Source organism: Trichocoleus sp. ST-U1, assembly GCF_039961835.1.
In the GTDB taxonomy this organism is placed as follows: Bacteria; Cyanobacteriota; Cyanobacteriia; order Cyanobacteriales; family FACHB-T130; genus FACHB-T130.
On sequence record NZ_JAMPJZ010000008.1, the window covers coordinates 1 to 57,671 of the forward strand.

Here is a 57,671-nt window from a genome sequence, read left to right on the forward strand (position 1 = left end):
CCCACCCCTCCAGCACTACCTGAAGCACAAATAGCAGGACTGTTTTATCCTGGGTTTCCACCAAATCTGCCAGGAAGCGCAAGAAGGGGTCGTCTGTCCCCAGGAGGTCTTTTTCCGGCAAAAAGCGACTAATCTGGGCAAGGTGAGTCACTTCGTCGGAGCTGAAGAGTGCGTAGAGCATTCGCTCCTCGGTGGTTTCTGCCAGCAGCACCATTTTTGCCATGTAACCGACTCCGGCTTTTTCGATGAAATAGGCTTCTTCTAGAAGCCCGCTACTGCATCGCCGCAGGATTTCTGCTTGCTCTTGTTGGCTAGAATCTTGGAAAATCTTGACTTTCTCAAGACCAAAGTGAGCGGCGTCCCAGTAGGAATTGCTCATAAATTCTGGGGAAATCGGATCGTCACCCAGCCGACTCTTCAAGGCTGAGGAGAGTACGCGATGCAGCTTGTCGTCAGATGGGATATGGGGCAAATCGAAGCCTGCTGTTTTTTGGTATTGATTCATCGGCTTTGTCTCCCCATAAATAGCCGTCGATAAATCATTTTTGATAACGGTAGGCGCAACCTATCTGGCAAGATTTGTTGATAAATATGGGTAAAATGGGCATCCCAGCCGACTCGACGGCGGAGTTGGCGATCGCTTCCTTCGGCAATATCAGCAACCCGTTTGGCGACCAGATGCGTATTATCCTGAGCCGTTGAGATAACTCGCTGATTCAGCCTCCGGTAATTTTCCGTCTGGATTCGATAAGTTTCAGCGTTTCCTTCCCCCCAACTCATATTCTTGCCATTATTCGTCGTCTTGCTGGCTCCAGGTTCTACCAAGGCGACACGAACCCCGTGGGACTCAAGCTCGTAATAAAGACTCTCTGCTAAGCCTTCCAGAGCATACTTGCTGGCGCAATGAGCCGAGGTTAAGGGAAAGCCCGTAAAGCCGAAGGTGGAGGAGATAAAAATCAGGGTTCCCTGTGCTTCCCGAATCAACGGAAGCAAAGCGCGAGTCAGGAACACCGCACCGAAGAAATTTACCTCAAATTGACGGCGGATTTGCTCCTCGCTCAAATCCTCCAAAGCGCCGTAGAACCTGTAGCCTGCATTATTTACCAAACAATCCAGCCGCCCTCTTTGGCGAACTGCTTCAACTACGGCATCTCGTTGGCTGGATTCGGTGATTTCCAGACTGAGAATCGTCAAGCGATCGCTATATTTTTCTAGGGATTCCGTGAGGATCTCCCGTCGCTGTTGCGCGTTCCGCATCGTACCAATGACGTGCCAACCCCGCCGAAGAAACTCATCAACCATAGCCCGACCAAAGCCGGACGAACAGCCTGTAATCAATACAGAACTCATCTCGCCTCCGTGGTTAGGGAGAGAGGAGGAAGGACTGAGGACTGAGGACTGAGTGCTGAGGAGGGAGGACTGAGGACTGAGGGCTGAGGACTGGGTGTTGAGGAGGGAGGACTGAGGACTGAGGAAGAATTCTCCTTTACCTCTCGGCTTCCCGGACCTTCTGCTGCGAGAACAGGGGAGTCTTGCACCTCCTTCCCTTGCAGGGAATGGGGTTGGGAGGTTAGGTCTGCCTTATTCAAATCATATTGCCGATGCTCCTCCTCCGGCAAAGCCGCCTCCCAAGTTCCCCACGCGATCGCTCTCTGTTTCTCGACGTGCTGGATGAACTGGATAATCGACTTATCCTCTTTCGTCGGAGTCTGAAAGTCAAACTTAATCGTTTGGAAAACTTGGGTGTCTCCTTTGGCAAAGTAATTCCCCACCATTTTCGTCAGCCAAAGCACGATTCGGTTAAACATCCAGCCGAGTACACCCGGACGCTTCTTAGTAATTAATAAAGTCTGTCCTTCAGTTTTTCCGGCTTCGGTGAGGCGAAGGGCAAACATGATGTAGAAATGGAGGAAGTCTGGCCCAAGTGTCACAGTGCCAGTGCTGCCGTACCAGTAGCACATACTATAAGTAACTTCATTTTTATATAAGGGGCGGATTAGTTTTACAAACAGAGATTCGTCCCCTCCCCGCGTGGTGTTACTGAAGGCGATCGCGTTTCCGTCTTCCTGCTTCTCGAACACTATTTTCAGTGGCAGGTTGTGAACGGTATTGAAGTGTTGGGCGTCGATAGCGTTGATCATCACCACGTTGGGGTGACAGTTCTTCACAAAGCGAGACGCGATCGCCGCATCGCATTCTTCGTCTTTGAGTTCTGGAGGACACGGCAAAGGCTGTCGTGGCGCTTCTCCAGTCCAAACCCATACCATTCCGTACTTTTCCGCCGTAGGCCAACTTTGCACCTTCGCTGGAAGCGGCTTTTCCAAACACGGAATATCGATACACTTTCCCACTTGGTCATACTTCCAATTGTGGAAAAAACAGCGAATCCCGTTGCCTTCGACTTTTCCCTCGGCAAGGTGTGCGCCCATGTGCGGGCAATATGCATCGAGAGCGATCGCTTTCCCGTCCTCGCCCCGATATATCGCCAGTTCCCTCCCCAAAAGGGTTACAGGCTTTACCTCACCCACCTTGAGATTGTGAGAGGGAATTGCCCAGTACCATCCCTCAATAAAGCGATCGGGATTGTTAAAAGTTTGGGTTTTGCGAAGAGAATTAGACGCTTGCAAATTAAAATTCACCATAATTTATATACTAATAACGTTCAAAACTTCACGCCTGCGTGAATGTGCCGATCTAGAAAGCTTGACATAGGGAAGTTTCCCGCCTCCATCCAACCCTAAAATCAGTTTGGGGTTCCTATTTCTTTATTACACTAAGAATTTGCAAAGCTCTGGAATTTATGACTTAGTTTAATAAATTTTTGTTTCAATCTAATTTAATTCATTCCATATTTCATTAAGCACCATCTAAAAATTGTTCAACTTTTAGTTTGTCTTATAGTAGTCTGCGTTTAGCGTTAGAAATTTAAGACTTATTTATAGATCCCTCTTCTCTTTTTTCTCTTTCCTTCGCGCCCTTCGCGCCTTCGCGGTTCGTAAAAAAAGAAAATTCTCCAACTTCTTTAGCACTAACCTATGAAATTTCAATCATTTATAAAAAACTCTTTAGGCTCGAAAAGATTAGCCCAAAGAGTGTATCAACGTGCCCAACGAGCCGTACCCGCTTACAAACAGTTTTTAGAAACTCAAGGAATTAAAGCACGAGTTCCATTTAACCAGCTACCTTTGTCAGACAAAAAATCCTATGCTTTAGCTTATCCATTCGAGGAATTGCTAGCAGATAATGCTGATAAAATTTATGCGATCGCTCGTTCTTCCGGATCATCCGGAAACTCATTTTATTGGCCTATTCTAAAATCAAATAGCCGTTTTGTCGGTCTTAAAACCCGGATATTTCTGGAACGAACCTTTGCTGTACACAAGAAAAAAACGCTGGCAATTGTTGGACTTAGCTTAGGAAGTTCTCTCGGAGGAGTATCGTTTTCCTGGGCGTTAAATAATATGGCAGCGAATACGCCTTATCCTTTCTGGGTATTCTGCCCAGGTATCCAGCAAGATGATATTATTGAAATGATCTGCAAGATGAACCAATTGGTAGATCAGATTATTCTATTGATTGTACCATCTGCGATCGCGCATCTTCATCTAAAGGCAAGTGAGCAAAAGCAATCGCTTCCATTAGAAAAATTAAGATACATCGTAATTGGTGAACCTTTTCCAGAAAGTATCCGCACTTCTTTGCAAAATCGGGCGGGGATAGCAGAAGATATTCCATTTATGTTTTCCATGTACGCCAGCGCCGATACTGGGGGACTGGGAACTGAATCTCTCGCTTCGATCGCTTTGCGAAAACTACTGTATCGTAACCAGAAACTTGCTAATTCGCTAGGTCTAGAATCTCCCATTCCTCACTTCTTTCATTTCATTGCTTCTGACACTTTTGTGGAACTTGTTGATGGTCACTTTTGCGTAACTCGTTGGCAAGGAATTCCGCTAGTGCGCTACATTCTCTACGACCGTGTTGCCTTATATAGTTGGAGCAAATTAAGAAAAACAATTCTTACTTCGGACAAGCTAGATTCTCAGGATGAAGCTTTAGTTAAGATTATTGCAAAATCTAGCCCTTGGCTTCCAAATATTTTAGCAGTCACGGGTCGCTCAGATAGTTGTTTAATTCTTTTAGGTACTAATCTGACCGAATATATGTTGGATGCAGCGGTAAAATGCGAAGAACTCAACGATATTCTCACCGGACTATACCGCGCCCGAATTGTTTACGAAGAAGATCAACAGTATCTAGAGTTCGATTTGGAAGTTCGGCAAGGCGTCACATCCGATGAAGCAGTAAGCGATCGCGTCTATTACTCTTTAGTAAAAACCTTAGGGCAAGTTCAACCCGAATTTCTTGATGATTGGAAGCGCGTTTTTAGCGCTTGGGACAACGTTCCGAATAAACGTATTCTCCGGCTGAATTTTTTACCTTGGCCTGATTTATCTCAGAACACAGAGAACACTATCAAACAAAGAGGAATTGTTAATCAGTAATTATAAAGGATAAAAAAAATTACCCTCATCTTTACTTACGAAAATTCTTTCAATTCTCTCATAAACGAGAAAGAAGCATATTTCCTCCTACCCGTGAACGGGGAGGGCTGGGGTGGGGTTCCGAATTACAAGTAAGAGTTTAAGAAAAAATCCCATCAACCATGTAAGCTTTTATCATATTGCACTTTCCCATAATCCAACTTCACAATCCTATCGGCAACTTCAAAATAGCGGTCATCGTGACTAACAACCAGAACCGTTTTACCTCTACTTTTTAACTCTGGCAACAGTTGCGTGTAAAAAACTTCCTTGAAGACTGGGTCTTGATCTGACGCCCATTCGTCAAATATATAAATAGGACGATCTTCCAAATACGCCGTTAATAAAGCAAGACGCTTGCGCTGTCCTTGGGATAAGGCAGTAGTGGAAAGGATACCGTCTTTTACCTGCACTTTACGATCTAATTCCAGCTTTTCTAAATACTTTTGGGTTTGGGTAGTTAGCGATGGAGTGTCTAATCCTAGAAGACGGTTGAAGAGATAGAAGTCAGAGAAAACAACTGAAAACTGTTGGCGATACCACTCGCGATTTTTATCTGTAATCGCTTTACCGTCAAATTGAATTTCTCCTGATTCCGGAATATAGAGTCCAACTAGCAGCTTCACAAGAGTAGATTTGCCACTCCCGTTCCCACCCACAATAAACACTAATTCTCCACGATGAAAAGTTACGTCGAGTGGTCCCAAAATGAAGCGATGTTCTTCCCGTTCGCCACGGTAAGCATGAGTCACTCCCACTAATTTTAAAGAACTCCACTCAATCTGTGAATCTAGCGTCGTTGTTAGATGCTCCTCAGTTCTCTGGGCTACCAACGATAAGCCAAGCGATTCAATCTTATCTAAAGCAACATTCGCTCTACTTAAATCGGGAAGAGTGTTTAAAATCCCCCGCAACGGAGTAATCATAAATACGATTGTTAAGGCGTAGCCGGATAGAACAGAAACAGGAATATTTCTTAGTAAAGGTAAACCAAAAATCAGCAACCCAATGGGGACGAAGAACAACAGTAGCCCCCAACTTCCAGCAAAAGCGAAAATACTCATTGCCGCAACTCGGTAATGGCGCGAAGATGCAGCGGCAGCCTGGAGGTCTTGAGAGAGAAACGCTTGGCGTCTAGAGTGGTGCAGCTTGAGTTCCTTCGTCCCCTCCGTGGTAGTCCGAAAATGCTCGTATAACCTATCTCGCACTTCGCGGGAAAGCTTGAAAGAATCCCTACCCTTCGTCACCAGTAGAGTATGACTCAAGATTCCTAACGCCATGAAACCTAGGATGAAAAAGAATAGAGGTACAGATAGCCAGCTCAAATAGAGCAGGCACGCTACTAAAATAGCGACATTTACAAATAGTCCAGAAACAGAAATAGAAGCGCTAGAAATTACCTCAATATCTTCTGTAAGGGTAGCTAAAAGCCGGGAGGAGCCAATTTCTTCTAAGTGACGCAAGGGACAAGCCAGAATGCGTTGATTTAATAGCATTCGCAGATTGAAGATGACCTCCTCTGCTAATCGGGCAATCAGGACTTGGGACGCAGTCATCGTCACAAACAGAAGAAAGCACAAACTAACAAAGCTCCAAGCCAGGGTCGTTGTTGGTAGTTGAATATCTCTTAAGGTGAGGTTAATCAGGGCTATTAGACCCGCACTACTCCCACCACTGAGAAGACCTGTCAATGCAGCCAGAATGACTGTTACCCAAGAATTTTTGAGGAGAAGGCGAATCAGCTTCATGTAACAACACCCCAGTAGATAAAGACCAGCACTATCCTGTCAGATGCTTAGTCCAATTGTCGTTACCGTCGGCAAATTGTCTTTATCCGGAAAGAAGAAGCAGTTGCTACCAAGTCACGCGATCGCTTAATTTCTCAAGTAAGCTGGGGCCAACTCCTGGCACTTTGTCAAGGTCTTGTAACGAGGTAAAAGATTTCTGCTGACGCGCCTCAATAATGCGTTGCGCTAATTTTGGCCCAACTCCAGGCAATGCCTCGATTTCTTCTTGAGTTGCAGTATTGAGGTTGACCAGATAGGGATCGGACTTAGGGCTAGGAATCGAGGATTGAGGAGAATTAGAGAGACTTTTCGGTGGTTGCGCCTTTTGAATCGGAAGTTTGGCTTTTGGATTGGCAGTTGGAGTGGTTTGGGAGGGTTGAGACGTGGTTGTTAACTGGGAACATTGTTTCTGTTGTGCTTGTATTTTCTGCCCAATCCCATCAGGAACACCTAACACAGCATTCTTATAAAGGCGGTCAAATTCGCGCTCATAATGGGCAGCAACAGTCGGACTTTCAATGACTAACACCGTCTCATCATTGCCGCTATTGGCGGCTTCTGACCAGTTGTGGGAGCCAGTGATGACGTTTTTTTTATCCACTACCCCAAATTTGTGATGCAACAAATCGCCCTTTGGCAGTAATGGCACGCCAACTGTGGTAATCGGTTCTTGCCAGGGGCGGTTATCAACCTCATACTTGCATTGATTGCTCAAGGCAAGCCCCATCATGTCCAAAGCTTCGCTGTAGGGACGATAGACAAAATCGGGGTCGATTAAAGCCCGTACCTGCACCCCATTTTGATGGTCGGTTTCCAAAATATTCGCTAAATGCTGATCGGAAAAAACAAAAAGCGCCATATCAACACTTTGGACAGCGGTACTTAAGATTTTGCCAATTAAGCCGTTACTGGTTTGGTTCCAGGGTTGAGTGGTCGAAGTTGGAGAAAACTGGACGGTGACGGTGGTATTGACAAGCTTGACTTGCTGTGGGGATCGATAGGGCTTTTTGATGCCAAATTTACTATCCGGATTGCCTCCTGGGCCATCGCCCCACATCGCGTTAAACTCTTGGGTGAAAAGGGTTGCCAACTCCGGACTATCGATTTTCAGCAAGTTGTTGGCATTGCCCAAACTGGTAGGCTTGGCAAAATCACCGTGAATATCCGACGTTGTAAAGTTAGCGGAAGTCACGATAAGTTTTGCGTTATCGACGATCACAAATTTGTGATGCATCAGGCTGCTACCTTTAGAACCGTCAGCCGTATCGTCAATTGTCGGAATACCCGCGTTGCGTAACATGACCAAGGCATCTCCTTGGTTAATTTCCGCTGGACTGAGCTGATTATCGCTGTTGCGGTCTACTAATTTGAGAAATTCTTGATAGCGTTGCTGTTCTCGTTGTGGCAGTTTCGCTAACTCTGCTGGAGCGATCGCACTGAGAGGACGACTGTAGGTATTTTCTAAAATTACCCGAACTTTTACCCCAGCTTTCTTGCGATCCACTAGCGCCTGTGCAATCTTTGGTAAGCGCAACTCTTGCACCGCCACATCAACGCTGGATTTAGCAGACGAGATCGCATCGACAATCTGTTGCTCTAAATCATCTCCCTGTCGTCGTTGCTGGCGGTAAGGTTCAGTATATTCTGCTGTTTGGGCGTGGTTGAAATATACCTGGACAAAAGGATCTTGCGGCAGAGGCGTGAGACGGGAATTCTGCGACTGCACTCGCTGACACGCGCCGAGAGTTAGCGCCAGCAGTAACGTGAAACCCAGACGGATTGTCGGCGGGGAAAAAAGAAGATGCACGGGAAGTTGGATTCGCTGATAGATGCTGATAGATACAGAGGATAGGCGAACTCGCCATCCCTTTTTTACGTCATCGAAGCATAAATTTCTTTCATCACCCACACGATAACCTGACGGATTCGTGGTGTCATCACCGATTTTTCGTCAGCAAGCGAAAACGATTCTCAAAGACTTGCCCCTCTTGCATTAACATAAACTGCAAGCGGACAAAATATTCGATCTTGTCCAACCGCCCACGGCGGAGAGTTTCCACAGGATAAAAGCTTTGTGGGGGTGGGAGGCACCAAGCCACACCACTATTTTTTATGCCAACCAGAAAAAAAACGTTTTCGTGCGGTCACAAAGGTCATGGTCAAACCTGCCATCGCTGCGTTCAAGAACGCGCCACCTGGATTCAAAGAAAACAGGAAAAACAGGAGTGGGAAGAATCTTTTTCACTCGATCCGATTAATTTAAGACATCTTCCCGCTCATTTGGTAGTGAAGGCGCGTGCCATCATCGCTAGATTGGAGGGTAGCCGGAACTATATAGAATTTAGGGGCAAGCGGATGCGCCACAACCGCTTGATTATTAGTATCCCTTTGAGCCGCGACTACCGGATGATTTGCCGCGACTGCGGGACGAAGCTGGTGCCAGAAGAAGTCATGTCTCACGAAGAATATAACGTCTGCAAACCGGGTAGTTAGGTGAGAGACGCTCTAGCGAGAGGCGCTATATGCTGAAAGAAGAGACAGCCTGTCGCTTAATCAACCATGCAAATTTATCTGGATTATAGTGCTACTACGCCCACTCGCCCAGAAGCGATCGCAACCATGCAAACTGTCCTCACCGAGCAGTGGGGCAATCCTTCCAGCTTGCACGAGTGGGGGCAACGGGCAGCAACGGTTCTGGAACTGGCAAGAATTCAGGTCGCTGGACTCATTAACGCACCGGCTGAGTCGATTATCTTCACTTCTGGCGGCACCGAGGCAGACAATCTGGCGATTATGGGGGTTGCCCGCAGCTACAGGACGCCCCAGCATATCATTATCTCCAGCGTCGAGCATTCAGCCGTGTCAGAACCGGCGCGTTTATTAGAGTTGTGGGGTTGGCAGGTGACGCGGTTGCCGGTAGATACTAAAGGACGGGTGAATCCCACCGATTTAGAAAAGGCGCTGCAACCGAATACAGTCTTAGTTTCGATTATTTACGGGCAAAGCGAAGTCGGCACGCTACAACCGATAGAGGAATTGGGCAAGATTGCCCACTCTCACGGGGTGTTGTTTCACACCGATGCCGTCCAAGTCGCTGGACGCTTACCGATTGACGTGCAGCGGCTGCCAGTGGATATGCTTTCTCTTTCCAGCCACAAAATCTATGGCATTCAGGGCGCGGGTGCGGTTTATGTCCGCCCTGGTGTAGAGTTAGCGCCTTTATTGTGCGGGGGAGGGCAAGAAATAAAACTGCGTTCCGGGACTCAGGCGGTTCCGGTGATTGCTGGTTTTGGCGTGGCAGCTGAGTTAGCGGCGCAAGAATTGGTAACAGAGACGCCGAGATTGACAACATTGCGCGATCGCTTATTTTCCCATTTAGCGGATGTTCCCCACCTCATCCCTACTGGCGACAGGCAGCATCGGCTACCCCACCACGTCAGTTTCAGCGTCATCGGTGAGAGTGAAAAAGTCACCGGAAAAACCTTGGTGCGGCAGATGAACCTGGCTGGAATTGCCATCAGTGCGGGTTCCGCCTGTCACAGCGGCAAACTCAGCCCCAGCCCCATCTTGCTGGCAATGGGATACAGCGATGCAGTTGCCTTGGGAGGCATTCGCTTCACCCTGGGACGGGACACAGAGGAAGCTGATGTAGACTGGGCGGCAATGGTGCTGAAGCAAGTTTTAGAGCGATTGATGCCTGTTTCCAAGAATAGCTTTCAGCCGGAGCGAGTTTTGAGTTTAGAATTTTGAATGCTAACGACTCACAGTAATCAGTAGGTGGGAATCATTAACGACAAGATTAAACCGAATCCCCAACCTCCTTCCCGTACTGCGCGTTCCTAACGGAGGCAAGCAGCAATCCCGACACAATTAAAACATTCTTTCTCTTGTCCCCTTTCCTCTTAGGAGAGGGTTAGAAAGAGGTTTTTTAATCAATTTGACATTTTGGCTGAATCCACTTAAATTCAACAATTTTCGAGATGGCAGAACTTCCCAAATCACTAGAAGAAGCGATCGCGCAATCCCGTGAAGCAACCCAAGCTGCGATCGCCAATGGTTACACCCGCATCAAGGTCGAGTTAGTCTTCCCAGAACTCAAACCGATGCCCGTCGCCTTGCAATTTATCGAAGCCTTTGAGGAGATGGCATCGGAGTTGAAAGTTTTCTTTCCCGACGCTGGGGCAGCTGCCCTTGCCCGCCGCGACTGGGGACAAGTACCCTTTAAAATTACAGATATTGGCAGTAGCCGAGCGTCCGTAGATGAGAAAATTCACCCAGAAGATCGGGTTTTCTTGTTCGTTGAACCTTCCGCAGTAGAAGTCTTGCAAGTCGAAAAACTGTGCGAAGCAGCAGGCGATCGCCCGGTTGTTCTCCTCAACCCTAATCTAGAAGACGCCGCTATTATTGGCATTGGCTACGCGGGACGACAATTGCGCGATCGCTTCCTGACTACCCTGGAATCTAGTTACTATCTCAGACCCCTTGACGGTGCTGCGGTGCTTCGCTGCTACCCGTCCCCCTGGCAAGTTTGGCAGGAAACCAAGGACAACTATCAGCTGATTGCCGAAGTTTCTACAAAACCCGTGGGCGAAGAACTTGACAACATCCTGGCAGGAACTACTCAGGGTAAGGACGCCGCCAATCCCAGCAACCGCAGCAGCGACACCGCAGCGCCGAAAAAACCTGGATTGTTCACCAATTTACAACGGTTCATTCGTACCCTGAGCCGTTAATTGTGTGCGTAATAGCGATCGCGCCCTGCGGCTTTTGCCTGATAGAGAGTGGTATCTGCTGCGGAAATCAGCATTGCTGGTGAGGATTCTAAAGTCGGAACTACACTAGCAATGCCCAAACTGAGCGATATCTGCTGACTAGCTTGAGAATTAACGTGCGCGATCGCTAACGCCTTCACTTCAGCGCGGATTTGCTCAGCAACTCGGATTGCTCCCTCAACTACGGTATACGGCAAAATTATCGCAAATTCTTCTCCGCCGTAACGAGCCACTAAATCCGTCGAACGCTTCACTGCACGCCGAATCGCACTCGCCACTGCCTTTAAACATTCATCTCCCGCTTGATGACCGTAAGTATCGTTGTAGAGTTTAAAAAAATCGATATCGCCCAAAATTAAGGATAAGGGTGCTTGCTCTCGCACCAGCCGCTGCCACTCACTATTCAGATACTGGTCAAAGCAACGGCGATTCGCTACCTGAGTCAAGCCATCTAAAACGGCAAGGCGCTGCAACTCCTGATTCGCTTCCTCCAACTGTTGATAAAGTTGGGCTTGTTTAATCGCGATTCCCGCCTGTGTTGCTAATTCTTGGAGTAAATTAATCTCTAGCTGCTGCCACTGTCGCGGTTGCGAACAATGATGAGCAATCAATAATCCCCACAAATCCTCGCCTTGGAGGATGGGAACCACCAAGTTTGCTCTCACCTGAAACTGAGCCAGTAAATCAATGTGACACGGACTTATCTTTGCCGTATAAATATCTTCAATCGCTAGAATCCGACCGTTTTTGTAAGGCTCCACATAAGTTTGTGCAAAGCAATGGTCTGTCATCGTCGAGCCTAAAATTGGCGTCCACCGAGAATCGACCGACTCAACTGCGATAACGCCACTCCAGTCTGGATGAAAGCGGAAAATGACTACCCGGTCGCAGGCAAGAAATTGTCGCACTTCTGTCACCGTCGTGTTGAGAATCTCCTCCAGCTTCAGAGATTGACGGATTTGGTGAGTAATTACCCGAATCAACGACTCCCGCTTTGCCTGCTGCAATAATGCCTCTTCAGTAGCTTTTCGCTGGGTGATATCCGTGACCATTCCCAGGACTCCCGCATATTTCCCCGCTTGATCGAAGATGGGATTGGTAGAAACAATTGCCCACAGCGCGGAGCCATCCTGACGGCAGAATTTAAAGTCATGTTGTTCTTTAATTCCTTGGCGGCGACGTTCTATTAAAGCTTCTGCGATCGCGCAACCTTCGTCATCCATAAAAGCAAACAAAGGCTTGCCTAACATTTGAGCGGCTGTTAGTCCTAGCATTTGTGCCATCTGGTTATTCACAAAAGCTGTATTCCCCTCTGGATCGAGAACCCAGATCCCTTCAACGGTGGTTTCGACAATTCGACGATACCTCGCTTCGTTTTCCCGTAGTGCTTGCTCTGCCTGCTTGCGCTCGGTTAGGGAAGCAATAGAATTAGCCAAACTTCCAATCCATTTCAGGAATGAATCATTGCATTGAACGATTTCCCGATGGGCTAAACTTAAAACTCCGATCGACCGTTGGTTGACGATCATCGGCATACAAATGAAAGTTTTAATCTCTGACTGCGAGAATATTTTATTAAAGTTACTATTCTTGGCTGACTGCGAAAGCTCCGTCTTCACGACAGGTTGACCCGTGCGAACCACACTCCCCGAAACTGTCTGGTCTACCGGCACCTCAAGAACAGTTGTGTCCGCAGGCAAGGGAACTCCTTTTAGCCCTGCAAATACCATCATTTGCCTTGCTTCGTCATAAAGTTCGATGGTGATAATCGGAAAACCAGTATCAATGCTAATTTCTTCAACAATCTCTTGAAATGCAGTGTAAAGAGATTGAGTCCCCTGCGCGATTTCTGAAATTTTGTATAGCGTTAGCCGTTCTAGATTGCACAGGGTAAGCTGGTTTTCTGAGTGTTTGCACTCGGTAATATTCTGACCTTCGGCAATCAATAAAGGTAGCTTATGCTGTGCCTCAACAAACTCTGTTTCCACCTTCAAAATCTTCAACGAGAAGTCAAAGGTGGCGACAGTCTCTCCAACACCCCGCATCTCAACTTCGTAACTCACGATTTCTCCGGCTGCTGCTTGAGCGATCGCGCATTTTAAACGTTCCTGGATCTCTGGCGAAACGCTCCACCACGGCGCTTCCCAAAAAAAACAACCTATTACATCACTTGCAGTGATTCCACCAAAGTTTAGCGCCGTCTGATTGGCTTCTAGGACAATCCCGTCTGATTGCAGTAGCGCGATAAATTGGGATGTTTGATTAAAAATAGCGCGGAATCGTCTCTCACTTTCGCTTAACGCTGTTTCAAACCTTTGTCGTGAGAGAATCTCTTTTTGGAGTTGTTCCTTCGTCTGGATCGGTTGATCTATTAATGCTGCAACTAGCTCTTCAAAATGCTCTAACTGTCCGCGAGGAGTTGTTGCCTGAGAACTGTCATCCCAGGGTACTAATTGATGAGGGTTCATTTCCTACACTCCTAATACCATTGGCGCAAAAATACCCCTCTCCACAAGAACAGTAGCCAAGCGATCCCCTGAGCAAATGATGCCATACCATAGGTTTACACATCCGCCCCAAGGATCGTTAAAGAAAACATAAAATGTTATTAATCTTTCGCTGAGCGGCGGCTTCAGAAATTTGCAGTTGAGGCGGCTTGATAGATGCGATCGCTTGGGTTAGCCCTTGGATGCAGATTTTTGTACTAGCGCTCCTGGCTTCCTTGTAGCGGCGTTCTTGAAGAAGCGATCCCATAGGCGATCGTGATTCAACGGTTAGTGCAAACGGCGGATGTATCAAGGGAGGCACTTTTCTGAACACGAATGTAAAAAAATACTCTTTTGAATTTTCATAGTCTTGATGGGTATTCTAAGCTTAGGGTGACAAATCGGCATTAGAAACACTAGCTATGTTTCTTAAAACATTGTGATTTAAATTCTTTTCGCTAGGGAATGGCAATGTTATTTTATTCTTAAATCAGGGATTCAGCTCTCCGATTCTTCGCTAAATCGAGAATTTAGCCCTCATAAATCATTTAATGTTGCTATATTATTCCTAGCATTGGCAGACAAAAAATCTTATGACTCTAATTAGTTTAAAAAAGCTGATTTCTAAAAAAGAAATTTCTTCGCTCATCGCTGACTTAATCGAGACATTGGATAGCTCTGTAAGTATTATAGATGTCAACGGTAGTCTACTAATCGGGAATAGTATTTTTTCTTCATCAAATAAATTCCCTATACAGCTTTCAGAGGAAGTGATTGGATGGGTATTTGGCGGAGACAAAGCATCCAGTCTTGCATCGTTGCTTACCTATATAGCTGGAAAAGAGCTTGAAAAAAAGACGCTTGCCCGCGAAATACTTGATAGATATAAAGAAATCAACCTTCTCTATAATATTTCCGGGAAACTATCAGCTTGCTTGGATCTTAAAGAGATTGCTAAATTAGTGATTGATGAAGCTAGGAGACTTATAAAAACAACCAATGCTTCAGCGATGTTACTGAATGAAAAAACAGGAAAGCTTGAAATTATTGCTGCTTTTGGTCAAGAATATCAGCATAAAACTACCCTGTTTCCAGGTGAAGGTATCGCTGGCAGCGTGTTTCATTTAGGAAACGCAGAGATAGTCAATGATGTAGAGTCAGATTCTAGATTTATTCCAGGTAATAATAAGATAAAATCTCTAATTTGCGCCCCACTTAAGACACAAAATGTAGTTCTTGGCGTGCTTAATTTGAGTAGCAAGGAATTAGTCAATTATACAGCACAAGATTTAAAACTTTTCACTGCTTTAGCATCCCAAGCCGCAGCAGCTATCGAAAACGCTCTGCTCCATGAAAATAAACTTAGAGAAGCGCGGATTAAAAGTAATTTGGAAAGATATGTTCCTGCACAAGTCGTTGAAGCTATTTTAGATCCTCAAGAAGATATTTCTTTAGTTCCTGCTAAAAAAGACATTTCCATTCTCTTTTCTGATATTAGAAACTTTACCACTAAATGCGAGGAGTTAGAACCAGAAGCAATTGTAGAATATCTGAATGAATATTTCACTCACATGGTAGAGGTGATATTTAGCCACGGGGGTACTGTGAACAAGTTTGTTGGAGATATGATTGTTGCCATGTTTGGCGCACCTTCAACTCTTGTTGATAGCGAACGACGAGCTATTGAAACAGCTATTGAGATGCAAAAACGCATAAAAACAATCCCAGTTGCTTGGATTAGGGATAATTTTCTTACCGGGATTGGAATAAGTTCGGGAGAGGTAGTTGTTGGCAACGTTGGCTCTCCACAACACATGGACTATACAGCAATAGGAGATAAAGTTAATATAGCGTCTAGGCTGCAATCTATGGCGAAGGGTGAGCAGATCCTAGTTAGTCGTTCTATTTATGAGAGTACAAAACATCTATTTGAATTTAAGGAGATTGGGAGCGTTCAAGTAAAAGGAAAAAAAGAAGCTGTGGAAGTTTTTGAAGTTCTTTATTAAATAGTAAGAAAGAGAATGAATCAGAAGATATTAATTGTTGATGATGAACCTCACATTCGACTTTTGTTAGAACAAACTCTTGAGGATCTTGAAGATGAGGGCGTGGAATTACTAACAGCAACCAATGGTGAAGAGGCATTGGAGACAATTAAAACAGAAAAGCCAGCTCTTGTTTTTCTCGACGTAATGATGCCTAAAATGAATGGATTTGATGTATGTAATGCGGTTAAAAATGAACTAGAGATTAAGGACGTTTACATTATCATGTTGACTGCTAAGGGGCAAGAATTTGATAAGCAGAAGGGAAATGAAGTAGGGGCGGATATGTATATGACAAAGCCTTTCGATCCAGATGAGGTAGTGGCAAAAGCATCGAATATTCTAGAAATTGAGAGAGCTTAATTTTGTGAATAGATGTGATTGAACTATGTAGCTGTAAGTAGGTGTAGCCTGGGAGTTAGCGATCGCGCTATCAGAGCGCCTTGCCGTAGCCCGTACTTTGGGCTTAGGAAAAGAAAAAGATGTAAGATTGCCATAGCACAGTAGTAACTGTAATCAAGCTTTTTGCAAAAATCAAAATGGCGTTGAATGCCTACAGAGCTAGCTCAAGCGCCTGTAATATCAATCGCAAAAATATTTAGCAATATTAATTTTTTAATCAAATTTTGTCACTAAACGTTGAGGGTAAAATATGCAGTCAGAACCGAAAGCAAACATCCTTTTGGTTGACGACCATCCAGAAAATCTGCTGGCGTTAGAGGCAGTATTGAGTAGCTTAGGGCAGAATTTAGTCAAAGCAAATTCGGGGATGGAAGCCTTAAGATGTTTGCTAAATGAGGATTTTGCTGTGATTTTGCTCGATGTCCAGATGCCAGAACTGGATGGATTTGAGACAGCAAGGCTGATTCGAGCTAGAGAGCGATCGCGCCAGACTCCGATTATTTTCCAAACCGTATACGGCACAAGCGACACTAATATATTCACAGGTTATTCCCTAGGCGCGATAGACTACCTGGTTAAGCCGATTGAACCGGAAATATTACTCTCGAAAGTATCGATGTTTGTTGGCCTGTTTAAGAATACAGCACAGGTAAAACAACAAGCATTGGACTTGGAAGCCGTCAATGCAGAACTTAAGAAAAACGAACAGCAATTTCGTTCTTTCAGTGCTTGTTTGCCTGTCGGCATTTTTATGACAGATATTGAAGGTAAATGCACTTATACAAACCCGCGCTGTCAAGCAATTTGTGGCTTTACACTTGAGGAAAGCTTGGGAGATGGTTGGTTGCGGTCAGTTTATCCGGAAGATAGCGATCGCGTCATCGCACAATGGTATACCTACACGAGTCAGCGGAAGGAATATTCGCACGAATGTCGCTTTCAAACACGAGAGGGAATTGTACGTTGGGCTTACATTCGGTCATCTCCTTTGCTTTCCAATAAAGGCGAACTCATCGGTTTTGTGGGAACAGTAGAAGACATTACTCCTACTAAAGAGGCAGAGGCATCACTACGAGAGAGTAAGCAAATGCTACAGCTAGTGATGAACAACATCCCGCAGTTAATTTTTTGGAAAGATAGAAAGTCTGTTTATCTGGGTTGCAATTACAACTTTGCGCGAGTAGCAGGGGTTAATGCGCCAGAAGGCATTGTTGGCAAAACAGACTACGACTTGGCTTGGAATAAGGAGGAGGCGGACTGGTACCGCGAGTGTGACAATCGCATCATGGAGGCAGATACGCCCCAATATCATATCGTTGAAACTCAATTTCAAGCAGATGGCAAACAGTCTTGGGCAGAAACGAATAAGATTCCACTCCATGATGATGCAGGGAATGTTGTAGGTATTCTAGGTACCTATGAAGACATCACTGATAAAAAGTTGGTAGAAGAAACTCTGAAAAAGTCTGAGGAAGAGTTAAAAATTCGAGTAGAGGAACGTACTCTTGAATTGAATCATACTATTCAGAATTTGCAAAGCGAGATTGCCGAGCGCCAGCGGACGCAACAAGAGTTACAACAAGCTAAAGAAGCCGCTGAAGTTGCTAATTGTGCCAAGTCAGATTTCTTATCTCTTGTTTCCCATGAGTTAAGAACACCTCTTACCTCCGTCTTGGGATTCGCCAAAATTATCAAGAAAAAACTAGATTCCGTTATATTTCCTGAAGTTCAAAGTGAAGATAAGAAAGTTCGGAAAACCATCAAGCAAGTAGAAGAAAACCTTGACATCATTGTGTCTGAAGGGGAAAGACTAACAAATTTAATCAATAGTGTCCTTGATTTGGCAAAGTTAGAAGCAGGAAAGATTGAGTGGAAAACAGAACCAATTTATATATCTGAAATAATTGAACAGGCAACAGCGGCTACATCCGCCTTATTTGAAACAAAGCCGCTAAAGTTAATTAAGAATATCGAAAATGAACTACCTGAGCTAGTGGGTGATAAGGATAGACTCATTCAGGTTGTGATTAATCTAATTTCCAATGCTGTCAAATTCACGCCAGAAGGCTACATAACTTGCAGAGCAAAAAGAATCAATAACGAGGTCATTATCAGCGTTATTGATAGTGGCATAGGCATCGCTGAGGCTGACAAAGAGCAAGTCTTTGAAAAATTTAAGCAGGTAGGTAATACCTTAACAGACAAACCTAAAGGAACTGGTTTAGGACTGCCCATTTGCAAGCAAATCGTAGAACATCATCAGGGTAGAATCTGGGTAGAAAGTAAATTGGGTAAAGAAAGCAACTTTTCATTCACCTTACCTATCAGTACAGGCGGAAATTTTGAGTTTGAGAAAGTTGATTTGGACACCCTTTTAAAACAACTAAAAGGTCATGTGATCACTTCTAAAGCCTCTTCTAATAAACAAAAGAAAACAATTCTAGTGGTAGATGATGAAGCATCTATTAGAGAACTTCTCACACAGCAATTGGAAGCAGAAGGTTATATTGTTAGGCAAGCTAAAGACGGTATGGATGCCATTACACAGGTTAAAAAAGAACATCCTGATTTGATTATTCTGGATGTGATGATGCCTGCTATGAATGGATTTGATGTGGCAGCAGTACTGAAAAATGACCCTGAAACTACAACCATACCGATAATCATTTTATCAATTATAGAAGACAAAGATAGAGGCTATTGTTTAGGAATTGACAGGTATTTGGCAAAGCCAATTAACCAGGAAGAACTTCTAAATGCTATCGAATCGCTTCTGGCTCAAGAAACCTCAAAGAAAAAAGTTTTGGTAGTAGATGAAGATGAATCAACAATCAAGATACTTACTGATGTGTTACAGGCAAAAGGCTACAGCGTTGTTGAAGCTTCTAACGGTCAGGAATGTATCGAAAAGGCAATCTCAGCCAAGCCCGATATGATTATCATCGATTCAATCCTTTCAAAGCGAGACAATCTTGCCAAAACATTGCGATTTGAGAAAGGGCTGGAGAATGTTTTGTTTTTTTTAGTAGCAAACGGAAATGTAAATGGTCTAAATCAGTCGTGAGGGTTACAGGAATTTAACGTAGACGCGATCGCATCTTGCCGTCTCAACACCTGTTTCTGGTTCATACCCACTCCTTTCATACAATTTGACTGCTTCTTTGAGAACGCTGGCGGTTTCAATCCAAATTTCCTGAAAACCACGAGAAGCGATCGCATTTTCGAGTTGTTCTAACAAATACTTACCCAGTCCTTGCCCTCTCACAGCTGGCAATAGATACATTTTGCGTAATTCTACCGCTCTGTCCCCACGCTTCACTGGATAATACGCGCCAGTCCCTACCACTTTCCCTTCTCTTTCAATTACCCAAAACTCACCCCCAGGATCTTGATAAAATTTTTCTACCTCTAGAACATCCCTATCTGCCTCCTCTGGTTGCCAAGGCAAGCCATACTCGGTTAACACCGAATGGATGACATCAGCTGCAAAAGTGCGATCGCGCTTTTCCCAGCCACGAATCACAAAATCCCGATATTGAGCCTTCATCTGCTTCTTGCCTTTAGCTGTGAATTCTCGGTTCTGGATGCAGCGTTTCCAGCAACTGACTCTCAACGACGGCTAATTCCTCCAGCCGTTGGTTGACAACAGCACGCTCAAAGTAAGTATCGGCAAGCACCCAATAAACGCCATAGTGACGTGCTTCAGATGCCATCAAGCTGCCATAAAATTGGGCTAACTCTGGATCGGGTAAGTGGGTGGCGAGTAATCCCAGCCGTTCGTGACTTCGAGCCTCAATCAACCCAGAAACTAGCAAAGAATCCAATAACCGCTCTGGCTCCTTGGCGCGGATTTGCGCCTTCATCCCGGCACCGTAGGGAGGCGCAGAGAGGGCAGCAAGGGGGATGCCACAACGTTCCAGCCACTGATTAACCAGCTCAAAGTGTTCCAGTTCTTCGCAGGCGATCCTGGTAAGCTGCCGCACTAACTGAGTATAAGAAGGGTAGCGAAACATCAAATTCAAGGCAACTCCGGCTGCTTTCCGTTCGCAGTGGGAATGATCGAGCAGAATAGTATCCACGTTAGCGATCGCCTGATTTACCCAAGCGATACTACTAGCTTGTTTCAGAGCAATAATAACTGGCAGCGTAGCAGAAGACACAGTAGAAGACACAGGAGGCAAGGAACTTTAAGGTAAAAAACCCTGACATTTAACGATAGCGAGAGAATTTTTCTATTGATTGTCTCGCTCTGTTTCACCCAACACTCGACCGCCTTCAGAGAGATTCCCGATCCCAGAAGGTTCTACTCAAGCTAGGCGAGATATGATTAATAATGTAGTCTACCATACTTACAATTTGATACATCCCGCCACTTAGAAGAGAATTTAGAACTTAAAAGTCAGCTTTAAAAATATACCTTTGACTTTTAACTTCCCATTTCTAGTTGGTTTTCCCAGTGCTTTTTTGGTGTTCCCTATTCAGGCTGTGCATCCGCTCCGTGAAACTCTTAATACAAGGACATTCCCTTTTTTGACATTCTCCTACTTGATTGACTTACTAATCAACCCAGTTTTAGCGTGGTTATCAGTTTTAACGGGCTATAAGTTGCATCTAGCTGTAACGGAGCAGACGCAACAAACATATTACCAATGGTTTATTGGTAAGACATGGAATTTGATGATACTGTGCCGCGTTTGAAAGTCACTTCCCCACCCGCGCTATAACCTGGGCGACATGACTAGGGATGTCCATGAGTGTATAAGTTTTGATCGACAGTGATTCGGTGTCTTACTTTGAGGCGCTATCTAAGGTTGTGAGTAATCGGATTGAGGATGAGCAAAATGACCCCCCGTCGCATTGTGATTGGTGATGTACATGGCCACTACGAAGGCCTGATGACCTTATTGGAAGCGATCGCTCCTTCCTCAAATGACTCGGTTTATTTTTTGGGGGATTTAATCGATCGAGGGCCTCACAGCGCTCAGGTTGTTAAATTTGTTAAGCAAAATTCCTACCATTGTTTGTTGGGCAACCACGAGCAAATGTTATTAGACGTGTTGGGCGATGGACAAATTTACGGCCCAGCGCTGCAAGGATGGCTCTACAGTGGCGGTCATGCAACCGTGAACAGTTATGGGGAAGCGGGTATTCCAACAGAGGATATCGAGTGGATGCGATCGCTACCCGCATATTTAGACTTAGGCGATGTCTGGTTGGTTCATGCAGGCGTCCATCCGCAAATTCCCTTCGAGAAGCAAACCGCTGAGGAATTTTGCTGGATTCGCGAAGAATTTCACAGCATTCCCCAGCCCTACTTCCCCGATAAACTGATCGTTACAGGTCACACCATCACCTTTACCCTGCCTGGAGTTGCACCAGGAAAACTTGCTCAAGGCAACGGCTGGCTTGACATCGATACGGGTGCCTATCACCAGAAAAGTGGCTGGTTGACTGGCTTGGACATCACCAACAGTTTGGTTTATCAAGTCAATGTGGCGCGGCGTCGTGTTCGCAAACTACCCCTGAAAGAAGCAGTGACGCAAATCGATCCATCTCAGGTGAGTCGGATGCGCCGCCAGATGCTCAGACCTTAAATCAGAGGGCGAATTTTTGCTTTATACGCCTGCTCATCCAACCCATCGCCGACATTGGCATCTTCCGGGTCAATGGCACGTTCCAAAGCTTTAATCCGATCCGAGGTTGCCGGATGGGTACTTAAGAATGTAGGCACCGAATTTGCCCTGAGCAGCTTTTCCATGAAAGCCACCATTCCAGAGGGAGCATAACCTGCCCTAATCATGGTTTGCAGTCCCTTTTGATCCGCCTCGAATTCATCTTGCCGACTGTTCGGACGCCGTAGAGCCAAATCCACGCCAATTTGAACGGCTAGGTTGCGATCCAACCCTGCTGCTGCCGCTACGCCGCGAGCTAGCGCACTTTTCCGCATCTGCTCAATTGCATGACGACCGGCAATATGACCGATTTCATGGCTCATGACACTCGCCAACTGAGCTTCATTATCTGCTGCTGTGAGCAAGCCAGTGTTGACGTAGACAAAGCCTCCCATTGTCGCAAAGGCATTGAGACCCTTATCGTTAACGACTTGAAACGTATAAGGAATATCAGGGCGATCGCTCTTCGCCACCAACCGCTGACCAATCTCTTCAACGTAGCGAACAATTTGGGGATTGCGATACAGCCGAATCTCCCGACTGACTAGCTGGTTATTAATTGCCCGACCAATTTGGACTTCCTGTTTATCAGAAATACTCGACAGCTGAATTACCTGAACGCCGCGCAAAATCAAGTCAAACAACGAGATCGCTTGCCCAGACTGAGGCAAACCGACACAAATAAACAGCGCTACCACAGATGAGAGGAACGGATAGAACCAGCGGCTGGAGGAACGACGGGAAAAAAATGACAAGGGGTTCAACTTCATAGCGAATACGAGTGATAATCAAATCGACAGTTGCGATCGGCGACCAGTCTTGACAATTTCAACACTCCCTACCCTGAAAGCAGGCGAGGCAACACCACATTTTAAAAGTCACAATTTCGGGTTCTTGTTCTTCTTCTAGGCATCAGTCCAGCGAAAGAGAATCTATAGAATGCGATCGCATCTCCCCGTAAATGTGACAACAACTTTCATTAGTCTGAAACAAACAGACGTGATTTGAGAATTCTAAGTTGCAGCTTCAACCACAATCGAGAGATTTTGCGATCGCTCAAGCCTGGGCAGAGCCTCAAACTAAGATCGATCCCCGTACAATACTGATTCGGTACTCCTGAAAATTTAGCCATTTTTCATCACTAGATTCGGTGAATGTCCTGATGAACTGGAGGACAAGTTTACCGAAAATTTAAATAGAATCCTGTGCCCCGATAACCAGATGCAAGCTCAAAGCCTCTCCCTAACGATCGCTCAATTAGTCGAGCAATTATTAACTACGCGCAGAATTACTCGCCATGACCAACAACGGCTGATGGCGGCGCTGTTATCGAAGACGGCTCTCAGCTCCGAAGAGCAGATCCAAGTCAACCGAGTATTTGACAGCCTGAAGCAAGGCTACATCCGTGTCGTAGACTAAGTTAGGCAGTCTTTTCAGGAAGGCTTTACAACCAGCCATCTGCCAGCACTCTCTAGGCGACACTCATGGTACTCTGACAAAAGACTGCCGGATTAAGTATCATCTACCTTGTGATTTGTAGAGTTAGAGGTTACTGAATCTCCCCAGTTTTTTAGCTAGAGCCAGGACAATTCTGCATGAAGATTTTGGATTCTCAAGGTCGCTTATTCGGCAAGGTGAGCATCTTAGATGTGGGTGCTGCCTTAGTGATTCTCTCAGTTATTGTAGGAATCTTCTTTTTTCCCGGCACTTCCGGTTCGGTTGCCCAAGTCGGCGTTACCACAAAACCCGTAGAAATGGATTTGATTGTCCGGGGTTTAAATGTGCGAGATCCCCAGGCTTTAATCGACCAGTTCCAGAAGGACAAAAAAACGAATATTATTATCCGCAATCAACCCGCCGGACAGATGGAGATTAAATCCATCAAGATCCTGCCCCGAAGCGTGACCGTCCCGCAACCGGATGGTTCTGTCAAAGCGCTCCCCGATCCTAGACCTGATTCTTTCAGTACCGATATGCTGATGACTTTCGGTACTAAAGCCCAAATCACGAAGGATGGGCCGGTTGTCGGCGGTACCAAACTCAAAATTGGCATTCCAGTAGAACTAGACGGCTCAGGTTATAACTTCAATTCCACAGTCATTGATATCCGGTTCCCAGACTAATCTTGCGGTAGAGAAACCCACTATTTTCTAAAATAATGGGTTTCTTTGACATTTCTAGTCCAGCAAGTCTAGAAATCGCCGGATGAAGCCGATTGTCACCGCAGGCAGTTCCAGTTGGGGCGTCAATCCCACATCATCAAGCGCCTGAAAAACCCGGACAGCTTGCGGATTTAAAGCTGCCAGCCGCCTGCCAACTTCCGGACCCGTAAACTCGGACTTTTCCCCCCACATTATGGCAGTAGGCACGTTTAGCTGAGTTATGTAAAGGGATAGATCGAAGCATAAATCTCCCCGAACAAAAGAGAGCGCTGCATATTCCGCATTGGGTTGTTGGGCAGATTGCAAATAAGCGTCTACGATTTCCTGATATACGCGACGGCTACGAGCAAATTGTCGCTGTTCTAGGAAACTACGGATGCCACCCTCCGTAGCAACGCCCGTGCTATAGAGCAAGCGATCCAGAATGGGCGTAGCAACGAGTTGGGCAAAAAAGCTACGGGTGTAATTTTCCCCAAAGTCAGACAGACCCGCCGGTGTGGTGAGAATCAGGGACTTAAAGAGATCGGGGCGAGCGATCGCAGCTCTAATTGTAAAAGCAGCCGTGAGAGAAGATGCCACGACGGGTACTGGCTCGTTACAAGTCTGCTCGATGAACTCAATAATTGTGTTGATGTAGTCATCTATCTGGTAATTGCGTGCGGGGTGGTCAGACCGACCCCAACCAATTAGGTCGGGTGCAATCACTCGATAATCGGTTGCAAAAGCTGGATAGACTTTCGACCATTCGTAGGCGGATGACCCACCACCAAAGCCATGTAGGAAAACCAACGTGGGCAGATTCTCTGACATGGCTGCATCCGCCGAGCGCCAAGGTGCCCCCTTGGGGGTGTAGTACACCACTCTTCCCAAGGAAGTGACAATCGATTGCATCTCAAAGCCGGGTGGCTGAATCATGAATAAACCTCATTGTTATCGCCACGAGCGCTCATTGTCGCGAATTGTTGAGTGTTAGAACGTCTGACTACTGGTTGATTCCTAACACCCAGTTTCAATCGGCGATGCTCAGTTGAGCTGGTGACTGATACTATTTTAGATTTTTGCTTTAGACTTTGAACGATGAAACGCTTGCATATAGGTGGTTTCAGAATTTCTCATCGGGTAGCGTCAGACCAAACGATCTAGCAGCAAATGCGCCCAGCCTAACTGGAGCAACGATCCTGTAATTTATCCGCAATTTAAAGAAACGATAAAACAACCGTCTTGAAATTAAAGATTTTGCAAATAGTTATCCCTAAAGGCAGATGTAAATTAAGGTAAAAATACATCAGCCGGTTGATAAGACTTTCCGCTATGCCAATCCAGCCGCTGGTTTTTTTCCGCCAAATTAGAAAAAATCAGAGATAATCCAAACGGTAGGGGGTGAAACCCCTCACCGGGTTTTTGCGTATTTAAGTAACAGGGTGTGTGCGATCGCGATGGCAATCGGTCATCAGCCAATGTTGATGACTGGAACATTTCTTCTAAAACTTCCCTCACAAGAAATTAAAAATGCGGAATTTTTTGCCTGAGGGAAGAAGCATTACTCGGAATCAGATCGTAAAAGACGCCCCATAAGTCAAGGAGGCTGAATGAACAGAGGGGGGATTAGTAGCTTCAGGTCGTCACTCCCAAGTGATAGCTCCGTCAAGTCTGGAGATATCTGCGTCGGAGTAATAAACGGCGATCCAGTTCTTGAAAAAGTACATTCACAGAATGTTATGGCAAAGCAATGCAGTCTTCCGTGGGATGAAATCAGCGACTTTAACGCATCCGCATCCGCACCAACAATTGAGTCGCTCAGTGGGTCCACCGTTGTCGCTTCTCCTAGCGAGGAGCCGGCTAGCGCTGACTCCGGCTTCCCCTTACATAAGGGAACCTGCGTTCGCCTCAACATGGAAGACTTGAAATGCTTTGACGTGGTGGAGCGCCAGTTTCAGCAATGGGGTCTCACGTTTAGAAATGCGATCGCTCTCCATCCCTCCAACCCCGCTTTCCCCCCTCGATCTGGCACCACCGTCCTCATGGGTGCCCCTAAAAACGGCTTGATAGAAATTTCCTTTGAGTTTCCGGTTCGCTTTGTCAGCGGCTTTGTCACCAGTTCTCAGCGAACAATTTTATCTGCCTACGACCAGCAAAACCAACTCCTGGGACGCTCGGAGTTAACAGAGCCAAATCTAGCCGGAACGGATTCCAATATTCCTCCGAACAGTCAGCTGAGCGTCGCAGTACCAAATATCTATCGGATCACCTTCTACGCTTTTGATGGCTGTCTGACCGTCGATGACTTGAGCTTTGGTTTGTGAGCGGTCATCGGTCATTGGTTCGTAGTCATTGGTCAACTTGGTAAAACAAAGGACGAATGACTACGGGCTACGAGCTTAGGACTAAAAGGTATTACGATAGTTAACTCGTTAGGTATAATCTATCTGACTTAAGCAGGAAACTTTCGTGGCACAGGCGTCGTCTTGGCGACAACAACTCGTAAACCAGATCCAATTGGCTCTGTCGCAGAAACAATTAAAAATGCCAGTCCTCAAGCTGTTTCCCCGGCACCCAAGTCAGGGATCGGGCAGCTGGCTGGTGGTGAGCGCCGTTGTGGTGGTGATGCTGTTCTGGAACTGGAAGCTCCTACTGGCTACCGGCGCTGGTGTGTTAGTAATGTTGCTGGTTTACCTGATGCAGGAGTGGGACTGGCAAGTACACTGGTCGAGCCTGCAACGGTTTTTTAGTGGTTCCAACCGGCAATTAACGCTTGCCGTTGGCAGTGGCGGCATTGCCAGCCTCAGCACCTATATGGCAGTTTCCATCTGGGTAGACTCTGACAGTCCCTGGATTGCTGCTGGTGCAATTCTTCAAGGTCTGGGCACTCTGGCAACCCTAATCCTCTTGGTCTGGCAAATTATTAGCCGTCAACTGAATCGGGATGAAGCTAACCTGAACCATTGGTTAACGGAGCTGACGCAGGTAGACCCCCTGAAGCGTCTGATTGCGGTTCGCCGACTTTGTGCCTTAGTCACAGAGGCTCGGTTAGAGCGGGAGCATCGACGTAGTGTTGCCGAATACTTTCGGCTGATGCTGAATCAAGAACCGGAAGCGGCGATCCGAGATGCGGTTCTCGATGGCCTGCAAGCATTGGAGAGTAACCAGCCGTTAATTAAAGCTAGTCAACCGTTAAAGACGCCTGTTGTTTTGAAGCGCTCTGTGGCTAAAGTCCGCAGGAAGAATTAAGCAGGGGGGCAGAGGAGCCGAGAGACAGGGAAGAAGCGATCGCCCCCGCCTTAATTTTTGCTTTTTAATATCTCTTTTAATTCTCAAACTTGGGTTCCGCTTTCTCCACAGAGGAATCATTGACTCCTAGCGTCAGCTCTAAAGGCGTTTGGGAAGGATATGCCTTGACAACCTCTCGATAGACATCGTAATTCGTCGGCAAGGTAACACTCTGCCCGTTGCTGCGATAAGTAATTTGGTAATTCACATCTCGCAAAATCTCTGGCTGGCTTGCCTTTTCGGCAGGTTGCAGCCGCTGTTCAATTTCATCAAGCGTGGGTCGTGGTGGCAGTGCAGACCACCAAAGTTCCCGTTCGTCGGGGCCAATTACCGCGCCTTCTGGCTTCTCCCCATTGCGGTTGAGTAAGGAAGTAGAGCCAAAAGTTTCGATTCGCTCTTGATTGCGACCCGGATTAGTCGAGTAACCGACTTTCCAGGTTAAAGTTGTCCGGGCGGTTGCTTCATACTGGTTAGTGGTTACGGTGCTGCACCCAGAGAGAGCAAATAAAAGAGAAGCTCCCGCCAGTATGGCAAAACATGGTCTTTGTTGTTTAAATTGACCTTTGAGACTCACCGTCTGTTGACACCCATTAGAAAAACGACATCAAAGAGCAAATGCAGCTAGCTCCGCTATTTCCTATTGTGTACCGAATTCTTCAGCCTGCCTTTCCCCGTTGTCTGTGGTCGGGTACTGGAAATTCACGAGCGATCGCTCTCACGTTTGATGATGGCCCCCATCCCCAGTACACTCCCGAACTCTTGAAAGTGCTAGACCACTACAACATACCCGCAAGTTTTTTTTGGCTGGGTGTTTGCGTTAACCGCGCACCAGCAACTGCCAAAGAAGTCTACCGGCGAGGTCACTGGCTTGGGCTGCATGGGTACGATCATCGCGCTTTTCCCAAGCTGAGTCCATCTGACCTCAAACAAAGTATGGAACAGACACAGCAGGCGATCCAACAAGCCTGTCAACTCGATCCACAATTTGTTCGTGACGTTCGACCCCCTAATGGTTTGTTTACACCCCAGACTTTAGATTTATTGCAGCAGTGGAACTATCGACCTGTCATGTGGAGCGTGGTGCCGGAAGACTGGGTACAGCCTGGGGTTAGCGTCGTCGTACAGCGAGTTTTGCGGCAAGTCCAAAATGGTTCGGTCATTGTTTTGCATGATGGCTATTATGGAGGTCAAGATGTGGCTGAAACGACCGCCCAGCTAGTGCCTAAACTATTGCAGCAAGGATATCAATTTGTTACCATCGATGCGCTGTGGCAGCAAAGTCAGTTGACCTTTTTAACCTAAAAGGGAAATATATTGATGTTTTCTCTGTCACATTTTGGCTCTTGTTGATTAGAATGACGGAATAGAATTCAGCCATTTGTCGCAACCCATCGCCCATCAAGCGTCAGTAGGATAGAGTTGCATTTAAGCAAAATGCGAAATCAAGCAATATTTTCTCTAGTTTTGCCTAAACGTTCATTACTGCTTAGTGCTACTCTCCCCAAACCTTTGACGCTTAACTATAGGCTATTTATAGAAAGACAGCGCTCAACTGGCTGGAGGCATCACCAAATCAACCAGCGAGTGTTGCTGGTAAATCCTGTACAAGCTAGTTGAAGGAGATGAGATCGGAGTGGGTGTATCAATTCCAATCGGATTATCCATTGGGAAAAGCCGCCTTGACATTAACTTCATATTTGAAGGTTTAAATAAACCAAAAGCGTGCAAGTTTTGTGAGAAAGGCTACAATCGGAAAGGTTTTGAACACTACCAGCATTAACACCTATTTCAACGCGGTTATCGAACGCTGGCGTTGCACGCAAGCGCATTCTCTCTTTTCTCTCATTGAGCCAGTCAGCAAGCGTTGAAAGCTGGCAAGGTATAACGACTGGCTAACTTGTTTTGTAGATTAACTAACACCATCTTCTGGTCTTTAACTGAAGGAGCATGAGGAATTCGGCATGACCCAGGCCAACGACGTACTCGAAATCATCACTCCGCCTGAGAGCGAGTTGGATCTCTTAATTGATGAAGACGCGGATCAAGACGACTTTGTAGACGTAACGCCCGATGAAGACGAAGGTAAGCCTGGTAAGGTCAGTAGATCCCGTCGTCGGGTGCAAACGAAAAAGAAACACTACACTGAGGATTCGATTCGTCTCTATTTACAAGAAATTGGTCGGATTCGTCTCTTAAGAGCCGATGAAGAAATTGAACTCGCACGCAAGATAGCCGACTTACTAGAATTAGAGCGTTTGCGCGAGCAACTGATCGAAAATCTGGAGCGGGAACCGCAGGATATAGAGTGGGCTGAGGGAGTGCTGAAATCTGAGCGAGTCTGGGAACAACTCGCTACTCAGCTAGGGCGAGAACCCCAACAAGAAGAGTGGTCTAAAGAGGTGAAGAAGCGCCTACCAGCGTTCCGACATCGCCTCTATGTAGGTCGCCGCGCTAAAGACAAAATGGTGCAGTCAAACCTGCGTTTGGTGGTTTCGATTGCCAAAAAATATATGAATCGCGGCTTATCCTTCCAAGACTTGATTCAGGAAGGCAGTCTAGGCTTGATTCGAGCCGCTGAAAAATTTGACCACGAAAAAGGTTACAAATTCTCCACGTATGCGACGTGGTGGATTCGTCAGGCAATTACGAGAGCGATCGCGGATCAATCTCGCACCATTCGACTACCTGTTCACCTGTACGAAACCATTTCTCGGATCAAAAAAACTACCAAGCTTCTATCCCAAGAAATGGGTCGCAAACCCACTGAAGAAGAAATCGCTACTCGCATGGAAATGACCATCGAGAAACTGCGATTCATTGCTAAATCAGCTCAGTTACCCATTTCTCTAGAAACTCCCATCGGTAAAGAAGAAGACTCCCGTCTGGGTGACTTCATCGAAGCAGATGGTGAAACCCCCGAAGATCAAGTTTCTAAAAACCTCCTCCGGGAAGATCTAGAAAGCGTCCTCGACACCCTCAGCCCCCGCGAACGGGATGTGCTGCGTCTGCGCTACGGTTTGGATGATGGACGCATGAAAACTCTTGAAGAAATCGGTCAAATCTTCAACGTTACCCGCGAACGGATTCGTCAAATTGAAGCGAAAGCTCTCCGCAAGTTGCGGCATCCCAATCGCAACAGTATTCTCAAAGAATACATTCGCTAGACAATCCTTTTTAGCGAGATAAATAATAGTAGGGGCGGGTTTCTTTACCTGCCCCTACTATTATTTGGGAAACAAAAAACTGGGAGTTCCTAGATAAACTCCCAGCGAGCTTTTGAAATTGACCAAATTTATAAAATTGAAATATATTACATCAGACCCCAGAAGTGAAGAACGCCTTGACCTGTGGTGAGTTCAATCATCATGGCAATGAAAAAGCCGATCGTGGCAAAACGCCCATTCCAATTTTTAGCTTGGGGCGTAAAGCCAATCTTGGTTGCATCGTTGCGGTCTTGAGTTTGCATAGTCTTAACTCTGTAAAATAAACTTTTGTTACCATCTGTACAAGAATGTAACTAAAGAATTGTGAACGCGCAGCAATCTGCTTCGCGAGGCAGATGAATTTTAGCTTTGGTGCGAAAATAAAAAGCACTTGGGCTGGATTTCTGACACTCTCTTCGTTTTGCCGGGGACGACCCCCAGCACCCCTCTCTTTAGGAGAATGATATGTTGCTAAACGCCTCACAACCGCTAAGCGATCGCCTAGACGATTACTACCACCAGATCAAGGCTGTCATTCTCAACCGTCAAAATCCGATTACGGGTCTGTTGCCCGCCAGTACTGCAATTAACGCCCACGGCGACTACACCGATGCCTGGGTACGCGACAACGTTTACAGCATTCTCGCCGTTTGGGGATTGGCGCTAGCTTACCGCAAAGTCGATGAAGATAAGGGGCGCACCTACGAGCTAGAACAAAGCGTCGTCAAGCTGATGCGCGGGCTGTTGTTCTGTATGATGCGACAGAGCCACAAAGTTGAGCAATTTAAACAAAGCCAATCCCTCCTAGACTGCCTGCACGCCAAATACAACACCAGCAGCGGTGATGTCGTAGTCGGCGATGACGCTTGGGGACACTTGCAGTTGGATGCCACCTCGCTATTTCTGCTGATGCTGGCTCAGATGACGGCATCGGGGTTACATATCATCTACGCCATTGACGAAGTCAACTTTGTCCAAAATCTGGTCTATTACATTGGCAGAACTTACCGAACCCCCGATTATGGGATTTGGGAGCGAGGAAATAAGATAAACCGGGGGAATCCAGAACTAAATGCCAGTTCGGTCGGGATGGCAAAAGCCGCTTTAGAAGCAATTAGCGGACTGGATTTATTTGGAGTGCGAGGTTCTCAGGCTTCTGTAATTCACGTGCTGCCGGATGAAATTGCTCGCGCCCGCATGACCCTGAAATCCCTGTTACCAAGAGAATCTAGCTCCAAAGAAGTGGATGCGGCTAGCTTAAGCGTCATTAGTTTCCCAGCCTTTGCGGTGGAAAATATGGAGCTGATGGAACGCACTCGACAGAAAATCATCGACAAGCTGGAGGGACGCTACGGCTGCAAACGCTTTTTGCGAGATGGACACCAAACTGTTTTGGAAGATACCAGCCGCTTGCACTACGAACCTTGGGAATTGCAGCAATTTGAGCATATTGAGTGCGAATGGCCTTTATTTTTCACCTACCTGGTTCTGGATGGCTTGTTTCGAGGAGACATGGAACAAGTTAAGGACTATCAAGAGTGCCTGGAGTTTCTGCTGATTGAGCAGGACGGTTTGCGGCTGCTACCGGAGCTTTATTATGTCCCGGCGGAAAAGATTGAGGCGGAGAGACAGAACCCCCACACCCAACCGCGCCTGCCGAATGAAAATATCCCCTTGGTGTGGGCGCAAAGCTTGTACCTGCTAGGAGAAATGCTGAGTGAAAAGTTAATCGCGGTGGGAGATATTGACCCGCTGGGACGGCACCTGAGTGTGGGTCGGGAAGGAAACCCGATGGTACAAATTGCGCTGCTGGCAGAAGATGAAAAGTTACAGGCTGAATTAGCAGTCCACGGCATTGCAACCCAGACGCCGCAACAACTGGAGCCGATTCAGGTGCGTCAAGCAACAGAACTCTCAGCGGTTTATACCCAAATTGGGCGGAACGACAAGCTGGGACTCACGGGCAGGCCCGTGCGCCGGTTGCGGACTTTAACAACATCGAGGATTTTTCGTATTCGCAGCGAGACGATTGTCTTCTTACCGTCATTTTTGGATCAACAGCAGTTTTACCTGACCCTTGACTACCATTTCTTAGTTGCTGAAATTCAGAGCGAACTTGCTTATATTCAGCGCAATTGGTTTGAGCTAGGGCGTCCTACCATGACGTTGTTGCTGACCCACGCAATGCTGGAAACCGGCTCAGAGGCGCTTCTGGAACTGATGCAGGAGCTAAAAGATGGTTTATGCAATGGGGTTCGAGTGAAATTGGGGCGGCTGAATCAGCTGATGCTGACATCTGGGACACAACGAATTGATTTTCTACACGACTTTGAGTTTACCCAATCGCCGGTTCAAGATGCCGCGACACGACGGTACTACCTGACCAGCCATCCTGATAAAAATTGGCCGCTGGGTAATACTCAAGAATTTATGCTGGAGTGCGAAACCAATTTGGGGTTATTGCTCTCTAGCCTGCGGGAGTCGGAAAACATCTACGAACAAATCGAGTTGTTGCATACCTTGGTGCGGTTGCAGGGATTGGATTTTGATACCGGCTTTGGAGGGCCGGAACAGCGAGTGACAGTGGCGGATTTGCTGGATGAAGTTTACACCAAGGCAGGCACCAGCGAAGCGTCCCCCCACTGGACGGTGGTACGTCATGCGGCTGGGTTACTGAATAAGGTTGATATTGGCTTGTCGGATGCGGTGACGGATATCCTGGTGCGGGGCAAGCAGATTACGGTGGGCAAGGCGTATACTGAGGCGTCGCTGATGGCACGCCCGATGTCTTATACAGAAATTATGGACAAGATCCGCGAGTTCTGTGGGGAGGATATTCGCGATCGCGTCTTCACTCAAGAAATCCTAATTTACCTAGGTCTGCTGATCAAGGGGGAACCTCAGCTATTTGATGGTTTGCTGACGCTGCGGGTGGGATATTTGATCCTGCTGTTGACTAGCGAATTAGCGCACGAGTTGCGCCTGACTCAGGATGAAGCTTACGAACACTTGATGCAGTTAAGTCCTTTTGAAGTGAGAATGCGGCTGCGCCAAGTATTGGCTGGGTATGAGGGGATGAATCAAGTGCTGCGTCAGCAAGAATCCTTACACGTCAAACAGCAGGAACAGGAGATTGAGTGGGTGGTGCCGGTGGAACCCGATGAGGAAGAGGCACCCACTGCTGGGGGTTGGTTGCGACAGCGACAACTAGATGGGGCACTCAATCGAGTACCGAAAGATTTTTATCCCAGCGTTTGGAGATTGCTGAAACACTGCAAAGGTGTAGTAATTGGGGATAAGCTAGAGCGTCGCAATCGTTTGGATAGCCATTTGATTTTGTCAGAAATGACGCCAGGGGAAAAGAATTTTGCTCTGCGAATCGAGCATTTACTCAATAAAATACAGGCACCGGAATACCGAAAGGTAAATATTGAGGCATTAATGGAATTGGCAGCGATCGCTCAAGCGAATCCAGAGCTACAAGTAGAAGAATATATTGTGCTAGATGTGCTAATTGGTCATGCCGTGCGCTTGGCTTGGTTGGAAAAATTTCCAGAAAGAGCAGATCGCTATGACGAGTATAAAGCCGCTGCATGGCGTGCCTTTTACGGCACTTCTCCCAGAGATTGTGCGGCTTCTATTGTCAAAGCGTTCCGCTTCCTGACTCAATTTGGGCAACGCAGTGCTGCATAAAGTTGCTTAGATTGAATATTTGAAACGCAAAGGTACGCTAAGGAAAACGCAAAGGTACGCGAATTTAGATTGATTTCTCTGCGTATCTTTGTGTAAAAAGTAGATATTAGCGTTGAAGTTATATGCTTAATTTTTTCGCTAATTTAATATCATCGAAGTTGGGAAAGGCAGGCGATTCAGAGGATAGCGATTATAGTAAAATTTTACCCCTAGCTACGCTTACCGACTAGCAACGTTTAGGTGAGTTGCCAGAATAGCATTGGCAAAAGATTGAGTTAATTTATGTTTCAAGCTACTCGTCGGCGATTAGCTATTTGGTACACGGCTGTTACAGCGGTACTGCTACTGCTATTTGCTACTGGGGTTTATTTGTATGTCCGCAACACGCTGATTGAGCGCGTGGATGACACGCTCAATCATGTAGTGGAAGTGGTGCAGCGATCGCTCGTGATTGAAACCGCCCCGAATGGCAGTTCATCCGTCAACGTCGAAGCCAGTTTTCGCAACGATGCAGAAGCCGCTGAAGACGACCACATCGACCTAGAGTGGTTTAGCCCCACAGGTGAATTACTCTGGTCAACTCTCTCCGAACCTTTAGATATTCCCATTCATCTCAACCGCACTGGTGAAACCGTGCCGGTCGTTCGGGCTTCCTGGCAAGGGATATTAGACTCGGAATTTTGGTCTTCGGCCAGGGAGGCAACGAAGGACTCCAAGCTGCTTTTGCGACAGGTGACGCAACGAGTGCAAATGGGGCGTCAGGTACTAGGATATCTGCGGGTCAGCCATCCTTGGTTTGAGGTTGCCAAACCGACTCGCTTGTTGATGGTTGATTTGATTTTTGGCACCGGACTAATGTTGATTTCTGTGGCGACTAGCGGCTGGTGGCTTTCCGGTTTGGCGATGGAACCCGTGAGAGAGTCCTACCAACGGCTTAAACAATTCACCGCTGACGCCTCCCACGAACTGCGGAACCCGATTGCCATGATTCAAACGAATGTGCAGGTGGCGCTGGACGATCCCGATCTTGTAGAAGCATCTGGGGAGGCACCCATCCATTACCGACAACAGCTGAAGGTTGTAGAACGGCTTACTAGGCGTTTAGGGCGTTTGGTGGACGATCTGCTATTTCTGGCGCGGCAGGATAGTGGCATGAAACAACGCACTTGGGTTCAAGTTCACCTTGATGCCTTGTTGATGGAGGTGATTGAAGAACAACAGCTAGTCGCTGCGGAGAAAGGTGTCAAGCTATCTCTCGATTTTGGATTGCCAATTTTAAATATGGGAATGATTGAGGAAGAAAATCTCCCCTCTCAAATCCCAAATCCCAAATTTGAAGAGGATGCCTTTGCTATTGAAGGTGACTGGGATCAGCTGGCGCGTCTCTTCACAAATCTGGTTAGTAACGCCCTGCAATACACTCCAGCAGGGGGTAAAGTTGATGTGACATTGCAATGGATCGATACCATGAATCGCCTCGCCACGAAACGCCACGGGATGCCCCATCTGCAAGTCAGAGTCAGCGACACTGGCATCGGCATTCCAGAGTCGGCACTGCCACACATTTTCGACCGATTCTATCGAGTCGATCCAGCCAGAACTCATATCGCGGGAAATACAACGGTAACGGGATCTGGATTAGGGTTAGCGATCGCGCAAGCAATTGTTGAAACGCACCAAGGTCACATCCAGATTGAAAGCATTCTCCATCAAGGTACAACCGTTACCGTCACTTTACCGGCAGCCACAGAAGAATATTAGGAAGGACAAATTCATTCATCTTTCATCCCCTTCCTCATCCTTCCGAAGACTCTACTTTAGAAATGCTTCCCCTGGCAGATGCAGGGATCAAGCTTGACCTACTAATTTCTTGAATAGCGGCTAAGGCAATTTAGCCAAATTTAGACCCAAAAGTGGTTTTGAGACTCTCTTTGAGTTTCAATTGCTCTACTCGTTATATACGAGCGCTTTCTTATGGCAAGCTTAGGGCAAAGCGCCACGTTTACTAAATCCAACATTCAAAATATAAGGAGATTCTGATGACAATACCCTTAAGAGAAGATGTTGCCTACATTTTACTCAAAAAAATTCACGAAGGTGACAGCGAACCGGGTAAGCATGAAGTAGCCTTCACGGCGGCAGACTTCGCTGGTAGACAAGTCACAGAAACCGACCTGATGGGGCACTTAGATTATTTAAATCAAAAGCAGTATATCGATGCTGAATTTACTGGCAATGCTTACGCTAATCAGGAAGATACCACGGATGTCGTTAATCCGAAAGAGTTCGACTTCCGCATTGCCAATTCCTACGATCCCTCTGATGGTTTAGCACCTCATCTAATTAAATTTAAAAGTGCCAGACTGACCGAAAAAGGGCAACGCCTGTTGGAAAAAATGGAGGAAAACCCGCCAGCAGCCCTTAAGGAAGGTCCTGTGGTTCCCATTGCCACAAAAGATATGCCCTTCCTAGAGAAAGTGATGTTCAGGGGCGAACTGGAAGATATCTTTGATGCTAGAGATATCAGTGAGGTTGTGTTCCGTACCATGCGGGATATGATGACGAATGAAGCCGCCGATCGGGTGACTTCTGAACTGCATGAACCAGTAGAACCGACAGAAGATAAGGCGCTGCAAAACGAAATTGCTGACTTGTGGCAGGATACCAATCCAATTGTCCATTTCCTTAGCCGGATTCGTCCTCCCCTGATCATTAAGGCTGATACTTTTCTATTCCGGATTCGCCAAGAAGCAGGTTTGCCGCAAGGGGTAGAACCAGAAATGGCAATTAAGGCTGTGTTCTCGGCGACAAAAGATGAATTGTCCGAAGAACGGATTCAGGAAATTGCTGGCTTCTTACCCGACAAAATTAGAGAACTCTGGGAGCAAGCCTAACTTTTTGAAAAAGGCAAAAGTAAAAAGAGCAAATTCTTTACTTTCGCCTTTTACTGACTAGAATTTAAATCTTTTTTTGCTGCCCGACGAGTACCAAATTGCTGAAGTCGGGCAGTATAAATGCTTTTAAAAAACTGAATTAAAGGAGAATCAATAATGATTCACAAACATCAGCCAATCAAAAAAACATTAGCGTTAGCAGGCGCGATTTGTGGGAGTTTGCTCTTTGGCTTACCAGCGCTGGCTCAGATGAACTCGGCTCCAGGGGAGATCGACCAACCGCGCGATACTCGCGATCGCCTGATGCAACCACCCGCAAGTGGAGAGGGCATGATGCAACCACCTGCCAGTGGCGATCGCATGATGCAACCGCCTGCAAGTGGCGATCGCATGATGCAAAATAACTCCACTCCCAGCAATGTCAACCAATTGCAGAATAACGCTCAGGGTGCTTCGCCGCTAAATCCTTGTCCTAGCATTTTCTACGAATCTAGATACATTCAAGCGGGCATTCGTCCTCCCGCAGGTTGCCCAGCCGCTCCGCCACTCCAGCCAGGTTCCGCAACTGAGACAACATCCCCAGCGCCGCCAAGACCGGGCGCTGAGATGGCACCGCCGACACAACCGGGTGCTGTGATTCAAGCACCAGCCCCGGAACAGCTACAATCTCCCGCTTCTAACGTGATGCCCATGAACGGGATGGTGAATGTCAGGCTGATTAACCAAACCGGTGATCCCATTACTTACCAGGTGCTGGGCGATACCAATCAGAGAAGACTACCGGGTAGAGATAATATTACGCTCCAAGGCTTAAAAACCCCTTTAAATCTGACTTTCCAACGTCCGAATGGCGCACTGTTGAGAGTCGTTCCGCAAACATCAGGCGAACAGGGAATGTTAGAGGTGGTTTTGGAGGAAACAACGGATCTCAGTGTTGACAAAAATGCCATGACCATTCAGGAAAATGGTAATGTCCTGGTGAACTAACGATTTCGATATTTCCACAACCAGAAGTGTAGAGATGCAAAGCTTTGCGTCCCTACACTTCTGGTGTTTTGATTCAAATGCTTATCTAATCCGAATTTGAGCCAAATTGTTGAGCAAAAGTGCTTCTTCTTGCTCATCCCCAAGGGTACGCGCCAAAACGATCGCTCGTTGGTAGAAGGTCCGCGCCGTTACTGGGTTGCCGCTGACCTGATAAAGTTGAGCAAATAACCTGAGTGATTCTAGTTCTTGCCGCAAATTTTGCGATTCCTGAGCCAAGGTTAAGCGGCGATCGAGCAGTTCAAAACCCTCCTGATACTGCCTAAGCTTGCTGTAGACGACCAGCAGACCATCAATCGCTCGATATTGAGTTGAGCGATCGCGTATTTGCCGACCCAATCTCAGTGCCCCACGGTATGAAATCTGGGCATCCCGATATTGATTGAGTGCCAGATAAGCATCTCCCAAATTATTCACTGTATTCGCCTCGCCCAGCGGGTCTTTCCCCCGACGCCGAAAAATCAAGGCTTCTTCGTAACGTTTAATCGCTTGCAAATAATCGCCGCTATTTGCCGCCGCCAATCCTAGATTACTTAGAGACAGTCCTTCCCCGGCTTGGCTGTTGATGCTTTGGGCAATTGCCAGTGCTTCAGAAAAGCTTGCTGAAGCCGCCTGCACGGCACCTCGTTGCAGCAAAACGGTGCCGACGTTATTTAAGCCATAAATCTGCCCCTGGAAGTCTGGTTCGTCGCGGGCAACCGCCAACCGGCGTCGCAGGGCATCTTCCGCCTCAAAGTAGCGTCCCAAGCGGGCGTAAGTAAGACCTAAATAATCGTATGTCTGACCGATTGCCCGCCGATCGCCTATTTGTTGGTAAATATCCAGTGCTTGTATCCAGTAGGGAATTGCTTTTGCCAGGTTCCCTCTCTGTTCCTCCTGTGCGCCCAATCGCAGCAGTCGGTCAGCATCTTCCCTCGCATATCCTTGGGTGCCATTGTTCAAGGGGATACTGAGTTGTTGGTCAATACTAACGGCTTTGGCACTGCTCGGCAAGTAAAAAGTAAACAGTAAAAAGATAAAAGAAACAGAAAAGAATCTCAAGTTATTAGCATTGTTCTCTTTTATTTTTTGTGCCCTATTTTTGCCTAGTTTGGCGAATGCTGCAAACAACCACCCTCGCTCCTCATAACTCATAGCTAATCGCTCCACTTGCCTCTTGCTTCTCACCTTTTTGTTGCTTAGCTGCTCCTACCAGATAAATTGTGCGAATATCCTCTGGTAAAGAAGCTTCTAACAGTTGATACCCTTCTTGGAGCTTGACTTGAACCTGTGCGGGAGAAATTGTTTCTCCCTCTGCCTGGAGATAAGCGGCAATCCGCGTATGACTCCAGTTAAAGGTCTGCGCCATCAGCACCATCAATCGCAGCATCGGCGGGAATCGCTCCAACGCTTGTTCGACATAACACCACAGGGGCGGGGAAGCCGCTTGTAGGTTGTAATGAATTGACTCCACGGGCGGCAATTCTGCCTGGTTGATACATACAGCAGTAATGTTGATCAGCCAGTTCTGGAACGTTAGCATCCCAGTCCCGCTAACATCGCGCAAATCCAGTCCGCCTAGCTCAAAGTAGATGTGCCGCCAGGTGAGGGCGAAGAGGTAGTCTGCTTGTACAGGCGATCGCGCCAAATGCTGAATCAGGGTATAAACAATCGGACTATAGCGACTGAAAAGCGCTACGAAGAAGCGCCCCTGCTCCGGATGGCGCTGAAACAAAGTCAGTAATTCCTGATCGCTGTAATGAAACAGCGATTTGACAATCGGATGATTGCTTTCAGGGAAATGAGGAATTTGCACGATTTTGAATCACTTACTGGAGTCATTCTATCCAGGAACGATCCCTAATATATCTAGTGTTTTCAGGAATGGAAATGATACTTGTATTTTTAGTCGGTGGGAAGAGTGCCAATCGCCCTTTATTTTTTTAGCTGATGCGATCGCTTCAGTGCGATGAATGGAGTAGCGATCGCGCTCAACAAACTCGCATCCTTCTGATTATCTTTCTCATTTTGTAAAGGCAAGATACCCGACTTCATAGAGAAATCGGGTATCTGAAATCGTAGCGATCGTCTTGTCTCAGTATCGAGCTAGATGACTTGCTGCGTCAGTTTTATTAACTTCGGCAGACTTGCAGAGTATTTTAGAGACTCGTTTAAGCTTGATAGAATTAAATAGCGCTCTTGACTGCTTTACAGTCAAAGTGTTATGTGCAACCGTAAGTTTAGTTTTCAATAGAGTTCTTCAAGCCTTGTAGGTTCATGGTTCTAGCAGCAATTGATACGATTTCTCTTCTGCCTCAGCTCGTTCATTTAGGTGCTTTTTTCCCTGAATTACCTCTAGATGGTCTCTTGTCTACTCAAGGCATCATGGTGATGCTCTTGGCAGCCTACGCTGGTGCTATGTGGATGTTTCTCACCAGCGCCCCAAAAGTCCATACCGTCATGGTGTCCGATTTAGACACGGCGCGACAGTTTTATGAAGGCTTGCTAGATTTGCCAGTCGCAGAAGTGCCGTTGCACTACTACTACAACTACGAGCAAACATTGGGAGCTACCGCCATCGATCCGCTTTATCTCTCACCCACGTTGGGAGGAAGCACCGCTACCCAAAAGCTGAATGGTACGGAAGGTTTATGGTATCAGCTCAAGAAGAACACCCAACTGCACGTAATTTCTGGAGCCAGTTTGGGGAAGAAAAACCAGCAACGGCACGTTTGTTTTGACCACGATTGTTTAGAAATGGTGCTGATGCGGGTGCAAATGCGGGGCGTCAAGCACAAAATTCGCCGCGACAAACCATTGAATTTTTTGGTAAAAGATTTGGACGGTCGCGTGATTGAAATGGCAGAAGTGTCGAATTAGCGATATTCACCTTTCCTTAACCCCTCCCTATTTCTCCCTAACCCTCCTCTACAAGGGGAGGGTTAGGGAGAAATGTTTGTTAATGGGAGGGAAAAGGAAGAAATTTTTGGGTTGTTGGGTTCTTTTTAATTCTCCCCTTCCTTAGTCGGGAAGGGGCAGGGGTTAGGTTGATTCTGGGGTAGCGTCGGATTTTTCGGGTTTGAGGAGAGGGAAAGCGATCGCATCCCGAATGCTGGCACAATCGGTTAACAGCATCACTAAGCGGTCAATCCCAATCCCTAAACCACCTGTCGGCGGCATTCCATACTCCAGCGCTGTCAGGAAATCTTCATCCACGCCTTGCGCTTCCAAATCTCCCGCTGCCTTCCGCGCCGCTTGCGCTTCCAGTCGTTCACGCTGATCGATAGGATCGGTTAATTCTGAGAAACTATTTGCCGTCTCCCGTCCGACAATAAATAGCTCAAATCGCTCTACCAATCCTGGTTTCGAGCGGTGCGGCTTAGCCAGGGGAGAAATTTCCACCGGATAATCCAGCACAAACGTCGGCTGAGTCAGATTTGGTTCGCATTTTTGCTCAAAGGCTTCGTTAAGGATTTTGCCAATCGATTCGCATTCTTCTGCGCCTCCGATACCTGCCTCACTTGCTGCTGCTTTGGCAGTTTCCAGCGTTGGGAAAGCGGTAAAATCTAAGCCAGTTTGCTCCTTCACTAAGTCGTGCATGGTAACGCGACGCCAAGGCGGTGTTAAGTTAATCGGCTCACCTTGATAAGTAATTTCCAGCGTCCCCAGCACCTCTTGCGCCACAGTGGTAATAATTCCCTCCGTCAGCGCCATCATGTCCTGATAGTCGGCGTAGGCTTGATAAACTTCAATCGTGGTGAATTCGGGATTGTGGCGAGTAGAAATCCCCTCATTCCGGAAAATCCGCCCCAGTTCAAACACCTTCTCAAATCCACCCACAATTAGCCGCTTCAGATGGAGTTCTGTGGCAATCCGCAGATACAACTCCATATCCAGCGTGTTGTGATAGGTGATGAAAGGACGCGCATCCGCACCGCCAGCTTCTCCTTGTAACACTGGCGTTTCAATTTCAATAAAGCCGAGTTTATCCAAATAGCGGCGAATTCCGGCGGTAATCAGAGCGCGGCGGCGGAAGGTTTCCCGCACTTCCGGATTGACAATCAAATCCACATAACGCTGACGGTAGCGCTTAGCTACATCCGTCAATCCATGCCACTTATCCGGTAAAGGCAGCAGCGACTTGGTGAGAATCGCGTACTGCTTGACGTAAACCGATAGCTCACCCTTTTCCGTGCGTTTAACTGTCCCCTTGGCTCCCAGAATATCCCCGGCATCTGTTAGATCCTTTAGGTGTTTAAAGGCATCCGGGACATCCGCCATCCCTTCATCGATTCTTTTGTTCTCCAGATACAGCTGAATCGAGCCAGTTTCGTCTTGCAAGGTAAAGAAGGCAAGTTTGCCGAAGACGCGACGCGCCATAATGCGTCCAGCAATGGCGACTTCTACTTCAACTTCTTCACCGCTTGGCAAATCTGCGTATTTTTCCTGCAATTGAGCCGCATGATGGCTGGATTCCCACTGGTAAGCGTAGGGATTCATTCCCAGTTGCTTTAGCTGTTCGATTTTCTCTAACCGCGTGGCGCGGATATCATCTGAGGACATGGTAAGGAACTTTTAGGGGCAATCTTTGATTTTAGATGCTCTAGGCAAGTCTGTTAACTATTGTGACTTCTTTTTGCGGTGGAGGATGGAGGGGCGCGATCGCTCGCTACTTTATGCCAAATGGCTTTTCTAAGGCAGTCACTTAAGAAAAACTGAGAGCAGAAGTGAAAGTTATCTGCTGATTATTCTCAGGGAACGGTAACGATATTTTTTGATGACTTTTTGCGGCTGGCAGAAGTAGATTTCGCTTTGGATGGTAAGTCTGTCACACTGTCATCCCATTTTTCCACGGTTGGCTTATACAACCAATGCTCTAACTTAGCGTCCTCAACATACCCTCTCAATTCAGGATCGGGCCAAATATGAAGCCGATCAATACATCCTATCTCTTTGGCAGCTGCTTCAATTTCTTCCCATTGTGTTTTGAAGCGTTCCGCCCATGAGTGTCTAGTCATAATTGAACTGGCAAATTCTAATCCTGCTGCTACCATCCGTTTTCCATTAGTCCCACGAGCATTGATGGGTTCCCAAAAGATAACTTCTGGCTCAAATTGCATGATTTTTTCAAAGTACCTTTTAAAGTCATCTAAAGCCATTTTTGGAGGAGTAGGAGCAGCTGCAACATACAACCGACACTCAGCTTGATGACCTTTCACAAAAGCTTTATAGCGTTCAGAAGGCGGAGGTGCGTGAGGTTCAATCTTGCTACTGAGTTCATCATCTAGGTATGGGAGGCTCATACCAACAATCACATTGGGATGTTTGAGAATGTCGAGGTCATTTACCCATAAAGGACTACGAGTTAGAATTCTGACTCGTTTGTTATGCCTCAATAGAGCTTCAACAGCACCACGAGTTACACTTGCAGTCTGCTTGTTTTGATATGGATCTGTGCCTGAACAGAGTAGAACTACACCTCTACCTTCTGGTGTTTCGTGCCAAGACTTTTTACGGCTTAGGGTTTTTTCTAGCCGCTCAGGTATCTCTTCACGGATAAAAAGATACTGTCCCCAGTCCATCTGAGGATCAGTTACTCCTTTTTCCCGAAGCTCTGCTTGCCTTGTCCGAATTGCAGGAGTCGAAGGTACATAACAAAAAGTGCATCCATGTAAACAACCTGATGCTACATTGATTACATAATCACAAAGTCCTTTCTTGTTAAGCGCACTTTTCTGAAGTGGATTAACTATTTTTTCGCTTCCTTTTACAATAGACATATGGCATACCAAGAATAAAATTTAAGATTATCCTGACATTTATATTTCCCTCGAAACTTTAAATTAATCCTCAGAATAAATATATTTGCTTGTTACCAGTTCCTCTAATTATATCATTGTTCTGCAATTCTATTTTTTCGCCCCTTATAATTTTACCTTTTCTTACAACTTCAATTTCTTTATCTCTTCTTAATCTATTAAGATAATACTCATAATGCTTTTTATTAGCTGGATTTTGTTGCATAGTATCATTGCAAATCTGGCGAAATTGAGTTCCTTCATGATTACTACGGATCAGTTGACCTATCTCGCGATCTAGTGTTTCTATGCAAGCGTTATGACTATCAATGGTACCTTCTATGTAAAAATCTAATTTTGGAGATTGTTTATAATGATCTACAGTTTTTAATCCAAAACCATAAACTTCAAATTCAAATAAATGACACAAGTTGTTATACTTCCATAAAGTGTCTTTCATAACCTGTAATGCTGTTAAATTTTGAGAGAAATGCATAAGGTAATATATAACTACGATATACCCTTTTGGTATAAGAGAAAATGTGTGTGCATATTTAGCCTTGCCCTTTTCTCTGAATAATCTTAAAGATTCATTTCTAAGGTAACGTTGCTCAGCAGGTTCATCTAGACTTTTTAAATTTACTGATTCATAATATCCATCTGCTTCCAAAATTCTGTTAAAGGTGGCTGTATCTCTTCCATGCTTACCAATAACAAATCTTTTAAGATCCCTTATCATATAGGTATAAAGTATTTCCGAACCAGTAATAGAATTTATAAGTCTAATACTAGCCATAGAAATATCAGTCCACCCAAAGGGGTCGAGTAGAAAGAATGAGTGACCCTTACGAGCACTTACAGTAAAAACACACCAATTTACTAAATCCTCAAATTCGCCACACCTAAATTCGCATTTTTCGACTAATAAACTTTCAAATTCATCACACTTAAATTCATGTGATAAGGAATCTACTAAATTACCAAACCCCGCTTTTGGCATAGAATAATTTCTTAGGCAATCCAAGTGATCTTGTTTATTATCTATAAAAATAAAATTTACATTTAGTGGATACTGACGCCTTGACTTCTTATACCCTTCTCGAACAGCTTTAATAATTCTTAGGGGAGAACCTTGCCATTCGGTATTGTTATCTTTATCGTCATACATACCACCACCACAGAATCCGTCGATAAAAGTAAACGTTGTTTCGCCATACCTACCTTTTCCATAAAGCGTAATAATTAGATTTTCAATATACTCTTCAAGAATTTGATGCTTCGCTTTGGTATGAGTGTCTAGGGGATGTATATAGCTCCCATCAGCACTCCACTTTGCTTGCGAACCACTCATTTTAATTATCTCCACAAAAAATTGGTAATTTTACTATCTTGCCAGACTACTAGCTAAGGTGTTACAGATGCACCGTCTAACAAGGGAAATTTGCCGAATTTGAGAAAGCTGCCGCTTGTTCTATGTCAATGTTTACGTGCTAAACGTGATCGTGCCTCTCTTGTAGTATTCCCATCCGCTGTTAAGAAATTGCATCCAGGCACACCAAGATTACAGGCTAACTTTTATAGTAAAGCGATCGCATCCTTCCTCATCCACTACAACAACGCGATCGCATTTTCCCCACATCGCCAGGAAAGCGCGATCGCTATTAGATGAGACTAAGGTAATATTGTTGATAGATTGGCAATCTGTCGCTTTAAGGCTGGAGCTGCTTAGAATTTAAAAAGCAGCTTCAGCCTCTTGATTGGCACCTTGAAAGCTAATCTCAGCAGCAAAGTAAGCTAATTTAAAAAGTTGCAGAATCAGCAATCGGTTAGCCGCTGGTAGCTTAAAGGAACTCTCGCATATATTGAGTAACCAGTTGTGGTTTTTCTTGCTGCACCCAATGGCTAGAGTCGGGAATGTATTTAATCGTAAAATCTTTGACATACGCTTCAGTTCCGTAAGTCAGTTCTTTACCAAGTGCAGTATCTTGCTCTCCCCAAATCATTAGGGTAGGAACCTGGAGAATACTCCAATCTTGGCTGAGCATTCTCTGCTGAAAAAGATTGCGATAATAGTTCAGGCTGGCTGTCAGGGCACCGGGTTTTGCAGCAGCTTGTCTATAGGCATCCAGATCGGCTTTGGTGAAGGCATTCTTATTAACAGCCATACCCGTGATAGCCGTTTCAATCGATTGGTAATCGAAGGATTGTAAGAGAAATTCTGGTAGCCACGGTAGCTGAAAAAAGAAGATATAGGAACTGCGTAATAGTTGTTGAGGATTACGCATATTTTCGGCAAATTTGGCAGGGTGAGGCAGATTTAGCACAATCAACTTGTCCACCATCGTGGGGTATGCGTAGGCAAAATTCCAAGCGATCGCGCCCCCCCAGTCATGTCCCACCAGCACGCAGCTAGAATATCCGAGTCCCTTAATTACCCCTTCAACATCTTTAATAAATTCATCCATCACATAAGCCGATTGAGCTGCTGGCTTATCGCTGTCGTTATAGCCGCGCAAGTCAAGGGCGACGACTTTATAATCTTTGGCAAATTCGGGGATTAGATGCCGCCAGGAGTACCAAAATTCCGGGAACCCATGCAGCATCAGCATCAAAGGGCCTTCTCCCTGGGTGACGTAGTGCAGCTTAATTCCGTTGCTGGTGATATATTCGTGCTTCCAAGAACCCTCTAGCACAGACATAGATACCTCCTTTGCTGTTGTAATCATGGCATCGGCGATGAATCGCCGATGCGAACACTCTTCAGGTTAACGAATCAACAGCAGAAGACGGCAGGTTCGGAAGAGATAGTTCATTAACATTCGGTTGATCTTGCTGACGCCGATTGATGAACTGCCTTAGCACTTGCACTAAGATACGAGGCTGAAACAACGCCGTGGGTGGTTTCAGCAGGTGCAGGACTTCTATGAAAACTTTGAAGGCTACGGGACTCTCAATCGTGATTAACCTCACACGATCCAGATACCGTTGCATAAATCGGGTCTTCAGATCGGCTTGACCGCCCTCGGTCGTAGGCCAGCGGAAATCCTCGCCTGTTGCCATCAGCCAAGGGATATGATTCACTTTTGCCAGTTGCTTTTGAAAGCGCCGCGTTAAACCCGTTAAATCGTCTTGAGAGTGACGCTGAAATTGCTCTTTCAAGCACTCCTCCAGCGTTAACGCAGCCATCGCCGCCGCGGTCATACCTTGACCGTAGATAGGATTGAAGGAACAGACGGCATCACCTAAGACGACAAAGTTTTCTGGCAATCTGGATTGTTCGTAGTGACGCAGGCGGTTTTCTGTGCCGCGATGACAGTAGATGGGTGAAATCGGTTGGGCTTGTTTGACCACTTCGTAGAGAATGGGCGATCGCAAGCTGCGGGCAAATTCCAAAAAGCCAGCTTCGTCGCTGGGTGGATAGTCTCGACCCAAACCAGCCAGGGTAATCACAAAAGCGTCACCCTCACAGGGATAAAGCAGCCCACCGCGAGAGTTTTCCCCAGGTTTAGACCACACCACGATTGATTTCCAATCGCTTTGGAAATCAGCTGGGCGCTGATACCAACGGCTGGCGTAGCCTAAAAATGAGTTAATGACTGTCTCTTGAGGCGGTGTGTAACCTAATGCCTTTAACCACTCAGGGGTTTTGGAATTCCGTCCAGTTGCATCCACGACCAGATCGGCTGCTAGAGACGCGGAATTTTGCGTCTCTACATCTGCGGCGCTAGTGTTTTGCCCGTGGTTGTGAAATTGCACCTGTACGCCCGTCACCTTAGTTTTGCTGGTGTCGGACAACAACTCGGTTGCTTGGCATTCTTCCAGAAAGCGTACATTGCTGTAAGCAGCCAGTCGGCGGCGAATCGTCCACTCCAAGAGGTTCCGGCTACAAGCACGAGTCACCAGTCCGGAGGAAAAGCGGGGTGCCCAGCCGCCAAAATCTAGCATGGGACAGTCTAACGTCCAGTCCAAAGCAGTAGCGCCAGCAGCCGCTAATTCAGCACCCAATCCAGGAAACATTTGCTCTAAAATCTGCTGACCCCGCAACAGCAGAACGTGAGCTTGGTGGGCTTGGAGTACACCGCGGCGTGTCTCCGGTTTGTCTGGGATGCGATCGCGTTCAATAATCGTCACTTGATCAAAGCGTTCGGCAAGCACTCGCGCTGCCAGTAGCCCAGCCATACTGCCACCGATGACAATGGCTTGTCTATTGCTGCCAACCGCCAGTTGGTGAGGGACGGACATAGACGTTTGAGTTTTTTTGGGTGATTTAGATGTATGTCAGCTTAATTTTGCTTCTGATTCTATCAGCGTCTGCTTCTCTTCTTTTTCTTGTAGCAATAGTCCTCCGAGATGAATCACTGCCAGAATCAGTGCCCCAATTGAAAGAATGTAACTATGCAACGTGTACAAATGGGCAACTGTTACCGTATTGATGGCTCCACCCCCCGTGAGGATTTCTCGGAGTAGGGAACCAATTCCAGGGACGGCTTCTACTGTGCCTAATTCGATGGTGAAACGCCAGTACCCTAACTGTGTCCAATCGAGAAGCATGGCAGTCCAACCAAGCGCGATCGCTACCAAAGTTAATAAAATTCCGCTAATCCAAGCGGTCAGCCAGCTTCGGCGAAATTTTTCACCGAGAAACATCACAACAATCGCTATCAGAGAAGCCCCGATCAATCCATTTCCAGCAATCTCATGGAGACGCTGAATTAGCCAACCATTGGGAATCTCTGATTTGATTTCCGTCAAGGAATTATAGGCTCCACCTGCGGTCGGTTCGTAGTAGAAAGATAGAAGAATTCCGGTGACGGCTGCTGTCAGGCTCAAAGACAAAATTGCTACAGCCAAAATAGTAGCCAGTCGTCGAAGTACAAAAGCGTACTGCACATTGTTCATGGCTAACTCCAACCTTTTTCGGTTGAATATGTATTTATACTTATTGTATTTATTTTTTCTGATTTGAACCCAAGAAATTATTAAATTTGTGAGGAAAACGAGCAGCAAAGAGAACGCATACGCCAAGACCCGGAACGCAATTCAGGGGATGCTCTCGTTACTGTCTCTATAGGGTGTTAGGAAAATCCACATTCTCAGAACAAAACAGCCGATTTTTCTCACCACTGATGCTCTGCCGCCATGAATGTCTCGACAGATGCAACATCCAGAGGTCGGGAGAAAAAGTAACCTTGTCCATACTCGCATTGCAGGGTTCTGAGTTGGGCAAGTTGCTCTGCTGTTTCTACTCCTTCTGCCACCACATCCAAACCCAAGTTGTGAGCCAGTGTGATAATGGTACGGACAATCTCCCAATTCTCGCTATCACTGCTCATTCTACCGACGAAAGAGCGGTCAATTTTCAACGTATCAATCGGAAATCGGTGCAGATAGCTTAAAGATGAATAACCCGTGCCGAAATCATCAATATATATCTGGACGCCTAGTTTTTTCAATTGTAAGAGGGTAGCGATCGCAGATTCAGCATTTTCCATCACCGCGCTTTCAGTAATTTCTAACCGCAAACAGCCAGGATCTAAACCTGTTTCCTCTAAAATCTGATGGATTGCTTGAGCGAGATGAGGTTGCGTAAACTGTTTGCTCGATAGATTTACGCTAATAGTTAATGGTTGATGGTTGATGGTTAATGGTTTGTTGCCAGGAACACCGGATGATGAATCATTAACAAGTTGTTTTTGCCATACATACATCTGACGGCACGCTTCCTGTAATACCCACCAACCGATAGGAACGATTAGTCCAGTTTCCTCTGCTACTGGAATAAACTCAGCTGGAGAAATCAAACCGCGTTCTGGATGCTGCCAGCGCGCTAGAGCTTCAAATCCAGTAATTTGACCTGTGGAGAGCGAAACAATGGGCTGGTAGTGAAGTAGAAACTCTTGGCGATTAACAGCCTGCCTCAAGTCAGTTACTAACTGCAAAAGTTCCACAGCGCGAGTGTGCATCGTCATGTCGAAGACCTCATGACGCGCTCTACCCAATGCCTTAGCACGATACATGGCAATGTCGGCATCGCGTAAGAGGTCTTGCGGCTGGTGAGAATATGTAGTGTTAAAGGCAATGCCAATACTGGCACTGGTAAAGACTTCCTGCCCGTTTAGGTTAAAAGGTAAAGCGAGTTCATTTTGAATTTGGTTCGCAACGCGGGTGGCGTCACTCACATCTTGAATATCTTCTAGAAGAATCGTGAACTCATCTCCCCCAAGACGGGCAACCATATCTCCAGGACGCAGACACCTCTGGAGCCTGTAAGCGATTTCGACAAGTAGTTGATCGCCGATTGTATGTCCAAGGCTGTCATTGATCACCTTAAAGCGATCGAGATCCAGAAACAGTACAGCAAACAAGTAATCTTGACGCCGTTTTGTCAGCTCAACCAAATGTCCGAGCCGCTCCATGAATAGAGCGCGGTTGGCTAAACCTGTCAGCTTATCGTGAAAGGCATCGTGGATTAATAGATCCTCTACCAGTTTGCGATCGCTAATATCTGTAGCAACACCCAGCACTTGTCGGGCTTTTCCATCTGGCGAGACTAGAGACTTCTTAGTGGTTTGAAACCAACGCACGTTGCCTGTAAAGTCGGTGAGGGTCTCCTCAGAAATGATTTTTTCCGTTTCTCCTGTTATCACTTCTCTGTCATCAGAGAGAAACCGTTCTACTTCCTCAAAATTCGGATTGAAATCTGCATCGGTTTTGCCAAGCAAATTTTCAACGGTTGTTCCATAAATACTTGCTAATGCTTTGTTAACCAGAGTAAATTTTCCGTCCCAGTCTTTGACAAAAATTAAATTTGGGGTGGAGTCAATCACATTGCGAAGAAACTCTTGTTGTACTCTAAGTGCTTCTTCTGCTTGCTTGCGGCTGGTAATATCTCGGCTCACAGCGAGGAGACATTGCTGATTGTCAAAGTCAATAATCTCTGCTGATAGTAATGCCACACGCGCCTCACCTGATTTTGTAAGGAAGGTAAATTCTATGTTGCGAACAGACCCTTCCTCTAGCAATATCTGCTTCATGCGATCGCGCTGCTCCTGATTTGCCCAAATCTTCAGCTCAACTGTGGTGCGACCGATGATTTCTTCGCGGGTATAACCAGTAATGTTTAGCAAGCTATCGTTGACTTCAACAAGGCGTCCCTCTGCCACCGTACTGATAGTGATTGCGTCAGGAGTGGAACGGAAGGCTTTAAAGAATCTCTCTTCTGATGCCCGCCGCGCCGCTTCTGCTCGCTGGCGCTCTTCCATTTCGGCTTGTAATGTCTGATTCGCTTTTTCTAGCTCTTGGGTTCGTTCCCAAACCCGATTTTCTAGCTTTTCGTGCGCTTTCTGGAGTGCGGTTTCTGTCCGCTGGCGCTCAATGGCAATTCCTGCTAAGTTTGTCGCTATTTCAATCAGTTGTAAATCATAAGAATTAGGGGTGCAAGGCTGGGAGTCGTACATGGCAAAAGTACCCAACACCTTGCCATCCGAATTAAGAATTGGTGTAGACCAACAAGCTCGCAGTTCGTTGCTCAACGCTAACTCGCGGTAATCTTGCCACAACGGATCGATGGCAATATCTGAGACAATTACAGGCTCCTTCCAATAGGCAGCTGTCCCGCAAGAAACAACACGCGACCCAATGGCGATTCCGTCAAGGGCACGATTATAGCTTTCTGGAAGACTAGGTGCTGCGGCATGGCGGAGATTGCGCCCATTTTCATCCAGAAGTAGAACGGAACATCGCATTTTACTGGAATGTTTCTCAATATTGCGGCATAAGACGTTCAGGACGCTATTGAGAGAGTCTCCTCTAGCAATCATTTCCAGTACACGCTTCTGACTAGCTAAGAGACTTTCTGCTTGCAAGCGCTCAGCGATCGCTTGTCGCATATTTACTAAATTACGTCTTAGTTCCAGTTGCGCTACGACCTGACGACTCAGTGATAAGAGGGCTTCTTGCTGCTCAGGCTTGAGTTGACGCGGCACAAAGTCGATCGCGCACAGCGTTCCCAGCGCATAACCGGCGGGTGTGATTAAAGGCGCACCTGCATAAAAGCGGATATTGGGGTCAGTCGTTACCAAAGGGTTCGTGGCAAACCGTTGGTCGGTTAGTGCATCTGAGACGATAAACAAATCGGGTTGCAGAATAGCATGGGAGCAAAAGGCGATATCTCGCGGTGTTTCTGATACTTCCACACCGACTTTTGACTTGAACCACTGCCGATTCGCATCGACGAGGCTGATCAGCGCAATCGGTGTTCCGCAAATATGTGCAGCCACACGAGCTAGATCGTCGAAAGCCTGTTCGGGATCGGTATCAAGAATCTCATACTGCCTGAGGGCTTTCAGCCTTGCTGCTTCGTGGCTAGGCATAGGCGCTTTCACCCAGGATATTTCTCCAGATTCGATGCTGGCGACATTTTTGTTGGCACTAGCTTTGGTTATTTTTTGGGATATAGCTTCAAATATACCTATCCGGCTCAGGTTTACCATATTCTGTTTTTCCGCAGATGGGTTAGCTATATTTATATTCTTAATTTTTACTTTTACCTTAATTTACATAGGTTCTTGAGGGATCTAAGTCACAAAAATTTCGTTTTTCTGTCACAAATTCCCTTAATAAGTTTTTAATTTTATTAATTTTTAGATGTAGAAAGTTAGTCTGTATACAGGATCACAAAGATTATTTAATTAATCTATTTACAACTTGGCTCGGTAGCAAAAATGCTGCTCATTTAAATTTTTGTATTCTAGCTGGAGCAACTGCAAAATTCAGCAACCGTGAAAATACGGGGATTTTATTGTCTTTAGCAGAGAGCTGCCTAATTTTTTATAAATTTTATCAAGATTTATACGGCTCTAAAAACAAGGCAGATGGCTTCACTAAAGCAGGCTGCCGACTGGTCTGGTGAATGGGAATTTCGATGGTAAATTCTGCCCCTTGTCCCGCTGCGGAAATACATTTTAATTGACCACCGTGTTTTTCCACAATCTGATAACTAATGGATAACCCCAACCCCGTGCCTTTGCCGATGCTTTTTGTGGTAAAGAACGGATCGAACACTCGTTGCTGCACCTCTTGACTCATACCAGGGCCGTTATCAGCGATGTAGATTGCTACCTGATTGGTGTTTAGCATTTGAGTATGAATCAGAATCGTAGGTAATTGTTCATGGGTACTTTCTTCCCCATGATTCACAACCCATGACCCATTGCCGATTGCCTCTTCGAGGGCATCAATTGCATTACTGAGAATATTCATAAACACTTGGTTGAGCTGACCTGGGTAGCACTCGACTAGCGGCAACTTGCCATACTCTTTGACCAGTTGAATGCCTAAAGTGCCTCCGACTTGTTTCAAGCGATGCTGCAAAATCAGCAAAGTGTTTTCAATTCCCTCATGAATATCAACGACTTTCATTTCCGCTTCATCCAGTCGGGAGAAGTTACGCAGCGACAAGACAATTTGGCGGATGCGTTCTGCCCCCACCTTGATCGACGCCAGCAGCTTTGGGAGATCGTTCTTCATAAATTGGAAGTCGCTCATCTCTACATAGGCTTGAATTTCAGGAACCGGATGAGGATAGTGTTTCTCGTAGAGGGACAGCAGGTTGAGCAGTTCCTGAGTATAGTCGCTGATGTGGGTGATATTGCCGTAGATGAAGTTGACTGGGTTATTAATTTCGTGAGCAACTCCGGCGACTAACTGCCCCAAACTGGACATTTTTTCGCTCTGAACGAGCTTCGCTTGGGTTTGTTGAAGTTCTCGAAAAGCTTGTTCTAGCTGGTTTGTTTGTTGTCTCAATTGCGCTTCCGATTGCCGTAAGGCTTCCTCGGCGGCTTTACGTTCGGTAATGTCGGTAATCATTCCTAAGACACCGATGTATTGTCCTGTTTGATCGAAGATGGGATTTGTAGCAACAATCGCCCACAAGTTACAGCCATCTTTACGGGTGAATTTAAAGTCATGTTGTTCTTTAATTCCTTGGCGGCGACGTTCCATCTGAGCGATCGCGATCGCCTGACCTTCTTCATCCATGAATGCAAATAAAGTCTGACCTAGCATCTCAGGGATGGTATAGCCTAGCATTTGGGCCATCTGATTGTTCGCAAAAGATGTATTGCCTGCGGTGTCGAGAACCCAGATTCCCTCAGTCGTGGTTTCGACAATGCGACGATATTGCGCTTCGCTTTCCCGTAACGCCGCTTCTGTCTGCTGGCGTTCGACAATTTCCTGTTGTAACAAGATGTTGGCAGATTGTAGCGCCGCAGTCCTTTCTTCAACTCGTCTTTCTAACTCTAATGTGAGTTTTCGTAGTTCTTCTTCAGTGGCTTGGCGCTCGGCAATTTCCTTTTCTAGTGTGTTGTTGGCAGTTTCCAATAGCGCTGGACTAGGAAATGCAAGTGCTTGAGGAATTAAGGGCATTAGCATCAACGCCGTATACACAGAAACCCCAGCCGTAAAGGCTTTCAAGAATCCTGATAACCAATAATACGGATGCCACAGCGTCGCCACCTCTGCTAGATGCGTCGTACCGCACGCAACAATGAATGTTCCAAACAACAGGAATATCCCATAAAAGGGCATATCTCGCCTTTTGGAGACAAAATATACCAGCATGATTGGAATCGAATAATAAGCGACTGCGATCAAAATATCAGATGTAATGTGCAGCCACACTAATCCAGGCTTCCACAGGTAACAATGCCCGTGGGGAATAAAATCTTTTGACAAAAAATTTTGCACAAATTTTAGCATCAAGATTTATGGCTGTAATAGTTTTTACATTTAATATTCAATTTGTATCTTACTCTTGGAATATTTCATATATTTGTTGATTTTCATGAATAAGGTAACAATTTGCTTACAATTTGTGCAAACAATCGACTTTGACTATTTATGTGTTAATCGACAGATTTCAGAGAAATTACGGATAGCTAGCAGGTCATCTAGACAGCAACTATCAGTTTATTTTTAGGCAGAAGACTTTTGACTAGAAATCTTTGTCGCTAACGCCCTGACACAGCATTAGCTGGAGATACCGTCTACTGTAGAATTTCGGATCTTTTATTACTTTGTAAGCGATCGCATCCATAGACAAGAAGCAATCGCTGAAAATCAATGTAAAATCGCAGCTGGTCTAGAATCCGGTTTTCTGCAAAAAAAGAAGTTAAAAAACCGCTAAAATCATCACTGTGCCGCTGGTTGAGGAGAGAATGCGGGTGGAATATCAATTACAAGTAGAACAAGTGGTGGAAACGCTTAAAAATGATCTACCCATGCTTTTTCAAAGAGATATTTCCTACGACATTTATACACAGGATATCTATTTTGAAGATCCAGTGAATAAATTTAAATGGAAATTCAACTATCGGATTATCTTTTGGACGCTGCGATTTCACGCGCAGCTATTTTTTACAGAAATATTTTTCGACCTTCATGATGTAGCGCAGATAGACGAAGAGACGATTAGGGCGAATTGGACTGTACGCGGTGTTTTGCGCCTTCCGTGGAAACCTCGCCTATTTTTTAATGGCTACTCTACGTATAAACTTAATAAAGATGGGTTAATTTACAATCACATCGATACATGGGATCGCAAACCCAGCGAGATTTTGAAGCAGTTCCTAGAAAAGGGAGGAAATATCTAAGCTCAAATTTAAATGAATGCCTTGATTTTATAAATTATTTTGATAAAAATAATTTATAGATTTTATGAAGCTTGAACGAGAGAATTAATTGCCTCTACTTTAGACCCACAATTACTTGAATAAAGGGTAACAGCAAAGGTCGTTCCCACTCCAATTTCACTGTTTACTGAAATTTTTCCACCGTGTAAATCCACACAATTTTTAACGATAGAAAGTCCTAATCCAGTACCCGGAATCGTCCCCACATTATCAGCGCGATGAAAAGATTCAAATAACCGCGTTCTGGCTTCGGGAGGAATGCCGATTCCTCGGTCTCGGATGTAGAAAACTGCTGTTCCTTGGTCGCAAACTAAGTCAAACTGAATATTGCCGCCTTTCGGGGAATACTTGATGGCATTTGAAAGCAAATTAGTAAAAATTTGCCGAAGCAACTTTTCATCCATACAAAAATGGGTACTTTGACCTTGACAAGCGAAAGCGATCGCGTGTTGCTTGCTAATTGTCACTTGGATATCTTCCACGAGGTCGTGACAGAACTTTTCTAAATCTAAAGGTGCTGGATTAAAGGCGAGCTTCTTGGCTTCGGCTTTACCAATAAACAACACATCATCTAATAGATGGGTCATATTTTTGGCAGCTGCTTGAATGCGAGCAAAATACTCGCGTTTTTTTTCTTCACTTGCTTGATGTGGGAAACGTTCTAGTAATCTGGCAGATAGAATGATGATGCTCAACGGGGTGCGAAATTCGTGGGATACGGTGGTAACAAAGCGAGAACGCAGTTCGCAGAGTTCCCGTTCTTTTTCCATCGCATTCCGTATTTCAGCATCGGCTCGTTTCCGCTCGGTGATGTCTTCAACCATGCCTAATTCATAGAGGATTTCTCCAATTTCATTTCGGATTACCGTTACCGTTAACTTCACCCAGCAAATTTCTTGGTTTTTCTTGATATAACGTTTCTCAAGCTGATAGCTGTCTATGTCTCCCTGAATGATTTGCTTGAGATAAGGCGTTTCTATTTCCAAATCTTCAGGATGGTTAATATCAAAAAGGTCAAGGGTTGTCAGTTCTGACTCCGTGTAACCCAAAATTTCACAAAAGGCTCGATTTACCATGAAAAACCGATAGTCAGGTTTTCTGACTAAGGTGATACCGATAGGAGCATCATCAAAAACTCGACGAAATCTTTCTTCGCTCTCGCGCCGTGCTGCTTCTGCACGCTGGCTTAGCGCAGCGTGTCGCAGGCTTTGGCTAATTTCGTCCCGGAGTTGCTCGTTGACCTGTTGTAATTCTGCTGTACGCTCTTCTACTCTCTTTTCTAGTTCTTCGTTGGCTTCTTTTAGGGCGGCGGCTGCCCACTTTTGACTGGTAATATCTCTGACAGTGCTGAGGATTGCATCCACACTGGCATCTGGATTATGGATGGGGGTGATATTGTACTCGTAGTGCCTGAAACCCTCGATGGCGGGAAGGTAAGCTTCGCCAGTCATCGGTTGCCCAGTAGAAAATACTGTCTGATGGTGCGCTTCAATTGACCCCATATTTTCCGGTTGCAAGCCGAGTTCTTGCCATGTCTTCCCCACTATGTCACTACGCTGGAACCCCAGTGCCTTGGCACCTGCAACGCTAGTATCGGCATATTTTCCCGCTCTATCGATCAGATAAATCCGATCTGGAGAAGCTGAGAGAATTTGGTCGAGGTTTGTGGATTGTTGCTTAACTTGGGCGGTGAGTTGTTGTAGTTCTAACTCAACGGCTTTATGCTCGGTGATATCTTTGGCAACTGCATAGAAGCATCCATTTTGATGCGGTAACGTTCTCCAAGACAGCCATCGATAGCTGCCATCCTGGCAGAGATAGCGATTTTCAAAATGAGCGATCGCATTGTCAGCAGATTCTCCGGATGCGGTTAGCGTTGCATTAACATCATCTGGATGGACAAATTCAATCCAAGGGCGCGACATCAATTCTTCCAGCGTCCAGCCCAAAACGCTCTCCCAGGCGGGGTTGAGTTTCTGGAAGTACCTATCTTGCCCGCAAATGCCTAACAGATCGAGGGACAGGTTAAAAAATGCATTGAGTTCGGACTCTGCTTTCGCCAGCGGCTCAGTCGGTTCGCTTGGATGCTTGGGATTGTTCACAGTAGCCCTCTTGGATGTTTACTCCCCGTTATCTTTTATTAGTATTCCCATCGCTTCCGACAAATAATGCAGAGTATTCATCCCAATTCTTACAAAATTTTGCATTTTGTTTTTAGAATCCCAATTTATGT

At 46.0% G+C, this 57,671-nt stretch carries 44 protein-coding genes and 2 pseudogenes; 21 read left to right on the forward strand and 25 right to left on the reverse strand.

What is annotated here, in order from left to right:
• From NDA06_RS04865 to NDA06_RS04875, 3 genes and pseudogenes are all read right to left on the reverse strand, one after another.
• Nucleotides 1–505, reverse strand: a pseudogene (locus NDA06_RS04865) (ferritin-like domain-containing protein); the annotation flags it as partial.
• The gene (locus tag NDA06_RS04870; protein WP_190984537.1) at nt 502–1,350 is read right to left on the reverse strand and encodes an SDR family oxidoreductase; all 849 of its coding nucleotides are present in this window, start codon (nt 1,348–1,350) and stop codon (nt 502–504) included. The gene NDA06_RS04870 and the pseudogene NDA06_RS04865, both read right to left, overlap by 4 nt.
• Nucleotides 1,351–1,625: 275 nt before the next feature.
• A pseudogene (locus NDA06_RS04875) lies at nt 1,626–2,642 on the reverse strand (aromatic ring-hydroxylating dioxygenase subunit alpha); the annotation flags it as partial.
• 393 nt (nt 2,643–3,035) lie between these two features.
• Between NDA06_RS04875 and NDA06_RS04880 the strand changes: the two are divergent.
• Nucleotides 3,036–4,505, forward strand: a complete 1,470-nt coding sequence (locus tag NDA06_RS04880) for a hypothetical protein (RefSeq protein WP_190984539.1) — start codon at nt 3,036–3,038, stop codon at nt 4,503–4,505.
• A 155-nt stretch (nt 4,506–4,660) separates the two neighbouring features.
• Here NDA06_RS04880 and NDA06_RS04885 read toward each other — a convergent pair whose 3' ends face one another.
• Together NDA06_RS04885 and NDA06_RS04890 are read right to left on the reverse strand one after the other, a co-directional pair.
• Complete coding sequence (locus NDA06_RS04885) at nt 4,661–6,292, reverse strand: cyclic peptide export ABC transporter (RefSeq protein WP_190984540.1); 1,632 nt, start codon at nt 6,290–6,292, stop codon at nt 4,661–4,663.
• A 106-nt stretch (nt 6,293–6,398) separates the two neighbouring features.
• Nucleotides 6,399–8,111 (reverse strand): phospholipase D-like domain-containing protein, encoded by a 1,713-nt coding sequence (locus NDA06_RS04890; RefSeq protein ID WP_347276985.1) that lies wholly within the window; start codon nt 8,109–8,111, stop codon nt 6,399–6,401.
• Between the two features lie 332 nt (nt 8,112–8,443).
• Here NDA06_RS04890 and NDA06_RS04895 point away from each other — a divergent pair, with 332 nt between their 5' ends.
• The 3 genes from NDA06_RS04895 to NDA06_RS04905 all read left to right on the forward strand — a co-directional run bounded on the left by NDA06_RS04895 (nt 8,444) and on the right by NDA06_RS04905 (nt 11,064).
• On the forward strand, nt 8,444–8,824 hold the full coding sequence (locus tag NDA06_RS04895) for a hypothetical protein (RefSeq protein WP_190413403.1): 381 nt from the start codon (nt 8,444–8,446) through the stop codon (nt 8,822–8,824).
• Between the two features lie 66 nt (nt 8,825–8,890).
• Entirely contained in the window at nt 8,891–10,081 is a 1,191-nt protein-coding gene (locus tag NDA06_RS04900) for a cysteine desulfurase family protein (RefSeq protein ID WP_190984541.1), read from the forward strand.
• Between the two features lie 230 nt (nt 10,082–10,311).
• A complete protein-coding gene (locus NDA06_RS04905) occupies nt 10,312–11,064 on the forward strand; it encodes a DUF1995 family protein (protein WP_190413407.1) in 753 nt (250 codons plus the stop codon).
• Here NDA06_RS04905 and NDA06_RS04910 read toward each other — a convergent pair.
• Both NDA06_RS04910 and NDA06_RS04915 read right to left on the reverse strand, forming a co-directional pair.
• Nucleotides 11,061–13,571, reverse strand: coding sequence for a diguanylate cyclase (locus NDA06_RS04910; RefSeq protein WP_190984542.1), 2,511 nt, complete (start codon nt 13,569–13,571; stop codon nt 11,061–11,063). The two genes, NDA06_RS04905 and NDA06_RS04910, sit on opposite strands and share 4 nt — an antisense overlap.
• Before the next feature lie 118 nt (nt 13,572–13,689).
• Entirely contained in the window at nt 13,690–13,911 is a 222-nt protein-coding gene (locus NDA06_RS04915) for a hypothetical protein (RefSeq protein ID WP_190984543.1), read from the reverse strand.
• A gap of 271 nt (nt 13,912–14,182) precedes the next feature.
• Between NDA06_RS04915 and NDA06_RS04920 the strand changes: the two genes are divergently transcribed.
• From NDA06_RS04920 to NDA06_RS04930, 3 genes are all read left to right on the forward strand, one after another.
• Nucleotides 14,183–15,595, forward strand: a complete 1,413-nt coding sequence (locus NDA06_RS04920) for an adenylate/guanylate cyclase domain-containing protein (protein ID WP_190984544.1) — start codon at nt 14,183–14,185, stop codon at nt 15,593–15,595.
• A 15-nt stretch (nt 15,596–15,610) separates the two neighbouring features.
• Entirely contained in the window at nt 15,611–15,997 is a 387-nt protein-coding gene (locus tag NDA06_RS04925) for a response regulator (protein ID WP_190984545.1), read from the forward strand.
• A 289-nt stretch (nt 15,998–16,286) separates the two neighbouring features.
• Entirely contained in the window at nt 16,287–19,100 is a 2,814-nt protein-coding gene (locus tag NDA06_RS04930) for a response regulator (RefSeq protein WP_190984546.1), read from the forward strand.
• A gap of 3 nt (nt 19,101–19,103) precedes the next feature.
• On the opposite strand, the gene NDA06_RS04935 is transcribed toward NDA06_RS04930, so the two are convergent.
• Nucleotides 19,104–19,583 carry a GNAT family N-acetyltransferase gene (locus NDA06_RS04935; protein WP_190413425.1) on the reverse strand — a complete coding sequence of 160 codons (480 nt, stop codon included), beginning with the start codon at nt 19,581–19,583 and terminating at the stop codon, nt 19,104–19,106.
• A 13-nt stretch (nt 19,584–19,596) separates the two neighbouring features.
• Nucleotides 19,597–20,196: a tRNA isopentenyl-2-thiomethyl-A-37 hydroxylase MiaE gene (miaE, locus tag NDA06_RS04940; RefSeq protein ID WP_190413764.1), complete on the reverse strand. Its 600-nt coding sequence runs from the start codon at nt 20,194–20,196 to the stop codon at nt 19,597–19,599.
• A 672-nt stretch (nt 20,197–20,868) separates the two neighbouring features.
• Between miaE and NDA06_RS04945 the strand changes: the two genes are divergently transcribed.
• Nucleotides 20,869–21,630 (forward strand): metallophosphoesterase, encoded by a 762-nt coding sequence (locus tag NDA06_RS04945; protein WP_190984547.1) that lies wholly within the window; start codon nt 20,869–20,871, stop codon nt 21,628–21,630.
• Here NDA06_RS04945 and NDA06_RS04950 read toward each other — a convergent pair.
• Nucleotides 21,627–22,478: a M48 family metallopeptidase gene (locus tag NDA06_RS04950; protein ID WP_190984548.1), complete on the reverse strand. Its 852-nt coding sequence runs from the start codon at nt 22,476–22,478 to the stop codon at nt 21,627–21,629. The genes NDA06_RS04945 and NDA06_RS04950 overlap by 4 nt on opposite strands.
• Nucleotides 22,479–22,929: 451 nt before the next feature.
• Between NDA06_RS04950 and NDA06_RS04955 the strand changes: the two genes are divergently transcribed.
• Complete coding sequence (locus NDA06_RS04955) at nt 22,930–23,127, forward strand: hypothetical protein (protein WP_190413431.1); 198 nt, start codon at nt 22,930–22,932, stop codon at nt 23,125–23,127.
• 176 nt (nt 23,128–23,303) lie between these two features.
• The gene (locus tag NDA06_RS04960) at nt 23,304–23,831 is read left to right on the forward strand and encodes a DUF4330 domain-containing protein (RefSeq protein WP_190413433.1); all 528 of its coding nucleotides are present in this window, start codon (nt 23,304–23,306) and stop codon (nt 23,829–23,831) included.
• A 54-nt stretch (nt 23,832–23,885) separates the two neighbouring features.
• On the opposite strand, the gene NDA06_RS04965 is transcribed toward NDA06_RS04960, so the two are convergent.
• Both NDA06_RS04965 and NDA06_RS04970 read right to left on the reverse strand, forming a co-directional pair.
• Nucleotides 23,886–24,785 (reverse strand): alpha/beta hydrolase, encoded by a 900-nt coding sequence (locus tag NDA06_RS04965; RefSeq protein ID WP_190681478.1) that lies wholly within the window; start codon nt 24,783–24,785, stop codon nt 23,886–23,888.
• Between the two features lie 354 nt (nt 24,786–25,139).
• Entirely contained in the window at nt 25,140–25,346 is a 207-nt protein-coding gene (locus NDA06_RS04970) for a hypothetical protein (RefSeq protein ID WP_190413438.1), read from the reverse strand.
• A gap of 242 nt (nt 25,347–25,588) precedes the next feature.
• Between NDA06_RS04970 and NDA06_RS04975 the strand changes: the two genes are divergently transcribed.
• Nucleotides 25,589–26,173, forward strand: a complete 585-nt coding sequence (locus NDA06_RS04975; RefSeq protein ID WP_190530001.1) for a hypothetical protein — start codon at nt 25,589–25,591, stop codon at nt 26,171–26,173.
• 145 nt (nt 26,174–26,318) lie between these two features.
• Nucleotides 26,319–27,098 (forward strand): hypothetical protein, encoded by a 780-nt coding sequence (locus NDA06_RS04980; RefSeq protein WP_190530003.1) that lies wholly within the window; start codon nt 26,319–26,321, stop codon nt 27,096–27,098.
• A 76-nt stretch (nt 27,099–27,174) separates the two neighbouring features.
• Here the strand turns inward: NDA06_RS04980 and NDA06_RS04985 are convergent, their stop codons facing one another.
• Nucleotides 27,175–27,663, reverse strand: a complete 489-nt coding sequence (locus NDA06_RS04985; RefSeq protein ID WP_190413766.1) for a hypothetical protein — start codon at nt 27,661–27,663, stop codon at nt 27,175–27,177.
• Between the two features lie 89 nt (nt 27,664–27,752).
• Here NDA06_RS04985 and NDA06_RS04990 point away from each other — a divergent pair, with 89 nt between their 5' ends.
• Together NDA06_RS04990 and rpoD are read left to right on the forward strand one after the other, a co-directional pair.
• The gene (locus NDA06_RS04990) at nt 27,753–28,439 is read left to right on the forward strand and encodes a polysaccharide deacetylase family protein (RefSeq protein ID WP_190530005.1); all 687 of its coding nucleotides are present in this window, start codon (nt 27,753–27,755) and stop codon (nt 28,437–28,439) included.
• A gap of 659 nt (nt 28,440–29,098) precedes the next feature.
• Nucleotides 29,099–30,301, forward strand: coding sequence for an RNA polymerase sigma factor RpoD (gene rpoD / locus NDA06_RS04995; RefSeq protein ID WP_190413446.1), 1,203 nt, complete (start codon nt 29,099–29,101; stop codon nt 30,299–30,301).
• A gap of 146 nt (nt 30,302–30,447) precedes the next feature.
• Here the strand turns inward: rpoD and NDA06_RS05000 are convergent, their stop codons facing one another.
• Nucleotides 30,448–30,603, reverse strand: a complete 156-nt coding sequence (locus tag NDA06_RS05000; protein ID WP_190530007.1) for a chlorophyll A-B binding protein — start codon at nt 30,601–30,603, stop codon at nt 30,448–30,450.
• Nucleotides 30,604–30,805: 202 nt separating this feature from the next.
• Here NDA06_RS05000 and NDA06_RS05005 point away from each other — a divergent pair, with 202 nt between their 5' ends.
• From NDA06_RS05005 to NDA06_RS05020, 4 genes are all read left to right on the forward strand, one after another.
• On the forward strand, nt 30,806–34,033 hold the full coding sequence (locus NDA06_RS05005; RefSeq protein ID WP_190530009.1) for a glycoside hydrolase family 15 protein: 3,228 nt from the start codon (nt 30,806–30,808) through the stop codon (nt 34,031–34,033).
• Between the two features lie 282 nt (nt 34,034–34,315).
• Complete coding sequence (locus NDA06_RS05010) at nt 34,316–35,794, forward strand: ATP-binding protein (RefSeq protein WP_190984549.1); 1,479 nt, start codon at nt 34,316–34,318, stop codon at nt 35,792–35,794.
• 278 nt (nt 35,795–36,072) lie between these two features.
• Nucleotides 36,073–36,927 carry a DUF2267 domain-containing protein gene (locus tag NDA06_RS05015; RefSeq protein WP_190413454.1) on the forward strand — a complete coding sequence of 285 codons (855 nt, stop codon included), beginning with the start codon at nt 36,073–36,075 and terminating at the stop codon, nt 36,925–36,927.
• A 156-nt stretch (nt 36,928–37,083) separates the two neighbouring features.
• A complete protein-coding gene (locus NDA06_RS05020; protein ID WP_190984550.1) occupies nt 37,084–37,914 on the forward strand; it encodes a hypothetical protein in 831 nt (276 codons plus the stop codon).
• An 81-nt stretch (nt 37,915–37,995) separates the two neighbouring features.
• On the opposite strand, the gene NDA06_RS05025 is transcribed toward NDA06_RS05020, so the two are convergent.
• Together NDA06_RS05025 and NDA06_RS05030 are read right to left on the reverse strand one after the other, a co-directional pair.
• Nucleotides 37,996–39,105, reverse strand: a complete 1,110-nt coding sequence (locus NDA06_RS05025; protein ID WP_190984551.1) for a tetratricopeptide repeat protein — start codon at nt 39,103–39,105, stop codon at nt 37,996–37,998.
• Nucleotides 39,095–39,766: a sigma-70 family RNA polymerase sigma factor gene (locus tag NDA06_RS05030; RefSeq protein ID WP_190413460.1), complete on the reverse strand. Its 672-nt coding sequence runs from the start codon at nt 39,764–39,766 to the stop codon at nt 39,095–39,097. Before NDA06_RS05030 ends, NDA06_RS05025 begins: the two co-directional genes overlap by 11 nt.
• Before the next feature lie 461 nt (nt 39,767–40,227).
• Here NDA06_RS05030 and NDA06_RS05035 point away from each other — a divergent pair, with 461 nt between their 5' ends.
• Nucleotides 40,228–40,830, forward strand: coding sequence for a glyoxalase-like domain protein (locus tag NDA06_RS05035; protein ID WP_190413462.1), 603 nt, complete (start codon nt 40,228–40,230; stop codon nt 40,828–40,830).
• 162 nt (nt 40,831–40,992) lie between these two features.
• Here NDA06_RS05035 and lysS read toward each other — a convergent pair whose 3' ends face one another.
• The 3 genes from lysS to tcmP form a co-directional block, all read right to left on the reverse strand.
• The gene (gene lysS / locus NDA06_RS05040) at nt 40,993–42,513 is read right to left on the reverse strand and encodes a lysine--tRNA ligase (protein WP_190984552.1); all 1,521 of its coding nucleotides are present in this window, start codon (nt 42,511–42,513) and stop codon (nt 40,993–40,995) included.
• Between the two features lie 188 nt (nt 42,514–42,701).
• Nucleotides 42,702–43,730 carry a radical SAM protein gene (locus tag NDA06_RS05045; protein WP_190533027.1) on the reverse strand — a complete coding sequence of 343 codons (1,029 nt, stop codon included), beginning with the start codon at nt 43,728–43,730 and terminating at the stop codon, nt 42,702–42,704.
• A gap of 70 nt (nt 43,731–43,800) precedes the next feature.
• Nucleotides 43,801–45,099: a three-Cys-motif partner protein TcmP gene (tcmP, locus tag NDA06_RS05050; protein WP_190984553.1), complete on the reverse strand. Its 1,299-nt coding sequence runs from the start codon at nt 45,097–45,099 to the stop codon at nt 43,801–43,803.
• A gap of 189 nt (nt 45,100–45,288) precedes the next feature.
• Between tcmP and NDA06_RS05055 the strand changes: the two genes are divergently transcribed.
• Nucleotides 45,289–45,417, forward strand: a complete 129-nt coding sequence (locus NDA06_RS05055) for a hypothetical protein (RefSeq protein WP_277878238.1) — start codon at nt 45,289–45,291, stop codon at nt 45,415–45,417.
• A gap of 172 nt (nt 45,418–45,589) precedes the next feature.
• On the opposite strand, the gene NDA06_RS05060 is transcribed toward NDA06_RS05055, so the two are convergent.
• The 5 genes from NDA06_RS05060 to NDA06_RS05080 all read right to left on the reverse strand — a co-directional run bounded on the left by NDA06_RS05060 (nt 45,590) and on the right by NDA06_RS05080 (nt 54,506).
• Nucleotides 45,590–46,447 (reverse strand): alpha/beta hydrolase, encoded by an 858-nt coding sequence (locus NDA06_RS05060; RefSeq protein ID WP_190984554.1) that lies wholly within the window; start codon nt 46,445–46,447, stop codon nt 45,590–45,592.
• A 61-nt stretch (nt 46,448–46,508) separates the two neighbouring features.
• Nucleotides 46,509–47,990 (reverse strand): FAD-dependent monooxygenase, encoded by a 1,482-nt coding sequence (locus NDA06_RS05065; RefSeq protein ID WP_190984555.1) that lies wholly within the window; start codon nt 47,988–47,990, stop codon nt 46,509–46,511.
• Between the two features lie 36 nt (nt 47,991–48,026).
• Entirely contained in the window at nt 48,027–48,647 is a 621-nt protein-coding gene (locus tag NDA06_RS05070; RefSeq protein WP_190984556.1) for a cytochrome b N-terminal domain-containing protein, read from the reverse strand.
• Between the two features lie 218 nt (nt 48,648–48,865).
• The gene (locus NDA06_RS05075) at nt 48,866–52,240 is read right to left on the reverse strand and encodes an EAL domain-containing protein (protein ID WP_190984557.1); all 3,375 of its coding nucleotides are present in this window, start codon (nt 52,238–52,240) and stop codon (nt 48,866–48,868) included.
• Between the two features lie 349 nt (nt 52,241–52,589).
• A complete protein-coding gene (locus NDA06_RS05080; RefSeq protein WP_190984584.1) occupies nt 52,590–54,506 on the reverse strand; it encodes a PAS domain S-box protein in 1,917 nt (638 codons plus the stop codon).
• A gap of 458 nt (nt 54,507–54,964) precedes the next feature.
• Between NDA06_RS05080 and NDA06_RS05085 the strand changes: the two genes are divergently transcribed.
• Nucleotides 54,965–55,399: a DUF2358 domain-containing protein gene (locus NDA06_RS05085; RefSeq protein WP_190984585.1), complete on the forward strand. Its 435-nt coding sequence runs from the start codon at nt 54,965–54,967 to the stop codon at nt 55,397–55,399.
• A gap of 62 nt (nt 55,400–55,461) precedes the next feature.
• Here the strand turns inward: NDA06_RS05085 and NDA06_RS05090 are convergent, their stop codons facing one another.
• Nucleotides 55,462–57,540, reverse strand: coding sequence for a PAS domain-containing sensor histidine kinase (locus tag NDA06_RS05090; RefSeq protein WP_190984558.1), 2,079 nt, complete (start codon nt 57,538–57,540; stop codon nt 55,462–55,464).
• Nucleotides 57,541–57,671 lie beyond the last annotated feature (131 nt).

What these genes read in the sequence shown, in the direction of transcription:
- NDA06_RS04910 (WP_190984542.1), bottom strand. Translation starts at nt 13,571, where the DNA reads ATGAACCCTCATCAATTAGTACCCTGGGATGACAGTTCTCAGGCAACA.
- NDA06_RS05070 (WP_190984556.1), bottom strand. Translation starts at nt 48,647, where the DNA reads ATGAACAATGTGCAGTACGCTTTTGTACTTCGACGACTGGCTACTATT.
- NDA06_RS05085 (WP_190984585.1), top strand. Translation starts at nt 54,965, where the DNA reads ATGCGGGTGGAATATCAATTACAAGTAGAACAAGTGGTGGAAACGCTT.
- NDA06_RS05025 (WP_190984551.1), bottom strand. Translation starts at nt 39,105, where the DNA reads ATGAGTTATGAGGAGCGAGGGTGGTTGTTTGCAGCATTCGCCAAACTA.
- NDA06_RS05035 (WP_190413462.1), top strand. Translation starts at nt 40,228, where the DNA reads ATGGTTCTAGCAGCAATTGATACGATTTCTCTTCTGCCTCAGCTCGTT.
- NDA06_RS04990 (WP_190530005.1), top strand. Translation starts at nt 27,753, where the DNA reads ATGCAGCTAGCTCCGCTATTTCCTATTGTGTACCGAATTCTTCAGCCT.
- rpoD (WP_190413446.1), top strand. Translation starts at nt 29,099, where the DNA reads ATGACCCAGGCCAACGACGTACTCGAAATCATCACTCCGCCTGAGAGC.
- NDA06_RS04935 (WP_190413425.1), bottom strand. Translation starts at nt 19,583, where the DNA reads ATGAAGGCTCAATATCGGGATTTTGTGATTCGTGGCTGGGAAAAGCGC.
- NDA06_RS04965 (WP_190681478.1), bottom strand. Translation starts at nt 24,785, where the DNA reads ATGATTCAGCCACCCGGCTTTGAGATGCAATCGATTGTCACTTCCTTG.
- NDA06_RS04975 (WP_190530001.1), top strand. Translation starts at nt 25,589, where the DNA reads ATGGCAAAGCAATGCAGTCTTCCGTGGGATGAAATCAGCGACTTTAAC.
- NDA06_RS04930 (WP_190984546.1), top strand. Translation starts at nt 16,287, where the DNA reads ATGCAGTCAGAACCGAAAGCAAACATCCTTTTGGTTGACGACCATCCA.
- NDA06_RS05020 (WP_190984550.1), top strand. Translation starts at nt 37,084, where the DNA reads ATGATTCACAAACATCAGCCAATCAAAAAAACATTAGCGTTAGCAGGC.
- NDA06_RS05010 (WP_190984549.1), top strand. Translation starts at nt 34,316, where the DNA reads ATGTTTCAAGCTACTCGTCGGCGATTAGCTATTTGGTACACGGCTGTT.
- NDA06_RS04950 (WP_190984548.1), bottom strand. Translation starts at nt 22,478, where the DNA reads ATGAAGTTGAACCCCTTGTCATTTTTTTCCCGTCGTTCCTCCAGCCGC.
- NDA06_RS04905 (WP_190413407.1), top strand. Translation starts at nt 10,312, where the DNA reads ATGGCAGAACTTCCCAAATCACTAGAAGAAGCGATCGCGCAATCCCGT.
- NDA06_RS05060 (WP_190984554.1), bottom strand. Translation starts at nt 46,447, where the DNA reads ATGTCTGTGCTAGAGGGTTCTTGGAAGCACGAATATATCACCAGCAAC.
- NDA06_RS04885 (WP_190984540.1), bottom strand. Translation starts at nt 6,292, where the DNA reads ATGAAGCTGATTCGCCTTCTCCTCAAAAATTCTTGGGTAACAGTCATT.
- NDA06_RS05015 (WP_190413454.1), top strand. Translation starts at nt 36,073, where the DNA reads ATGACAATACCCTTAAGAGAAGATGTTGCCTACATTTTACTCAAAAAA.
- NDA06_RS04895 (WP_190413403.1), top strand. Translation starts at nt 8,444, where the DNA reads ATGCCAACCAGAAAAAAAACGTTTTCGTGCGGTCACAAAGGTCATGGT.
- NDA06_RS04970 (WP_190413438.1), bottom strand. Translation starts at nt 25,346, where the DNA reads ATGTTCCAGTCATCAACATTGGCTGATGACCGATTGCCATCGCGATCG.
- tcmP (WP_190984553.1), bottom strand. Translation starts at nt 45,099, where the DNA reads ATGAGTGGTTCGCAAGCAAAGTGGAGTGCTGATGGGAGCTATATACAT.
- NDA06_RS04920 (WP_190984544.1), top strand. Translation starts at nt 14,183, where the DNA reads ATGACTCTAATTAGTTTAAAAAAGCTGATTTCTAAAAAAGAAATTTCT.
- NDA06_RS04925 (WP_190984545.1), top strand. Translation starts at nt 15,611, where the DNA reads ATGAATCAGAAGATATTAATTGTTGATGATGAACCTCACATTCGACTT.
- NDA06_RS04945 (WP_190984547.1), top strand. Translation starts at nt 20,869, where the DNA reads ATGAGCAAAATGACCCCCCGTCGCATTGTGATTGGTGATGTACATGGC.
- NDA06_RS04960 (WP_190413433.1), top strand. Translation starts at nt 23,304, where the DNA reads ATGAAGATTTTGGATTCTCAAGGTCGCTTATTCGGCAAGGTGAGCATC.
- NDA06_RS05080 (WP_190984584.1), bottom strand. Translation starts at nt 54,506, where the DNA reads ATGCTAAAATTTGTGCAAAATTTTTTGTCAAAAGATTTTATTCCCCAC.
- NDA06_RS05045 (WP_190533027.1), bottom strand. Translation starts at nt 43,730, where the DNA reads ATGTCTATTGTAAAAGGAAGCGAAAAAATAGTTAATCCACTTCAGAAA.
- NDA06_RS04880 (WP_190984539.1), top strand. Translation starts at nt 3,036, where the DNA reads ATGAAATTTCAATCATTTATAAAAAACTCTTTAGGCTCGAAAAGATTA.
- lysS (WP_190984552.1), bottom strand. Translation starts at nt 42,513, where the DNA reads ATGTCCTCAGATGATATCCGCGCCACGCGGTTAGAGAAAATCGAACAG.
- NDA06_RS05065 (WP_190984555.1), bottom strand. Translation starts at nt 47,990, where the DNA reads ATGTCCGTCCCTCACCAACTGGCGGTTGGCAGCAATAGACAAGCCATT.
- NDA06_RS04955 (WP_190413431.1), top strand. Translation starts at nt 22,930, where the DNA reads ATGCAAGCTCAAAGCCTCTCCCTAACGATCGCTCAATTAGTCGAGCAA.
- NDA06_RS05005 (WP_190530009.1), top strand. Translation starts at nt 30,806, where the DNA reads ATGTTGCTAAACGCCTCACAACCGCTAAGCGATCGCCTAGACGATTAC.
- NDA06_RS04870 (WP_190984537.1), bottom strand. Translation starts at nt 1,350, where the DNA reads ATGAGTTCTGTATTGATTACAGGCTGTTCGTCCGGCTTTGGTCGGGCT.
- NDA06_RS05000 (WP_190530007.1), bottom strand. Translation starts at nt 30,603, where the DNA reads ATGCAAACTCAAGACCGCAACGATGCAACCAAGATTGGCTTTACGCCC.
- NDA06_RS04900 (WP_190984541.1), top strand. Translation starts at nt 8,891, where the DNA reads ATGCAAATTTATCTGGATTATAGTGCTACTACGCCCACTCGCCCAGAA.
- NDA06_RS05075 (WP_190984557.1), bottom strand. Translation starts at nt 52,240, where the DNA reads ATGGTAAACCTGAGCCGGATAGGTATATTTGAAGCTATATCCCAAAAA.